This window comes from Rhizobium leguminosarum (genome assembly GCF_004123835.1).
Lineage (GTDB): Bacteria > Pseudomonadota > Alphaproteobacteria > Rhizobiales > Rhizobiaceae > Rhizobium > Rhizobium leguminosarum_M.
This window is the reverse complement of sequence record NZ_MZMU01000012.1, coordinates 167945-223145: the sequence shown is the minus strand read 5'-3', so window position 1 is coordinate 223145 and position 55201 is coordinate 167945. Positions and strand designations below refer to the sequence as shown.

At 61.2% G+C, this 55201-nt stretch carries 55 protein-coding genes, 1 tRNA gene and 2 pseudogenes (2 of these 58 cut by a window edge); 17 read left to right on the top strand and 41 right to left on the bottom strand.

All coding sequences use genetic code 11. The features are described 5' to 3' along the window. Both B5P46_RS17840 and B5P46_RS17835 read right to left on the bottom strand, forming a co-directional pair. Positions 1-1059, bottom strand: the 5' portion of a protein-coding gene (locus tag B5P46_RS17840) for an ABC transporter substrate-binding protein (RefSeq protein ID WP_129419799.1). The gene continues 240 nt to the left of window position 1, outside the view; only the first 1059 of its 1299 coding nucleotides appear in the window; it begins with the start codon at positions 1057-1059; its stop codon lies beyond the left edge, outside the window. Between the two features lie 54 nt (positions 1060-1113). Further along, positions 1114-2202, bottom strand: coding sequence for an ABC transporter ATP-binding protein (locus tag B5P46_RS17835; RefSeq protein ID WP_129420515.1), 1089 nt, complete (start codon positions 2200-2202; stop codon positions 1114-1116). 265 nt (positions 2203-2467) lie between these two features. Between B5P46_RS17835 and B5P46_RS17830 the strand changes: the two genes are divergently transcribed. Further along, complete coding sequence (locus tag B5P46_RS17830; RefSeq protein ID WP_129419798.1) at positions 2468-3181, top strand: GntR family transcriptional regulator; 714 nt, start codon at positions 2468-2470, stop codon at positions 3179-3181. A 63-nt stretch (positions 3182-3244) separates the two neighbouring features. Here the strand turns inward: B5P46_RS17830 and B5P46_RS17825 are convergent, their stop codons facing one another. Both B5P46_RS17825 and B5P46_RS17820 read right to left on the bottom strand, forming a co-directional pair. Then, on the bottom strand, positions 3245-3658 hold the full coding sequence (locus B5P46_RS17825) for a DUF4174 domain-containing protein (RefSeq protein WP_129419797.1): 414 nt from the start codon (positions 3656-3658) through the stop codon (positions 3245-3247). 219 nt (positions 3659-3877) lie between these two features. Continuing rightward, positions 3878-4261 (bottom strand): hypothetical protein, encoded by a 384-nt coding sequence (locus B5P46_RS17820; RefSeq protein ID WP_129419796.1) that lies wholly within the window; start codon positions 4259-4261, stop codon positions 3878-3880. 361 nt (positions 4262-4622) lie between these two features. Here B5P46_RS17820 and B5P46_RS17815 point away from each other — a divergent pair, with 361 nt between their 5' ends. Next, complete coding sequence (locus B5P46_RS17815) at positions 4623-4829, top strand: hypothetical protein (protein ID WP_129419795.1); 207 nt, start codon at positions 4623-4625, stop codon at positions 4827-4829. A gap of 25 nt (positions 4830-4854) precedes the next feature. Beyond that, a complete protein-coding gene (locus B5P46_RS17810; protein WP_129419794.1) occupies positions 4855-5094 on the top strand; it encodes a DUF2934 domain-containing protein in 240 nt (79 codons plus the stop codon). Between the two features lie 98 nt (positions 5095-5192). Here B5P46_RS17810 and B5P46_RS17805 read toward each other — a convergent pair whose 3' ends face one another. Together B5P46_RS17805 and B5P46_RS17800 are read right to left on the bottom strand one after the other, a co-directional pair. After that, the gene (locus B5P46_RS17805; RefSeq protein WP_129419793.1) at positions 5193-7118 is read right to left on the bottom strand and encodes a DUF5054 domain-containing protein; all 1926 of its coding nucleotides are present in this window, start codon (positions 7116-7118) and stop codon (positions 5193-5195) included. 336 nt (positions 7119-7454) lie between these two features. Then, positions 7455-7649 (bottom strand): hypothetical protein, encoded by a 195-nt coding sequence (locus B5P46_RS17800; protein ID WP_003541553.1) that lies wholly within the window; start codon positions 7647-7649, stop codon positions 7455-7457. Between the two features lie 123 nt (positions 7650-7772). Between B5P46_RS17800 and B5P46_RS17795 the strand changes: the two genes are divergently transcribed. The 3 genes from B5P46_RS17795 to B5P46_RS17785 all read left to right on the top strand — a co-directional run bounded on the left by B5P46_RS17795 (position 7773) and on the right by B5P46_RS17785 (position 9459). Then, positions 7773-8498 (top strand): LuxR family transcriptional regulator, encoded by a 726-nt coding sequence (locus tag B5P46_RS17795; RefSeq protein ID WP_129419792.1) that lies wholly within the window; start codon positions 7773-7775, stop codon positions 8496-8498. Between the two features lie 95 nt (positions 8499-8593). Continuing rightward, complete coding sequence (locus tag B5P46_RS17790) at positions 8594-9259, top strand: acyl-homoserine-lactone synthase (RefSeq protein ID WP_003541559.1); 666 nt, start codon at positions 8594-8596, stop codon at positions 9257-9259. Further along, the gene (locus B5P46_RS17785) at positions 9256-9459 is read left to right on the top strand and encodes a hypothetical protein (RefSeq protein WP_129419791.1); all 204 of its coding nucleotides are present in this window, start codon (positions 9256-9258) and stop codon (positions 9457-9459) included. The genes B5P46_RS17790 and B5P46_RS17785 overlap by 4 nt, the downstream gene beginning before the upstream one ends. Positions 9460-9580: 121 nt before the next feature. Here the strand turns inward: B5P46_RS17785 and B5P46_RS17780 are convergent, their stop codons facing one another. Beyond that, positions 9581-9949: a response regulator gene (locus B5P46_RS17780; protein ID WP_129419790.1), complete on the bottom strand. Its 369-nt coding sequence runs from the start codon at positions 9947-9949 to the stop codon at positions 9581-9583. A gap of 200 nt (positions 9950-10149) precedes the next feature. On the opposite strand from B5P46_RS17780, the gene B5P46_RS17775 reads away from it, so the two are divergent. Further along, positions 10150-10225 (top strand) — tRNA-Ile (locus B5P46_RS17775). Between the two features lie 173 nt (positions 10226-10398). Here the strand turns inward: B5P46_RS17775 and B5P46_RS17770 are convergent. From B5P46_RS17770 to B5P46_RS17760, 3 genes and pseudogenes are all read right to left on the bottom strand, one after another. Then, positions 10399-11599 (bottom strand): annotated as a pseudogene (locus tag B5P46_RS17770) (trypsin-like peptidase domain-containing protein). A gap of 162 nt (positions 11600-11761) precedes the next feature. After that, the gene (locus B5P46_RS17765; protein WP_129419789.1) at positions 11762-12388 is read right to left on the bottom strand and encodes an outer membrane protein; all 627 of its coding nucleotides are present in this window, start codon (positions 12386-12388) and stop codon (positions 11762-11764) included. 138 nt (positions 12389-12526) lie between these two features. Continuing rightward, positions 12527-12718, bottom strand: coding sequence for a hypothetical protein (locus tag B5P46_RS17760; protein WP_077978844.1), 192 nt, complete (start codon positions 12716-12718; stop codon positions 12527-12529). A 254-nt stretch (positions 12719-12972) separates the two neighbouring features. Between B5P46_RS17760 and B5P46_RS34460 the strand changes: the two genes are divergently transcribed. Then, on the top strand, positions 12973-13119 hold the full coding sequence (locus tag B5P46_RS34460) for a hypothetical protein (RefSeq protein WP_003561157.1): 147 nt from the start codon (positions 12973-12975) through the stop codon (positions 13117-13119). A 99-nt stretch (positions 13120-13218) separates the two neighbouring features. Here the strand turns inward: B5P46_RS34460 and B5P46_RS17755 are convergent, their stop codons facing one another. Beyond that, positions 13219-13665 carry a GNAT family N-acetyltransferase gene (locus B5P46_RS17755; RefSeq protein ID WP_129419788.1) on the bottom strand — a complete coding sequence of 149 codons (447 nt, stop codon included), beginning with the start codon at positions 13663-13665 and terminating at the stop codon, positions 13219-13221. A 195-nt stretch (positions 13666-13860) separates the two neighbouring features. Between B5P46_RS17755 and B5P46_RS17750 the strand changes: the two genes are divergently transcribed. After that, positions 13861-14601 carry an SIMPL domain-containing protein gene (locus B5P46_RS17750; protein WP_129419787.1) on the top strand — a complete coding sequence of 247 codons (741 nt, stop codon included), beginning with the start codon at positions 13861-13863 and terminating at the stop codon, positions 14599-14601. 148 nt (positions 14602-14749) lie between these two features. On the opposite strand, the gene B5P46_RS17745 is transcribed toward B5P46_RS17750, so the two are convergent. The 7 genes from B5P46_RS17745 to B5P46_RS17715 all read right to left on the bottom strand — a co-directional run bounded on the left by B5P46_RS17745 (position 14750) and on the right by B5P46_RS17715 (position 19444). Beyond that, positions 14750-15085 (bottom strand): hypothetical protein, encoded by a 336-nt coding sequence (locus tag B5P46_RS17745; protein WP_129419786.1) that lies wholly within the window; start codon positions 15083-15085, stop codon positions 14750-14752. A gap of 176 nt (positions 15086-15261) precedes the next feature. Further along, positions 15262-15567: a hypothetical protein gene (locus tag B5P46_RS17740; protein WP_003541573.1), complete on the bottom strand. Its 306-nt coding sequence runs from the start codon at positions 15565-15567 to the stop codon at positions 15262-15264. Between the two features lie 122 nt (positions 15568-15689). Continuing rightward, positions 15690-16112, bottom strand: coding sequence for a secondary thiamine-phosphate synthase enzyme YjbQ (locus tag B5P46_RS17735; RefSeq protein WP_129419785.1), 423 nt, complete (start codon positions 16110-16112; stop codon positions 15690-15692). A gap of 115 nt (positions 16113-16227) precedes the next feature. After that, positions 16228-16581: a DUF1428 domain-containing protein gene (locus B5P46_RS17730; RefSeq protein ID WP_017961395.1), complete on the bottom strand. Its 354-nt coding sequence runs from the start codon at positions 16579-16581 to the stop codon at positions 16228-16230. Positions 16582-16688: 107 nt separating this feature from the next. Then, the gene (locus B5P46_RS17725; protein WP_129419784.1) at positions 16689-17360 is read right to left on the bottom strand and encodes a DUF922 domain-containing Zn-dependent protease; all 672 of its coding nucleotides are present in this window, start codon (positions 17358-17360) and stop codon (positions 16689-16691) included. 3 nt (positions 17361-17363) lie between these two features. Beyond that, positions 17364-18584 carry an MFS transporter gene (locus B5P46_RS17720; RefSeq protein WP_129419783.1) on the bottom strand — a complete coding sequence of 407 codons (1221 nt, stop codon included), beginning with the start codon at positions 18582-18584 and terminating at the stop codon, positions 17364-17366. A gap of 140 nt (positions 18585-18724) precedes the next feature. After that, positions 18725-19444: a Crp/Fnr family transcriptional regulator gene (locus tag B5P46_RS17715; protein WP_129420514.1), complete on the bottom strand. Its 720-nt coding sequence runs from the start codon at positions 19442-19444 to the stop codon at positions 18725-18727. Positions 19445-19576: 132 nt separating this feature from the next. Here B5P46_RS17715 and B5P46_RS17710 point away from each other — a divergent pair, with 132 nt between their 5' ends. Continuing rightward, positions 19577-19822, top strand: coding sequence for a DUF6894 family protein (locus tag B5P46_RS17710; RefSeq protein ID WP_129419782.1), 246 nt, complete (start codon positions 19577-19579; stop codon positions 19820-19822). Positions 19823-19986: 164 nt separating this feature from the next. Here B5P46_RS17710 and B5P46_RS17705 read toward each other — a convergent pair whose 3' ends face one another. From B5P46_RS17705 to dnaG, 17 genes are all read right to left on the bottom strand, one after another. Next, the gene (locus B5P46_RS17705; RefSeq protein WP_129419781.1) at positions 19987-20220 is read right to left on the bottom strand and encodes a DUF6894 family protein; all 234 of its coding nucleotides are present in this window, start codon (positions 20218-20220) and stop codon (positions 19987-19989) included. 75 nt (positions 20221-20295) lie between these two features. Then, positions 20296-20694 carry a DUF427 domain-containing protein gene (locus tag B5P46_RS17700; protein WP_129419780.1) on the bottom strand — a complete coding sequence of 133 codons (399 nt, stop codon included), beginning with the start codon at positions 20692-20694 and terminating at the stop codon, positions 20296-20298. Positions 20695-20777: 83 nt separating this feature from the next. Next, complete coding sequence (locus B5P46_RS17695; RefSeq protein WP_129419779.1) at positions 20778-21470, bottom strand: B3/B4 domain-containing protein; 693 nt, start codon at positions 21468-21470, stop codon at positions 20778-20780. 3 nt (positions 21471-21473) lie between these two features. Continuing rightward, positions 21474-22370, bottom strand: coding sequence for a DMT family transporter (locus B5P46_RS17690; protein ID WP_129419778.1), 897 nt, complete (start codon positions 22368-22370; stop codon positions 21474-21476). A gap of 282 nt (positions 22371-22652) precedes the next feature. Next, a complete protein-coding gene (locus tag B5P46_RS17685) occupies positions 22653-23459 on the bottom strand; it encodes an AraC family transcriptional regulator (RefSeq protein WP_129419777.1) in 807 nt (268 codons plus the stop codon). 79 nt (positions 23460-23538) lie between these two features. Further along, positions 23539-24333: an APH(3') family aminoglycoside O-phosphotransferase gene (locus B5P46_RS17680; RefSeq protein WP_129419776.1), complete on the bottom strand. Its 795-nt coding sequence runs from the start codon at positions 24331-24333 to the stop codon at positions 23539-23541. 106 nt (positions 24334-24439) lie between these two features. Then, a complete protein-coding gene (locus B5P46_RS34455; protein ID WP_164986508.1) occupies positions 24440-24601 on the bottom strand; it encodes a hypothetical protein in 162 nt (53 codons plus the stop codon). Positions 24602-24710: 109 nt separating this feature from the next. After that, entirely contained in the window at positions 24711-25811 is a 1101-nt protein-coding gene (locus B5P46_RS17675; protein ID WP_129420513.1) for a DUF930 domain-containing protein, read from the bottom strand. 35 nt (positions 25812-25846) lie between these two features. Continuing rightward, positions 25847-26584, bottom strand: coding sequence for a DUF930 domain-containing protein (locus B5P46_RS17670; RefSeq protein WP_129419775.1), 738 nt, complete (start codon positions 26582-26584; stop codon positions 25847-25849). A 174-nt stretch (positions 26585-26758) separates the two neighbouring features. Beyond that, on the bottom strand, positions 26759-27052 hold the full coding sequence (locus B5P46_RS17665; RefSeq protein ID WP_064651886.1) for a GYD domain-containing protein: 294 nt from the start codon (positions 27050-27052) through the stop codon (positions 26759-26761). Between the two features lie 317 nt (positions 27053-27369). Further along, positions 27370-29427: an RNA polymerase sigma factor RpoD gene (gene rpoD, locus B5P46_RS17660; protein WP_018074040.1), complete on the bottom strand. Its 2058-nt coding sequence runs from the start codon at positions 29425-29427 to the stop codon at positions 27370-27372. 469 nt (positions 29428-29896) lie between these two features. Continuing rightward, positions 29897-30244: a GFA family protein gene (locus B5P46_RS17655; protein WP_129419774.1), complete on the bottom strand. Its 348-nt coding sequence runs from the start codon at positions 30242-30244 to the stop codon at positions 29897-29899. 10 nt (positions 30245-30254) lie between these two features. Next, positions 30255-31292 carry an L-threonine 3-dehydrogenase gene (gene tdh, locus B5P46_RS17650; protein ID WP_129419773.1) on the bottom strand — a complete coding sequence of 346 codons (1038 nt, stop codon included), beginning with the start codon at positions 31290-31292 and terminating at the stop codon, positions 30255-30257. Between the two features lie 216 nt (positions 31293-31508). Further along, positions 31509-32696: a glycine C-acetyltransferase gene (locus B5P46_RS17645; protein WP_129419772.1), complete on the bottom strand. Its 1188-nt coding sequence runs from the start codon at positions 32694-32696 to the stop codon at positions 31509-31511. 67 nt (positions 32697-32763) lie between these two features. Then, entirely contained in the window at positions 32764-33492 is a 729-nt protein-coding gene (locus tag B5P46_RS17640) for a class I SAM-dependent methyltransferase (protein WP_129419771.1), read from the bottom strand. 71 nt (positions 33493-33563) lie between these two features. Next, the gene (gene recQ, locus B5P46_RS17635) at positions 33564-35432 is read right to left on the bottom strand and encodes a DNA helicase RecQ (RefSeq protein ID WP_129419770.1); all 1869 of its coding nucleotides are present in this window, start codon (positions 35430-35432) and stop codon (positions 33564-33566) included. Continuing rightward, entirely contained in the window at positions 35432-37441 is a 2010-nt protein-coding gene (gene dnaG / locus B5P46_RS17630) for a DNA primase (RefSeq protein WP_129419769.1), read from the bottom strand. The genes recQ and dnaG overlap by 1 nt, the downstream gene beginning before the upstream one ends. Positions 37442-38112: 671 nt before the next feature. On the opposite strand from dnaG, the gene B5P46_RS17620 reads away from it, so the two are divergent. Continuing rightward, complete coding sequence (locus B5P46_RS17620) at positions 38113-39003, top strand: hypothetical protein (RefSeq protein ID WP_129419768.1); 891 nt, start codon at positions 38113-38115, stop codon at positions 39001-39003. Positions 39004-39006: 3 nt separating this feature from the next. Here the strand turns inward: B5P46_RS17620 and B5P46_RS17615 are convergent, their stop codons facing one another. Beyond that, on the bottom strand, positions 39007-39462 hold the full coding sequence (locus tag B5P46_RS17615) for a GatB/YqeY domain-containing protein (protein ID WP_003541620.1): 456 nt from the start codon (positions 39460-39462) through the stop codon (positions 39007-39009). Between the two features lie 269 nt (positions 39463-39731). Here B5P46_RS17615 and carA point away from each other — a divergent pair, with 269 nt between their 5' ends. Together carA and B5P46_RS17605 are read left to right on the top strand one after the other, a co-directional pair. After that, complete coding sequence (carA, locus tag B5P46_RS17610; RefSeq protein ID WP_129420512.1) at positions 39732-40937, top strand: glutamine-hydrolyzing carbamoyl-phosphate synthase small subunit; 1206 nt, start codon at positions 39732-39734, stop codon at positions 40935-40937. A gap of 286 nt (positions 40938-41223) precedes the next feature. Then, a pseudogene (locus B5P46_RS17605) lies at positions 41224-41508 on the top strand (antibiotic biosynthesis monooxygenase family protein); the annotation flags it as partial. 24 nt (positions 41509-41532) lie between these two features. Here B5P46_RS17605 and B5P46_RS17600 read toward each other — a convergent pair. Continuing rightward, on the bottom strand, positions 41533-42936 hold the full coding sequence (locus B5P46_RS17600) for an MATE family efflux transporter (protein WP_129419767.1): 1404 nt from the start codon (positions 42934-42936) through the stop codon (positions 41533-41535). 142 nt (positions 42937-43078) lie between these two features. Further along, positions 43079-44323: a TCR/Tet family MFS transporter gene (locus B5P46_RS17595; protein WP_129419766.1), complete on the bottom strand. Its 1245-nt coding sequence runs from the start codon at positions 44321-44323 to the stop codon at positions 43079-43081. Positions 44324-44739: 416 nt separating this feature from the next. Between B5P46_RS17595 and B5P46_RS17590 the strand changes: the two genes are divergently transcribed. Beyond that, complete coding sequence (locus B5P46_RS17590; RefSeq protein WP_129419765.1) at positions 44740-45735, top strand: aldo/keto reductase; 996 nt, start codon at positions 44740-44742, stop codon at positions 45733-45735. Positions 45736-46009: 274 nt separating this feature from the next. Here B5P46_RS17590 and ypfJ read toward each other — a convergent pair whose 3' ends face one another. Continuing rightward, positions 46010-46930 carry a KPN_02809 family neutral zinc metallopeptidase gene (gene ypfJ, locus B5P46_RS17585; RefSeq protein ID WP_129419764.1) on the bottom strand — a complete coding sequence of 307 codons (921 nt, stop codon included), beginning with the start codon at positions 46928-46930 and terminating at the stop codon, positions 46010-46012. Positions 46931-47599: 669 nt separating this feature from the next. Between ypfJ and carB the strand changes: the two genes are divergently transcribed. Then, complete coding sequence (gene carB, locus B5P46_RS17580) at positions 47600-51088, top strand: carbamoyl-phosphate synthase large subunit (RefSeq protein WP_129419763.1); 3489 nt, start codon at positions 47600-47602, stop codon at positions 51086-51088. Between the two features lie 79 nt (positions 51089-51167). Here the strand turns inward: carB and B5P46_RS17575 are convergent, their stop codons facing one another. Further along, entirely contained in the window at positions 51168-52622 is a 1455-nt protein-coding gene (locus B5P46_RS17575; protein ID WP_129419762.1) for a UdgX family uracil-DNA binding protein, read from the bottom strand. Beyond that, positions 52622-53854, bottom strand: coding sequence for a putative DNA modification/repair radical SAM protein (locus B5P46_RS17570; protein WP_129419761.1), 1233 nt, complete (start codon positions 53852-53854; stop codon positions 52622-52624). Before B5P46_RS17570 ends, B5P46_RS17575 begins: the two co-directional genes overlap by 1 nt. Before the next feature lie 253 nt (positions 53855-54107). On the opposite strand from B5P46_RS17570, the gene greA reads away from it, so the two are divergent. Together greA and B5P46_RS17560 are read left to right on the top strand one after the other, a co-directional pair. Beyond that, positions 54108-54584 carry a transcription elongation factor GreA gene (gene greA / locus B5P46_RS17565; RefSeq protein ID WP_003541639.1) on the top strand — a complete coding sequence of 159 codons (477 nt, stop codon included), beginning with the start codon at positions 54108-54110 and terminating at the stop codon, positions 54582-54584. Positions 54585-54611: 27 nt separating this feature from the next. Beyond that, positions 54612-55201 carry the 5' portion of a glycosyltransferase family 4 protein gene (locus tag B5P46_RS17560; RefSeq protein WP_129419760.1) on the top strand. It continues 469 nt past the right edge of the window, so the window shows 590 of its 1059 coding nt (coding positions 1-590); it begins with the start codon at positions 54612-54614; its stop codon lies beyond the right edge, outside the window.

Sequence of the window (55201 nt, the reverse complement as noted above, 5' to 3'; positions counted from 1 at the left end):
ATAATAGCCCTGGCGGTTGAGGTAGCCGCCGACCCAACCCGACGTGTACCAGTTGATGTATTCATAGGCGGCATCGAGCTGCGCGCCCTTGAGGTGCGAGGCAAGGCCAAGACCGCCGCCCCAGGCGCGGTAGCCTTCCTTGAGCGGCTGGAAGGTGCAGGCGATACCCTTCGAACGGACGGCGGCGACGGCCGGCGACCACATCGACTGGATGACCACTTCGCCCGAGGCCATCAGGTTTACCGACTCGTCGAAGCTCTTCCAGAAGGCGCGGAACTGGCCGTCACCCTTGGCCTTGATGAGGAATTCGATCGTCTTGTCGATTTCTTCCTTCGTCATGTTGCCCTTGTCGGCATATTTGATCTTGCCGGAGGCTTCCATGATCATCGCCGCATCCATGATGCCGATCGACGGGATGTTGAGGATTGCGGTCTTGCCCTTGAAGGCCGGATCGAGAATGTCGGCCCAGCTGGTGATCGGACGGCCAGTGAGATCAGGACGGATGCCGAGCGTGTCGGCATTGTAGATGGTCGGAACCATCGTCATCCACTGCGTCGGCTCCTTGGCGAACTTCTTGGAATCCTGCGCTTCGACGAAACCGACCGTGTGCGGCGCCGTGCCTTGGGCGATGACGCTGTCTGCCTTCAGCTTGCCGTTGATGAACAGCGGCACGATCTTGTCGTAATATTTCAGCTTCTTGACGTCCATCGGCTGCATGACGCCGGTCGGGAACACCTTCTTGGCGATCCAGTATTCGACGTCGGCAATGTCGTAGCTGTCAGGCTGGGTGACGGCGCGCTGGGCGGCGGCGTCGGAATCGGTCGCCGTCATCTCCAGCGTGATGCCGAGATCGGCTTTGCACTTCTCGGCAATGGCATTGATGTTCGAAACGCCGGTGCCGAACTGGCGAAGCGTGATGTTCGTCTGCGCCCAGATGGTGGGAAAGCCGGTGATGGCGCCGGAGCCGGCGATGGCGCCGACGGCGGCAGCACCCGTCTTCAGCAGCGTGCGGCGGGAAAGACCCTTCTCCGCCTTGGTCGATGTCGTTTCAGTCGTCATGTCAGTTCCCCTTTTCTTGGGTATGGAAGGTTCAGTGTTCTTGATGGTGATGGCTCATGCGGAAGAGCGGCCGAGAAGCACGGCATCCTCGAGCGCCCAACTGAGCGAAACGGCATCGCCGACGGCGACCGGCCGGGCGAAATAGTCGCCGTCCTCGGCTATGACGGTGAAGTCGTCGCTGCCGGCGCCGATAACGGTGATTTTCACGGAAGAGCCGCGATATTCGATGTTGGAGACGATGCCGTCGAAGCCGAGCGTCCATTCGGTCGCCACCTGCAGGCGTACACGGTCGGTGCGGATGCCGATGTCGACGGGCTCGCCGACTTCCCTGCCCGTCCCGTGCACGGAAAAACTCTGCCCCTCAGGCACGGTCATGACGAGTACGCCGTTCTCGCTCGAGGTCACCCGGCCGGACAACACGTTGTGGTCGCCCATGAACCGCGCGACGAAGGCCGTCGCCGGCCGCTCGAAGACCTCGCGCGGCGCCGCCGCCTGCTCGATCCGGCCGTCATTCATGATGACGATGACGTCGGCGAGCGCCATCGCCTCTTCCTGACTGTGGGTGACATGCACGAAGGTGATGCCAAGCGACTTCTGGAGTTTCTTGAGTTCAGCGCGCATGCGGATCTTCAGGAACGGATCGAGCGCCGACAGCGGCTCGTCGAGCAGCAGCGCTTCCGGATCGGTGATCAGCGCGCGCGCCAGCGCCACGCGCTGTTGCTGGCCGCCGGAAAGCTGGGCCGGACGCCGGTTGGCATAGGCCTCCATCTGCATCAGCTTGAGCATCTCCAGCGCTTTCGCCTGCCGCTCCAGCCTGTCGACGCCCTTCATCTTCAGGCTGAAGGCGACGTTGTCGATCAAATCGAGATGCGGGAAGAGCGCATAGGACTGGAACATCATCGCCGTGCCGCGCCTGGCCGGCGGAAAATCGGTGACGACGACATTACCGAGCCTGATATCGCCCGACGAGATGCTCTCATGGCCGGCGATCATCCGCAGCGTCGACGTCTTGCCGCAGCCCGACGGCCCCAGGAAGCAGCAATAGGAGCCGGCTGGAATCTTCAGGCTGATCGCATGGACGGCCGTCGTCGCGCCATAGACCTTCGAAACGGATACTATATCGATCTCTGCCGCTTTCGACATCATGCCTTCCCCTGTTCGGAAAAGACGATGCATCTGCCGTGCCAAACTCCGTTGCTTGCAGCAAGCCATTGCGAAATAACGATTTTATGAAAACCGCAGCTGAGAGAGCAAATTATAGGCGCAGCGCTATCTGCACATGATTTAGGCTATCGTGCGCAATTTGTGCAAAACATCGTATACAATCTCCTGCCATTTCGGGCACGAATTCTGTTTAACTTTAGCGCGAAGCCGGGTATGGTTTGCAGACCATCAGGAAATAAACTTCATGAAATCCGCCGCCAAGGCTCAGCAGGCCGAAGACTCCACCACCGATACCGGCGCGCAACAGATCCGCGATGCCATTCGCGAAGCGATCGTCGAGCGCAGGCTTTCGCCAGGCACCAAGCTTTCGGAAAGCGATGTCGGCAATCTCTTCAATGTCAGCCGCACGCTTGCCCGCGCCGCCCTGCAGGCGCTCTCCTATGAAGGCCTCGTCAGCGTCGAGAAAAACCGCGGCGCCTTCGTCGCCTATCCCTCGCCGGAAGAGGCTCGCCAGATCTTTTCCGCCCGCCGCTTGGTCGAACCAGGCATATTGCGCGAGGCAGCGGCGCGGATCACGCCGGATGACATTACTCATCTGCGACAGCTTCTGCTGGAAGAAGGCCGCCTGATGAGCGAGCGTGGCCAGACCGCGCGCCGCGCTGAAATCAAGGCATCGGGCGATTTTCATCTGACGCTGGCGATGATATCGGGAAATTCGATCATGCAGCGCTTCATGGAGGAACTCGTCGCCCGCTCGTCGCTGGTGATTGCGCTCTACGGGCAGTCGACCGCATCGAGCTGCGGCCATTCCGAACATGGTGACATTATCTCGGCGATCGAAGCCGACGAACTCGACCGTGCCTGCCAGCTGATGCTGCATCACATCGCCCATATCGAGGCCGATCTTGACCTGCGCGAACGCAAGAGCCTCGGCCTCAAGGAAGCCTTCGAACTCTGAACATGCAAGGGATGCGGGCGCGGATGCTCCACCGCCCGCCGCTTCAAACGGACTCTCGAAACACTACCAAGGCGTCTTCTTCGGCAACATCTCAAAAGCCGCGAAAATGTCCTCGGCGCTCATCGGCTCGCTCGAGCGCAGCTTAACGGTTCCATCGCGTCCGATCAGGATCAACCCGAACTCGCCGGATGGCGGTCCCTGCAGCCGATCGCGAATATCGTCGGCATCGAGTTCCCAGTCATCGTCGAACAGCGCAAACGCGCCGCCGCCGGCAATGCTGAACACCTCGACGTCTTCCTCGATCAAGCGCATATGCGCCTTCCGCAGCCATTCGTCCTGGATGAGCGCGCGGTCATCTTGCGCATCGGCGAAGATGATCAGCACCCGCTTCCTGTCGCGAAACTGCTCGAGCGATTGCGGAAGCTCAGGCTCACGCCTGGGTGTACCCATGATTTCATGAACAATAGATTTTAGCATGGTGCTCATTCCTCGCCCGTCACCACTGCATAACTCTTAAATCGGGATCGATTTAAGGATAGATTATGCAGCAATTCAAAGTGCTACAGCGCCCTTTGCGACTCTCGAAAAGGGCGCTGTAGTAGCGGGCTGTGCCTGCCGAATTAAACGGCTGGGAATAAGCGAGGTTCCGCCAAAAAGCGGAAAAGGATCGCAGCCATGGCCGCGATCCTCACCCTATCAGTCGCGGCCCTGGTCTTCGGACGCGTGGGCCGAAACGGCAACGAGATCCGCAGCCCCAGTGACGAGAAGGCGCTTGCGCACCAGGACGCGCATGACACGCGCCGCCGTCGAGAAGGTCATCTGGTCGAGCGGGCCTTCGCCCTCCCACGGCTTGGTCAGCCGTTCGGTGACGGCGCCGACAATGTTCATCGGCACGATGTCGGTGCATTCGCGCATGGCTTCGAAAACGAAGCTGATGGGGATGACCCGTCCTTCGTGGGTCACGATCGGTTCGGTCAATTCGCTGTCCCATTCCTCGAAGGCATAGAGCGCTTCACGAAACAGCTGCTGGAGGTTGAACGGCGCGTGGCCGTCATGAAGTGGCGGCAGTGCATTCATCATGTCTGTCTCCTCTTGATGGGTTGAAGCCAAAGTCCTCCGGTATCGGTCGCGCCAACGCGGGGAATGGAACGTTTTGCTGCCCCTGCGAACCGAATAACACTATTGATTCTATAGAGTAACGCGCCGGGGTAAAGCCCATTTATCCGCCGCCGCGGAAGCGAATTCCATAACACCCTGATATTCTTGCGTGTTTTAGACGAAATTTTCTCCGCGCACACCAGCCTTAAAAATCTGTGCCATCCGCCTGAGATCGCGCCGGAATGGCACGGCGAGGCGAAAAAACCCTGATAATTCACGGAACTTTTGTTTCTGTAATTTGTTTTGTTCTCACATTCGCAAAAACAGTCTGGGGTTATCACCAATGACGCAAATCCGTGAACCGGAGCGCCGAAGCAAGATCCTGCGCGGCCGCCCCTATAGCCTTGATGAATTCGCCTCCAAATATGGCCTGCGCGGCGAGCAGGCAGAAAGCCTGTTCACCCGTTTCGGGCCCTCCTCGATCGAACTCGACCTGCTGATGGCAGCCAAGCGCCGGCCGCCGGTTCTGCAGGACAGAATTGCCGAATAACAATTTTGATGAATGGAATGGATAGATGAGCGACAGACGCCACGAATGGATCAGCAAACGAGCTTACGCGATTTGGGAGGAACGCGGCCGGCCAGATGGGCGCGACGACGAGCACTGGCGCCAGGCAGTTGCCGAACGCGACGCGCTGGAGCGCACGCAGGCCTCGTCCGATGGCCGCGAGGTGCTGGTGAAGTTTCGCCCGAAGCCGCAGCGGCCCGAAGCGCCACGCGCCGGCTGGTTCAACCGAACCGCAAACGTCGGCTAAACCCTTTCTCACATCGGCCGGGCCGCTTCATCCGTACTGGATAAAGCGGCCTAGTCGCGGCGCGATCCGGTGGCCCAATCCCCGCGGGATCGAGCGGCTCAGTCGAGCCTGAGCCGGAAGCGCGCCTGAAATTCTCCCTGCCACCACATGGGGAAATTGGTTCCCCACTTATTGTTGTGCAGATTGAAGCGGATGCCGGCGGTAAAATCCGGCAGCGTCCTGCAAAACGTCATGAAATCCGAGCTTTGCGGCGCAACCAGCGGCGCATCGAAGGTTTCAATCGTCAGCGGACCATCGGCAATATCACCGCGTGCTGATGTCACCGCCTGCAATTGTGCCCCGCCGCTCGTCGCAATATTCCCCGATCGGTGCCAGAGGCCCATTTTGCGGAAATTCCAGTCCGCCGCACCATCAGGCGTGAAGGAAAGAAAGCTTGCCTCCGGCATGCGGTTGGCGGGCTTGTCGTGTAATGTCAGGCTGAGGTTGAGGCGATCGCCCTCGGCGGTGAAATGCAGCATCACATGCGGCGGCGCGCCATAATTCTGCACGGCCTCGGCCGGCATTGAGAGAAGGATGCCCGCCCCTTGCGTTGCTTCCAGCCTCGGAAGAAAAACCTTCGAAAGTGCTGCACCCGACCGGGCAAGCCCCGGCTTGTCATGGTCGAGCACCGCCCATTCCTGGCGATGGGTCAGGTAGGTCTCCATGTGCCTGATAACGTCGCCGGCATCGTAACTCTCATATCGATAGGCGATCAGCGAGCCCTCGCGGCCGGAGATCGTCCGGCCGGAGGGCGAGGTGATTTCGGCCACATCGCCGCTCGCGCCGTCGAGCGTGATCGACCAGCCGCCGGCCTGCAGGCGGAGCTCCCGCCCCCCGCCCGCAATGACGGCAGGCGTGGCGAATTCGGCAAGCACGGCCTGGGCCGCCTTCCGGTCCGTCTCGTCGAGCTCCGAGACCGCCTGCTCGAGATAGGCGCGCTGCTCGTCCCACGAGGCTTCGGTATAGGCGAAGCGGTAATCGGATCGGCGCGCAACCTCGAAATCGGCCCGCGACCACGCCTTGTCGTCGCGCAAATAGGATTTGATATCGACGCCGCAGGTATGTTCGGCCACCATTGCCAGTCCGCGCCCGAAGGCGAGACGTCGTGCGTCGAGCCCATCCGCCGCGAAGCGGTCGTAGAGCCGCTGCAGCGCGAGGAACCGCGCCGTCTTCACCGGATCGCTGCCGCTGCCATGGATCCAGCTGTCGCCGAGTTCCAGCTCGACAACAGGGAAACGCTCACGCTCCCTCCAGAGGATGGCGCCGTAATCCTCGAGCGTCGCTGCGCAGATGATCGCATCGGGCTCACGGGCGCGTAATTCGCGATAGGCCTCGGCCGTCTGCGGCACGCTCTGCGGCCCCATATTGTCGTTGGTATGGGCAAAGCTCAGCCCGTCCTCGAAACCGTCGGGGAAACAGGTCTCGCCATAGGAGCGCTGGTACATGACCACCACTTCCTCGCCGCCGGGCGCCCGCCAGCGGAAGATGTCGGGCACGTCAGGCGGCGGTGAGGCCGTATTGACGCCGAGATGCAGGAAGCGGATGCCCGCCTCGGAAAGCAGCGGCACCATGCCGAGCGTATGGCCGGGCACATCGGTCATCTTCGCCGCGATCGTCGTCTTGCCGAAGCGCCGGTCGAGCTCCTGCGAATAGGAAAGCCCGGCCCGGAAGAGATCCGGCGACATCAGCTCCGTATGGCTGGTGAACGGCAGGCCGTGCCAGCGGATCAGCCCGCGCTCGATCGCCTGTTCCAGCGCTGCCACCTCTCCGGCCGAGCGCGAATTCAGATGGTCCCAGATCAGCCAGGCGCCCGTCGTCCAGATGAATTTCGGCTCGTCGGGATTTTCGGCATGAAAATGCTTGGCCGTTTCGATCGCCTGCGGAATGAAGCGCTCGTGATATTGCCGGCGGACCCTCTCGGCATGGTCGGTAAAGCCGATATCGAGATGGGTCTTGAAGACCAGATGCACGCGCTTTTCAGTCATTCCATTCCACGCATCGGTGATGACAGTCGAAACATTCTGCAGCCAGTGGCGGCACAGGTGAGGAGTGTAACCGCTTCCACAAACACCATTGCTCCTGCCGCAAATTCTTCGTCAACCCGTTTTGACACAAATCGATGAAATAATGCGGATTTATTAACCATACATCCGAAAACGTTACCGTCCGACGCTTTCATCATAGAATCGAATCGCGACAAGAATGAAGACGTGTTCATCGATAATTATATAGAAAGGCGGCGGGACTTCCTTGCTGCCGCGCCCGGGTGGTGCGCTGTTTAGCCAAGGAGAAAAGCCTGAGCCTTTCGGGAAAGCGGATTATCAGAAGGCGTTGGTTTCCTGGCAGAGCGCCCGATGAACCTCGGTCCAGAACAGCGCCAACGGCGTGTCGCCGTTGCGTTCGGCAACGAGCGCGCGGATCAGCGCTTCGGAGCCTGCCATGTCCTGCCAGCTGGATTTCAGGCCCTTGGCGGCCTGTTGGCATTCGGCAATCTCGAATGGTCTCTTGCTGTCCATATGAGGTCTCCTCATGAAAGGCGCTAGCAGATGGGACCCGGATTGTCATTCCCCGCATATGTGGGGATGCCTTGTATTTATGACGGCCCTCGCGGTAGGATTGAGGGGATTGGGGCAGTGGAAATGATTGAGAATACCTACAGCGAAAAGTTCGAGTCCGCTTTCGAACAGATCAAGGCTGCGGCCAATGTGGACGCCGCCATCCGCATTCTCCAGGCGGAATATGGCCTCGATTTCGTCACTTACCATCTCGCCCAGACGATCGCGAGCAAGATCGATTCGCCCTTCGTGCGCACCACCTACCCGGATGCCTGGGTCTCCCGCTACCTCCTGAACAGCTATGTGAAGGTCGATCCGATCGTCAGGCAGGGCTTCGAACGCCAACTGCCCTTCGACTGGAGTGAGGTCGAGCCGACGCCGGAGGCCTATGCCATGCTGGTCGACGCTCAGAAGCACGGCATCGGCGGCAACGGCTACTCTATTCCCGTCGCCGACAAGGCACAGCGCCGTGCGCTCTTGTCGCTGAATGCCCGCATACCGGCCGAGGAATGGACCGAACTCGTCCGCCGCTGCCGCAATGAATGGATCGAAATCGCCCACCTCATCCACCGCAAAGCCGTCTACGAGCTGCATGGCGAGAACGATCCCGTGCCGTCATTGTCACCGCGCGAAATCGAGTGCCTGCACTGGACGGCCCTTGGCAAGGATTACAAGGATATCTCGGTCATCTTGGGCATATCAGAGCACACCACGCGCGATTATCTGAAGACCGCCCGCTTCAAGCTCGGCTGCGCCACGATCTCGGCCGCGGCCTCGCGGGCCGTGCAATTGCGCATCATCAACCCCTGATCCCCTCATCTGAGGGGGCCCATCTGAGGGAATTTCCGATCCGGCCCGTCTGAACCATTCTGCTTTCCACGAACTTGAAAACGCTGGAGGGCAAAATGTTCGTTATCATTCAGGCACATGAGTATCAGAAATACGCTGCCGTACTCGACCAGATGTTTCGCCTGCGCAAGAAGGTCTTCGCCGATACGCTCGGCTGGGACGTTCCCGTCATCGGCCCTTACGAACGTGATAGCTACGATTCGCTGGCTCCCGCCTATCTCGTCTGGTGCAACGACAGCCGCACCCGTCTTTATGGCGGCATGCGCCTGATGCCGACGACAGGCCCGACCCTTCTCTACGACGTCTTCCGCGAGACGTTTCCTGATGCCGCCAATCTTATCGCCCCCGGCATCTGGGAAGGCACGCGCATGTGCATCGACGAGGAGGCGATCGCCAAGGATTTCTCCAATGTCGATGCCGGTCGCGCCTTCTCCATGATGCTGCTTGCGCTTTGCGAATGCGCGCTCGATCACGGCATCCATACGATGATTTCCAATTACGAGCCCTACCTCAAGCGCGTCTACAAGCGCGCCGGCGCCGAAGTGGAAGAACTTGGCCGCGCAGACGGCTACGGCAAATACCCCGTCTGCTGCGGCGCCTTCGAAGTATCGGACCGCGTGCTGCGCAAGATGCGCGCCGCCCTCGGCCTCACCCTACCCCTTTATGTCAGGCACGTGCCGGCCCGCTCGGTCGTGACCCAATTCCTGGAGATGGCAGCATGAACCGCCTCGCTCAAACCGCTACGCAGACCCCAATGCAGAAGGATATCGGCGCGCTGGAGCGCCATGTTCTCGCATCCCGCGACATCGCCACGCAGATAGGGGATCCCTTCCTCTCCTATCTCCTCTCGATGGCGCTGTTCACGATTTACGAGAAGAAGGCCCATCACGAGAACGAGGCGCTGAAGAGCAGCTTCAGCTGAGGGTGTGGTCCCCTCCGCCCCGCCTGAAGACGAGCAAGTCTCCCGGCGCCTCGCGCGCAGCCGCAAAACCAGTCCCCGTTTTGCGGCTGCGCGCCCCTGTCATGTCATCAGGGTATTGCCGTTACGTCATCAGGGAATCGATCGTCGAAATCAGCGTGTCGTGCATGTAGGGCTTCGGCAGGAAGGCGGTATTGGCGGGCAGCGCCATCGGATCGAGCCGCACCATGCCCGAGGTGATGATGATGCCGATGTTCGGCCGCATCGCCCGCACCCGATTGGCAAGTTGGAGACCGTCCATCGAACCGGCCATGTTGACGTCGGTGAACAGGATATCGACATCCTGCCTGCCCTTCAGCACCACCAGGGCCTCGTCGGCATTCGCCGCCTCCAGCGCCACATGGCCAACCTCCTCCAGCACATCGAGAATATTGAACCGGATCAGCGGCTCGTCCTCCACGATGAGCACCACGGCACTGTTAAAAGCCACCATCTGCGATCGCCCTCTTCATGCGGAATGTGACTTGAATAAGTGTCGCCCGCGCGAGAAGGTTCCAGTGGCTGCCCACGAAATATGCATCGTCCACAGATGCTTGCGCTGCCCGCTTGTGGCTCCCCCGGATTTGCGTTAGAGCGGAACCCGTGCTGCGGGAACCATTGCCCCGGCACCCAAGCGCCGGACACCCGACGCCAGGGCCTGTAGCTCAATGGTTAGAGCCGGCGGCTCATAACCGCTTGGTTGGGGGTTCGAGTCCCTCCGGGCCCACCATTTTTCCAGTTGTCCGCATGTAGCCGGAGGCGAAATCCGGAATTTTGACGCCACGTTCCGAATTCTGAAATAAACTTGAAGCTTCTTTGAGCCCCGCTTGAGCCCACGCGTTGCTACGGGGTCGCGGATGGAGCGACGGAACTCCAGCTCCGTGATGAACCGCCTTCACTGTTTTACTTAATCCCTAACTCCACGCCTTTGGTCGCCTTAGGTCGACCGATCACGTCCTTGAGCCAGCATTCCGATTTTTTCGAAACATAGGAGAATGCCTTGCAAGCATTGTCGCTGATACAGGCGGTGAAACACTGCAAATAGTTATTGCCTCTCAGACGCTTGTAGTCACCGCCGGGAAGATCTACACCGGAATAGCTCGTGAAATCAGATACGATCACATCGGCTGCCTTTGACGATGCGTATGCGGCGACCGCATCCGAATTCCGTATCAGAGCGACGACGTTATCCTTCAGGAAGCAAACCCCGTGCTTGGTGTTGTAGGTAATCGCCTTACACTGGCTGTCGCCTTCGCAAATCTCGGGCATCCGGAATAAGTGACATCCTTGACGGCGCGGTAGTCGAAGCCGATCGCATCGTAGCCGCGGGCACCGATGAATGAAGCGATTGGCTGCGCGGGCAGATTAGTTGTGGCGCTTGGCGTGTTGATCGACGTCTGTTCCTGCTCCTCGCCATAGCAGAGAATTTGGAATACTGACGGCGTGATCTTATCCGCCAGGTCGGCTGTCGAGATTGGCTGCTGGTCTGCCGCCCTGTCGCCGGACTGTCCTTTAATGCCTTGAGACTGCAAGAAGAGGTCGGCAACAGACGCACGGATCGCAAAGTTCACGTTCTGCGCGGTGATCCCAATCTCGTCCGCAATGCCTTTCGAGAGCGTGGCGCTAGTGATGCCCATAAGAAAGCCATCCCGATCAACGACGGGGCCGCCAGAACCAGGCTGAATTGGTGTCGAAATCTGAATGTACCGGGTGTCGTTTCGAAGCCCAGCGAGTGCGTTGACGTTGCCTGTGGTGATCTTGACGGAATCCGACAGCAAGGTCGCCAACGGAAAACCTATAGCGAGGATATCCTCGCCAAGCCGGGTCGGCGCATGACGGAAGACAAGGGGTTGCAACGGCTTCGCTGGTCGATCCTGACCAGAGCTAGATCGTTCGTGGCGTCAATCCGGGGATCGGCGGCGTCACCCCTGCCCTTTATTTCGATGCGCTTGCATCCCTGGACGACGTGCGCGTTTGTTAGCAGCCAGCCATCCGGGGTTACTGCGAAACCGGTACCCGACGACGTCGGGGCATCGGCAAGGCATGTGGAAGCAAGGGCAGCGGAAAAGAAGGCGCTCAAGATCGAGCGACGCACGGTTACCATTAGTGTATCCCCAGTTGTCTGGAGCTTAAACCTTTGACCGAGCGCTTTTCAACCAACTCTTGCAGTCAGGCTTAATCGAAGGATTTTGCTGGCATTGTCATGAATGCAAAAGCCCCCGCTTTTTCGGCGGGGCTTTCCTCCGGCTGATACGACAGACAGTTCTTAGAACTTCACGCCGATTCCGAACTTGAGTTCGTGTTGGTCGAGGTCGACATCAACGCCGAGAATGTCATTCTCGCCGAAGTCATTATACCGATACTCGCCGCGGGCGAAGATGTTGTTGGTGATGGCAAAGTCGACGCCAGCACCGACGGTGTAACCGTTGAAGGTCTCCGTTTCTTTGTCAAACCCCGGCACGTCCACGTATCCGCGCGTGGCGGTCCAACCAGCTGCGCCGTAAAGCAGCGCTCTGTCGAAGGCGTAGCCGACACGACCACGAACAGCGCCGGCCCAATCGGTCCCAACGTCCGCCCCCAGCGCTTCCTCTTCGTTCCAGTTGTGTTCGAGGTTGCCCTCGATACCAACAACGAAGTTGTTGTCGAACTGGAAATTGTAACCCACAAATCCACCGAAGACGCCGCCGTTGAAATCCTGAGAATCGCTGGCCCCGCCGACGCTGAAGTCACCGTTTAGCCAACTGGCGCCGCCATCGATACCGAGATAAGGGCCTGACCAGGTGAAAGCCGGCGCAGCCGCAACAGGTGCGGCCGGGATGTCCTGTACGGCATCCGCCGCAAACGCGGTCGTTGCGACAAGTGCTAGAAAAGTGGTGGCGACCGTTAACTTCATTCGTTTACCCCATGTCTTGCAACGCGCCAGAGGATACAGCCCACCTCAACAAATAGCTGCAACGCTAAAGACACACTCGCAGAACTATACGATTAGAGAACATATGCGCCAAAGTGGTCGTGACAAGTATCGCGCCCTCTAATAACTGCAAGACCGCCCGTCGCTAGGTCTAAACCCACCCCCACACGCGGGATTAAGCGGCTGACGCTCATAATAACCGCCGCCGATCGACGACGTCTGGTCGACGCTTCCGGACGAAGTGCAACCCGAAATGATCGTGGCAAGGCTGATCAGCGTTCCGGTCGCGACAAATGCGAAAAATCGGTTCATCTGAGCTTCTCCTTCGGAGGGGCATGGTTTTACCCCAAGCGGGCAATCTACCACCCACGGCGAATACCTACGAGGATTTATAGCGGCCGACCGCCCTCGACGGCCGCTTCTAACGCCAATGTGATCACCTTTTAGGCCAGCCACCCTCAAGCCATGCACTGCCACATAACTGTCATGCAAAATTGCCCATTGTTATGGCAGCCTGGGCAAAATATATGCTGCCGGCTAACAAAAAAAAGAATGAGTGAACTGCCATGAGTGCCATACATAAACTTTTCAACCGCAATCTCCTCACCCGCTTCGTCGCTGGTCTCGGTGCGGTTCCCCAGCGCATTCGCGACGCACGCGAAGAGCGCAAGCCCGCTATCCATCCATCCTTCATGGACGATTTCGGCGCCTAGCAGGACAATGGCGGGTCAACCGACTCGTCTGCCCCCGCGATTACGTCCTCCAATGTCATTTCAGTTGATATCTGATGGGAAGCCGCCAGCGGCTTCTGATCAAGTTGCGGCGAAAAATTCCTTCCGGAACCAGATCCGGTCGACGGGCCGGCCGCCCGCATGGCCGCTGACCCTGCCGAACTCGACATATCCGAGCTTCGGGTAATAATCCGGGGCCTGGGTCGAGAGCGTGTCGACGCAGGCCATGACGGCGGCGCGGCGGCGCCCTTCTTCTTCCGCCGCCGCCATCAGCTTCCGGCCGATGCCGCTCAGGCGCAGCGATTCCGCGACCCACAGATTGCCGAGGAAAAGAATCGAGAAGGAAACGGACGCCGTTATCCCGCCGGCAAGCCCTCCATTCTCCCGCCAGACGATGGCGAAGGCCTCGCGTCTGATCTCAGCGCTCTCGTTGAAGGCATTCAGGCCGTCGGAAATCGCAGTGGCGATCTCGGACGGGACGGGATCGAGCGTTTCGAACATTGTTTCCTCGTCGTCGATGGTCGCCATATGATAGCGAGCCGTCGGTTCCGGTCCAGCCGTTTCGGCTTTTGAGGTAGGCGGACATCCTCCGGTTCAAGCTCCGGTGCAGGCATCTCTGACATTTTTCTCGCGATGCGCATGCGCCTGTCTTTTCCGCCGTAATAGCTTCACAATCAACCGACAGAAAGCTGTTCCGGGAAACGACAACCAAGGAATGAAAACATGGCGCCGATCTATACCAGAACTGTCCTGATGACCGCCCTTCTGGCGCTGCCGCTTGCCGCCGCAGCGCCCGCCTTCGCGCAGGAGGCAAAGCCGCGCGAGCCGGTGATTTCGGTGACCGGCGATGGCGAATCCTCCGTCGCTCCCGATATGGCCATCGTCAATCTCGCCGTCGTCAAGCAGGCGAAAACCGCCCGCGAAGCGCTCGATGAGAACAACAAGGCAATGAACGACGTGCTTGCCGCGCTGAAGAGCGGCGGCATCGCCGAGCGAGATCTGCAGACCTCCGGCTTTTCCATCCAGCCGCAATACAACTACCCGCAGCCCGTCGACGGCCAGCAGCAGCAACCGCAGCTGATCGGCTACCAGACCATCAATTCGGTCACCGTCAGGCTGCGCGATCTCGCCAAGCTCGGCGCGGTGATCGACCAGTCCGTCACCCTCGGCATCAACCAGGGCGGCGAAATCCAGTTCACCAACGACAAGCCGGACGCCGTGATTGAAGAGGCACGCAAGAATGCTGTCGCCAGTGCCGTCAAGAAGGCGAAGACGCTGAGCGAAGCCGCCGGCGTCAAGCTTGGCCGCATTCTCGAGATCAACGAGAATGTGCCGCGCGCGATGCCGCAGCCGGCCTATCGCGCCACGATGATGAAAGAGGCCTCCGACGCTGCCGTTCCCGTCCAGGGCGGCGAGAACAATTACAATGTCAGCGTCACCGTGACCTTCGCCATCGAGCAGTAAAATGAAAGCGCCGCGCGTCTTTTCAGATGCGCGGCGCTGTAAAAACACTTTCACAAAAAGAAAACCGCCCTTGCCGATCCGGGGAGACGGGCAAAGGCGGTTCTTGGCCGCCACATCGGGGAGACGGGGCGGCGTTTTCTTCTAACGATTAGCGGCGCAGGGCGGGGCAACCGCGCACATTGCCGAAGCTCATTTCACCGGGACCGCGACGCGTCCAGCCCTGGACGATCACACGGCGCGGCGTGATATCGACGACGCGCGTGCGGCGGAAGCCGTAATCCCGGGCGAGGTTTTCGGCGAGCCGCGGATCGCATCCGCGCGACGGCCGGTCGCGGCCCGGCGGGCGGCGGTAATCCTGCGGCGGACCACGGTCCGGCTCGCCAATAATGATATTCAACTGGGCGGCGGCCGGGACCACCGTGCCGGCAAGGGTGCCGGCTGTCAGCATGACGGCCAGACCCGCCTTTGCCAGAAACTGCATCATCGAAAAACCTTTCGTTTGAAAGTCGGTGCGGTCGAGCCGCCCTCCCATTACTCCGCATAACGCCGAAGCGTCATTTGGGAATCACTCATACAGGTCAGAGAAGAGACGGCTGAAAGTGTCACCGTCAAGGCAAAAACAGACCGGAAGCGCCGCATCGGCGCCTCCGGCTGCAGTCCTCAGCGCCGGATCAGCGGGCAGCCGCGGACATTCGCGAAGGTGATCCTGTCCCAGCCGCGGCGGTCGCGTCCGGCAACGACGACAACGCGCGGCGACATGCGGGTGATATGGGCTCTCCGCAGGCCGAAATCACGCGCCTTGCGCACCGCGTGCATCGGCGAGCAGCCGCGGATCGGACGATGGTATTGCGCCTCGACGACGAAGTTCGTCTGCGGTCCGGCGGCGGCCGCCGTGGAAACAGTGGCCGGAATGGTGCAGAGGGCGAGCAGAGCGGCAAGCGAAGCCTTGGTCAGGAAATGCGTCATGTTGTGTCTCCGTCGATTGAATTCCAAGCTCTCCCTTCAGGGATTGTCTCGACAGTAGACCCAGCAAACTGAATGGCGTTCGAACCGGGCATTCAGTTTGCATTCACAACCATTAACCGATTTCAATCGCTGAGATGCAGCACGACTTCGCGCCGGTGCGGCCGGTCTCGATGTTCAAAGAGATAGAGCCCCTGCCAAGTGCCGAGCATCAACCGCCCCCTGGCGACGGGAATGCCGATCGAGACCTGCGTCAGCGCCGCCTTGATATGCGCCGGCATATCGTCCGGCCCCTCGGCCCTGTGCACGATCCAGCCCATCTCGGGATCGGAGGCCGGCGGCACGAGGCGGCGGAAGAAGGCGAGAAGATCGGTGCGCACATCGGGATCGGCATTTTCCTGGATCAGCAGCGAGCAGGATGTGTGGCGCACGAAGACCGTGAGAAGCCCCTCATCCCGCCCCGATGCGTTGACGAAGGCCTCCGCCTGGTCGGTGAATTCGTAAAGGCCCTGTCCGCGTGTGGACAAGGTGAGGATCGTCTGGGGCAAGGCGCTCTCCTGCTTCGAGATGACATGTCTCGCGAGTTGTCGCGCTGCTTGGCGCAAGTCAAGCTTGCGCGTGCAAGTCAAGCTCGCACGGGCTAGTTATGCTTGCCCCGGGCGATCAGAGCCTGAGCAGCGTCTCGAAGCCGCCGTAGATCATCCGCTTGCCGTCGAACGGCATCTGCCACTGGTCGCCCTTGAGCCTGGGATCGGCCATCACCTTGGCATTGATATCGTCGCGCTCCTGGCGCGAGCCGTAGACGATCCAGGAAAACACTACCACCTCGTCCTCCTTCGCCTGCACGGCGCGGGGAAAGGAGGTCAACTCGCCATAGGGAACGTCGTCGCCGATACATTCGACATATTCGAGCGCGCCATATTCCTTCCAGATGGAGCCGGCGAAGGTCGAGAATTCCTTGTAGGCCTCGATATTCCCCTTCGGAACCGCCACGATGAAACCATCGACATAGGACATCTCGCTCCTCCTTTGCGCGTCGTTACCGTGGAGGAGATAGGAGACTTGCCAAGCGGGTCCAGTCGCTGCCGAGCGGTTAACCGCACGCGCTTATAGCTTCCTGGCGATCAGGGCCCATTCACCAGCTTGAGGATGAGCTGCTGGATATTGCCGCCGTCACCCATTTCGATCTTGTCGAAGTCGCGGCCGCGCTGGCGCTGTCTTTGGGAGATCTCGCCGAGGCGGCGGGTCAGCTCGATCCTGATCTTCTTGCAATCGGGATCATCGTCAACGGTGAGGCCGATGCTCGTCGCCTCGATCTCCTTGACCATCTCCTTGATGGTCTCGCCATGCACCCGCTCATGCGCCTGCACACCTGATATGAAGGCCTCCCAGCTGCCCTTCACGGCGGCTGGCAGCGCAGCAGATGGTTTCGGCAGCGTATAGGTGATGATGAGCTTCGGCCGGTTGGTCACGATAACGCAGGCATTGCCCTGCGGTTCGTATTTCCTGGTCCAGGTCAGCTTGAACGTCGTATGCGCGATCGCCCGGCCGAAGCCGCCCGCCTTCGGCCCGCGCTCGCCGATCGATGCATAGAGGCCGGCGCCCGAGGTGCCCGATATCGAATAGGGCCGTACCTCTTCGACCGCCTGCCACTCGGCCAGCGCCACGGCCGGCACCGACATGAAAACCGCCGCCAGCACACAGGATAGAAAATTTGTCGTCACGCGCGGCTCCGCCGAATGATGTTTCGGGCCGAACCTAACGGGAGCGGTCGCCGCTTTCAACGCGTCACGCATGTGCTAACCCTGCAGCGTCTTGACCTTGGTGAGATCCGGGAAGAGCCGCATCCACAGGAGCACGACGAAGATCGTGCCGAGCCCGCCGACAACGCCTGTGGCGACCGGCCCGAGCGCCGCCGCCATCATGCCGGATTCAAATTCGCCGAGCTGGTTGGAGGTGCCGATGAACAGCGAGTTGACGGCGCTGACGCGGCCACGCATCTCGTCCGGCGTCAGAAGCTGCACCAGCGAGCTGCGCACGACGACGCTCACCGTATCGGAGGCGCCGATGACGAACAGTGCCAGCACGGAAAGCGCGATGTTGGTGGAGAGCGAGAAGACGATGGTGGCGACGCCAAACACGGCGACGGCGGCGAGCATCTTGCGACCGACATTGCTGCTCAGTGGCCGGCGGGCGAGCATGATCGACATGGCAAGCGCGCCGACCGCCGGGGCCGCGCGGAGAAAACCGAGGCCCCAGGGACCGGCATGCAGGATATCGCTGGCGAACATTGGCAGCAGCGCCGTCGCGCCGCCGAGCAGCACCGCGAAGAGATCGAGCGAGATCGTCCCGAGCATCACCGGCCGGCTGCGGATGAAGGAGACGCCGGCAAAGACCGAGGCGAGCGTCACCGGCTCACGCTTGGCAGGGCTCCATTGCATCCGGATCGAGATGACGTTGAAGCTCGCAACGGCAAAAAGCAGCGCGGATATAGCAAAAGGCGCGACGGGGTGGAGGCCATAAAGCAGGCCGCCGAGCGAGGGGCCGATGATCATCGCCGTCTGCATCAACGAGGTCGAGGTTGCGACCGCCTTCTGCAACATCGAGGCCGGCACGATGTTCGGCAGCAGGGCCGCCATGGTCGGGCGCTCGAAGGCGACGACGGCGCCGAGCACGGTGACGGCGGCAAGGATGCCGGCCGGTGTCAGCCATTGCTGCCAGGTGGCAACCGCCAGCACCAGCGCCGTCACCGCTTCGATCAACTGGCAGACGAGCCCGATGCGCCGCCGGTCGAACCGGTCGGCGACATGGCCGACAACGAAGGTCAGCACCGCCATCGGCAGGAACTGGCACAAGCCGACGAGGCCGAGCGCAAAGGCGCTGTGCGTCTGATCGTAGATCATCCACCCCATGGCGATGCCAATGGACTGGAAGGAAAGCGAGGAAAAGACGCGGGAGGCGGCGAAGTTCAGATAGCCGGGGTGGCGAAGAACGCTCCCCGGGCCTTGGGATATGTCCATTGCGATGTCACCGGCCGGCTACGGTCGCGCCAGCCTTCATAGAGAGTTTTCAAGGTCGGAGCGGTGTTCCGCCCGAATGGACGATTTGTCAATCGCAATGAAGCGCCGTCACCGGATTGTGCGATTCCTCCAGCCCTGTCTTACCGCGGCTCTCTGAAGATGCTGAGATAGCCGGGATCGAATTCGGCGATTTCCTGCAGGCGTTCCCAGTCGACGATGGTGATCGTCCGGTTCTCCCAGGTAAACACGCCCTCGCGCCTCAGCGCCTGCAGCGTCTTGTTGAGGTGGACGACGGAAACGCCGAGCACGTCGGCCATCTCGATCTGCGTCAACGGAAACTGGAAGCTTGCGCCGCGCGTCCGCTTCACCACCTGCAGCCGCACGAAGAGTTCGCAGACAAGATGAGCGATATGGGCGCGTTTGGAGCGCCGGCCCATGGCGACGATCCACTCGCGGTGGATGGCGCCATCGACCAGCGTGTCGAGCCAGAGCAGCCGGGTCAGATGCGGCATGCGTTCAGTGATCGCCTTGAGATCGGCATGATCGGCGAAGGCGACATGGCAGGACGACAGCGCGACGATGCCATGATCCATCTTCTTGATCGGGAAAGCGTGAAGATCGACGAAATCGCCGGCAACATGCAGTGCGGTGATCTGGCGGCTACCATCGGCCATCACCTTGTAGCGCGCCGCAAAACCATCGAGCAGCAGCGTGCTGTAGCCAGGCCTGCTTCCTTCGGAGACGAGATCCTCCCCGGCAACAAAATATCTGTCTTTAACGATGATCGCTCTGAGATGGCTTTCCTCCTCGGCCGACAGCAGATCACGGCTTCCAAGGTTGAGCAGCAGGGATTCAATCACGAGCATGCCCACCGATATCGCTGGAAGCCGGCCCCATTTCGATGTGACCTATATTTTCTATAAGAATCAATGCCTAGCCTCGGGAACAATTGTCTTCATCTGTGATTTCTCCTGTGACGCGCAGGAAAAAACATGGCTCGCTACTATTTCGATCTACACAACGGGGAAGGTCCCACGCGCGATGAGCACGGCACCGAGCTCAGATCTCGTGAAGACATTCCAAAAGAAGTGACCCGCATCCTGCTGGATGTGGCCCGTGACGAATTGCCGGCGGGTGATCGCATGACCATCGCCATCACCGTTCGCAACGAGAAGGGCGATCCGGTCACGGTTGCCAGTCTCGTCTTCAACAATGAATGGCTCGACGTCTTGCGATAGCGGCGGCCGTTAAGGGCTGCCGCCAGTCACACATACGCATCAATCCGACTCGGTCGATTGCGCGACGCTAAGACCCGCCTTCATAGCCGGCAATTAAATTTGACATAGTCATTCGATTGCTTGGCGCGATCGACAGGCATTCACAGGCCGGGACGCCCGCCTGGCTATTTCGCAATTTCCTCGAGAATCAGCCGGATTTCCGCAAGCGGTCGCCGGCTTTCATCGAAGAGCTCCACCGACATCATATTCAAAGGTGCAGTCGGCAAGCCTTCGGCGGCCATCTCCGCGAGAACACGCCGCGCCTCCGCTTTGGCAGCCTCGATAGAGTCGAAATCATATCCCGTCTCGGTTGCCCCGGCACCATCCCGATCGAAGAGCTGAAAGTAGAATTTCGGCACGACACATCCCCCGCTAGATGACCCTAACGGCCCGGAGGCAAACATGTTCCGCCGGAACGGCCGCAATGCGCGTCGTCAGAAGGTGCCGGCTTCCGGAGAGGCCATTTCCTCGATGCCGTCGACGCGATCGGGATAAAAGGCGAGATGGTCTTTTATGTTGCTGACCGCGGCGTTCGGCGCCTCGTAGGTCCAGACGGCATTCTTCGAGCGGTCGCCGCCCGCAATGATGCTGTAATAGGAGGCATCGCCCTTATAGGGGCAATGGCTGGTGTGGTCGGTGCGCTGAAGCAGCGACATGTCCACATCCCTACGCGGAATATACTGCACCGGCGGATAGGAGGCCTCGCGCAGCGTCAGTGCGTCATGGGTGTCGGCGATGGTCTTGGCGCCAAGCGTGACGACGACACGGGAGGGATTGTGCTCGACCGTAATCGGATGGTCCGGCCCCGGAATCTTGATCGACTTGTCTGACATGGTGGTTCGTCTCCAGGAGATATCGGCCCCATGGAGATAGGGCGGGCATGCCGCTGGCCCAAGGCCTCGAATGCCACCTTCGCTTAGAATTCGAAACGCGGCGATTCCACGCTCAGCAGCGCCGTTTTGGGTGCCACCGGCCAATGCCCCGCGAGCACATCCGCAACTACGGCGACCAGCTTCCCCATATCCTCACCGGCGGAAACATGCAGGGCCTCCGCAACAATCAGCACCGAGCGCGTCGTCTCCCGCACGGCGGAAAGCCCGCTCTGCCGGTTCGTCCAGCGCCGCGCATGCGCGTTTCCCGCACCGTCTGCGAAGATCACCTCGTCCGGCTCCGGATGTTCGCTGTCGCCCCCGAAGGTCAGATAGGTCTCGTCACCCCTGGCTCGCCGGACTTCGAGATCGCCGGCGATCTTTTCAGCGTCGAAGACGGCGACCGGAATGGCGAAGGCGAGCGAGATCGCATTGCAGAGATCGATGAGCGGATGCAGGCGCGGCAGCGCATGTTCCTGGCGGAAGCGGCGCAGCAGCGCCTCGGAAGCGCAACGATATTGCGTCGGCTTTAGCCCCATGCGGGAAAAGCCGCGCCGCCAGGCCTGGATTTCCGGGAATTCGCCTTCCTGCGCTTGCGTCAGCCGGGCCTCGGCGATGGCGTTGAAGTCTGCGATCGCCACCTCGACATCGGCATCCGCATGGATGCCTTCCGCATGGAGCGCGCCGGCGCGAAGCTCCGGAAAGGCCTGCCATATGGCGTCGGAATGGCTGAACTGCATGGTCTATCTCCCCCTGGCAAGTTTGACGGTGCGGCTCCCGGCAAAGGCGAGCCCGAGCACGGCCGCAAGCACGCAGGCGATGCCGGCGATCTGGCTGAACCCAACCGGCTCGCCAAGGATGATGAAGGCAAGCATGACGGCGGAAACCGGCGCCAGCGCGGTGAAGAGCGCGGCCTCTGTGCCGCTCACCCTTTCTGCCCCCGCATACCAGAGCAGAAATCCGCCGACGGTCGGCACCAGCGCATAATAGACGACAGCGGCGACAGCGCTTGCCGAAATTCCATCTGCGAAAGGTGCTTCGAAAATAGCTGGGATGGCGGCAACGATGAAGCCGATGCCGGCCATCAGCGTCGACTGGGCAAGCGGCGCAATCTCCGTCTTCAGTCTTTTGTTGAGCAGGATGAACAGTCCCTCGCAGACGACCGCCAGGAAGATCAGCGCGTTGCCGGAGAGCGAGCCTCCGGCCGCGTCAGGCGTGAAGGCGATCGACAGCACGCCTGCCGTCGCCAGCGCCACGGCGAGAAGCAGGGCACGCTGCGGCCGTTCGCGAAGCAGCAGGATGGAGATTGCGGCCGACACCACCGGCAGCGTGCCGATGATGACGCCGGCATCGGCCGCCGAGGTCAGGCTGAGGCCGGAGATCAGCAGCGTCGTATAACCGACGCTGCCGGCCCCGGCCTGAACGACAAGGATGAGGCGGTCCTCTCTGGAGAGTTTCGCCAACCGCGCGCCGGTCGCCCACATCAGCACGAGAAAGACGGGAAAGGCGATGGCGAAGCGCAATGCGGTGGCGCTGAACGGCGGCAGACTTGATGCGATGAGTTTGCTGGCGACGACCGTGCTTCCCACCGTCAGCATCGCCAGCGCCAGATAGACATAACCTTGAACCTGCCTCGACATCCAGCGTCTCCTGTTGAATGCGCCGAGAAAACAGCAGAAGCCGGTCGGGGGTCTTGAACGAAATTGCAGGCATAAAACAAAGAACTAAAGCGCGGCGGCCAGCCCCGTCCTTCGAGGCCCCTTACGGGGCACCTCAGGATGAGGCTGGAGAGAGGTGGCGGCCCGGCTCAACGGGAAGCTCGCAACGTTATCCCAAGCGGCAGGCACCACAACTAGCCCTCATCCTGAGGTGCGCAGGCCGCAGGCCGGAGCCTCGAAGGACGAGGGCGGGTGGTTGGGCGCTCAGAGAAACGCGCAGGCATAGAGCCGCGGCGACAGACCGTATTTGCGCACGAAGACGCGCGTCATGTGGCTCTGGTCGGCAAAGCCGCTGGCAAAAGCCGCTTCCGCAAGCGGCGTGCCCTGAGCGATCAGCCGGCGGGCGATATGGATGCGGGCCTGGACGAGGTAGGCATGCGGCGTCAGGCCGGTCGCCTTGGCAAAACCGCGCAGCACCTGGAAGCGGCTGAGGCCGCTTTCCCTGGAGAGATCGGCGAGCGAGACGGCGGCAAGTGGATCATCGTCGATCAGGTCTCGCGCCACGCGGATCGACGCCGGCACCGGTGGTCTCTCTTCGGTACCACAGCGCTCCCGCATGACATCGGCGACGAGTTGCAGAAGCAGTTCCTCGCAGAACAACCCATCCGCCGCCCTGCCGCCGGTCACCGCGCCAAACAGCGTTTCGAAGCGGGCGGCGATCGCCGCATTGCGGATGACAGGATGCGGGATTTCCGATCGCCCTGCCCCGCTTTCGCTGATCTCTCGCGACAGACCGGTGACGATGGCGGGATCGAAATAGAGGATGCGCCACGACCGCCCCTCGCCGATCGGCGCGCCGTCATGCACCTCGTTCGGATTGACCGTGATGATGTCGCCGGCCTCGGCCTCCACCATGCCGCGGCCGCTGAGCGATGACTGAGCACCGGCGGAAATCAAGCCGATGCCGAATTGCTCATGGGTGTGGCGCGCGAAGCTGTGATGCGTTTCCGCCGCCACCGCTTCGACGCCTGATAGCGCCGAGCGCAACATCCTGAACTGATTTCTCGCCATCACCTGTCCGCAGGTCCGATCGCCAGCCACTCTGCCAGCCGCAGTGAGATGACGCAATCGTGGCGACGAGAATGCCTGCCTAGAAGAATTCGTCGAGCAGCTGATAATAATCGAGCCTTGCCGGATCTGGTGCCGTCAATCCGTAACGTTCGAGGAAGGGCTGCACCAGCGCCTCGCCGAAATTATGGGCGACGCTGCTGCAGGCGAGCGCGATATCCTGATAGCGGTCGGCGACGCCGAGACGACTGCAGTCGATGTAGCCCGAAAATCCCTCTTCCGACGCGATGAAATTCGGCAGGCAGGCGTCGCCATGGGTGACGACGAGATCCTCGCCATCCGGCCTCTGGCGCTCGAGTTCGGCAAACAAGGCCTCAGCACTCTTTCCAAGCCGCATCTCGTCAAAATCGGTCTCGTCGACGATGCCGGCCTGCATCCGCGCTTTTGCCACAGCGATACGCCTCTCCAGCCGATGATCGAACGGGCAGGATGCGATCGGCAGGCGATGCAGGTCATGAAGTGCCGCAGCCAGCAGTTCAACCCGCGCAAGCGGCGTCAGCACCGGTGCGCTGGCGAGATCACTTCCGGACAGCGCGCTGATCAGCAGCCGATTGTGCACACCGTCACTGTCCTCTGCAATGACATCAGGACAGGGCAGACTGAAAGTCTTGAGCCAGCGAAGCCTGGCCGCTTCGTCGGCGAGTTCGCCGAAGGGAGCGGCCTCTTCGACCTTCAGATAAAGCGTCGGCAATCCGAGAGCTTCCAGCCGGAAGACACTCGCAGCGGAACGGCCGAGCGCATCGCGTTCGAACCAGTAACCGGCCAGACGGGCATCAAGTGCGTCCGACGGCGGTTGATCCTCTTGGAAAATCGACATGATATCTAGGCCATTGATGCTGCCGCATTATCCCGACATAAGGGGACAGCGCAAGCCGCGCGACCGGTCAGGACACAACTGGCAGACCGAACGGGCCTCCGCGACCTCAATGAACGGTTTCGGCGGGCGCGGCTTCGAGAAGAATTTCGAAAGCCTCTTCCAGAGCAGCCACCAAAATATCGGTCAGCTCATCGCCTTTGTTTTCCAGGAACAGCGCACTGACGGCTTCGTCCTGATGTTCAAAAAAACGCTCAATCTCGTTCGACATATCATTTGTCCCTTCTTCACCGGAATCATCACGGCCATGGGAAGAAGCTAGGAGCGGTTCCTTGCGCGTGGCTTGTTGTGAAGCTGCGACACGATAGAGGTTCCGAGGACTAGTCGCGGATACGGTACTTCGCATATTGGCTGCGAGGGATCAATCCGTCGACCTTGTGTGCAAACGACACGACTTTCGTGGCATCTTCATCCACCTCGCAACGGAAACGAACGTGATACCAGCCTTTGGCTGTGCCAAAGGCTTCATCATCCGCAATGACAACGGTGCCGCTTGACAACGGACGATTAGGCAATGCGAACGGAGAATACCTCGGTGAACCGTTAGTGAGTTGGCCCCCAAGCTCAGTGGCGCAAAGCGTAGCCACTCGATCTTTGCGCGGAAGACCGTCGATCGCAGTTTGCGCAATAGAACCGCCATCTGCGGTCCGTGAAAAGAGCGTTTTGGCGTTAGGCAGATCATTATTCTTACCAACCGCCTTCGGCTCTTCACTAGGCTTCTGCGCCGGCGGCTTGGCCGGTTCGATACTGGTCTTGGTGTCGCCAGATACTTCTGCCGACGGCCCGTTACGCTCAGGAGAAACGTCAGCCGTCGCGACCTCGGGAAGCTTTACATCATCTGGGACAGGCTTTGACGGAGGCGTCTCGGGCTGCGGCTTTTTCGCAGCAGCCTGTGCGGGCATCTGCTCAGACTCAGAATCGCGCTGTGGCGGTGCCGTTGCAGGCTTTGCTTCGCCTTGGGAGGAATTGCCCGCCAATGACTTTGCGGGACCGCTATTCTTATCGCCAAACTCGGTGACAGGGCGCAGAGTCGGCATTGGATTGGCTTGCTGGGCAGCCGTCTTAGGCTGCGCAGCGGCTGGCGGCGGTGGCGAAGGCGGTGGAGGCGGTTCCTTCTTCGCCTCTTCGGGCGGCTTCGGCTCCGGTGGCTTTTCCTCGGGTTTCGGCTCCGGCTTCTTCTCCTCCGGCGGGGGAACGAGTTCCACCTTTACGCTCTCGTCTTCGACAGGCTTCGGCTCGATTTTCGGCAGCCCGAGAATGAGGAGAGCAATGATAGGAATATGCGCAACAACGGACGCAACGACGCCCCAGCGGATTTCAGGCCGCTGCTTTCCCGTTTCGTGCTGCGTTTCCGCCGGTTCCACGTCTTCTTCTGTCACAGCAGCGATGTGGCCTCTAAAGCCGGCAGCATCAAGCCACAAAAGAAAAAAACCGCGTGATCGAGCAGCGATGAGGGTTATTGGTCGGCGGCTCCATCCTCGGCCACCAGATTGTGCTCCTGCCATTCGCCTTTCGGAATGGCATCGCCGACGAGAAAGGCGAAAGACAGGACCTTGCCGGAGCCGGCATCGAGCTCGCATTTGAACTGGATATTGTACCATTTCCGTTTGCTGCGGAAGGCGCCGCCCTTCACCTCGACGCTGTTGCCGCTGACCTTCTCCGCCGCCATGGCATAGGGCGCAAGCGCATCCGGCGCCATGGCCGGATGCGCCCGGCGCACCTGCTCCAGCGCCTCGAGGTCACAGAGCTGCAGATTGCGCTCGCTGCCAGCAAGACCACGCAGCGCCTCGCGGGCGCGTCGGCTGCGTGGATCGGCAAGGACCTTGTCGGAAAACAGCTGCCTTGCCTCGACGAATACAGCCGGCTTTGGCACCGGCAAAGTGATCGGTGCCACAGAAGGCATTGCCGCAGCAGGCGGATTGGTTGCAACCGGCGCCGCCGGCTCGGCTTTGGGTTTTGCCGCCTCAGGCTTGGCCTGTTCCGGCGAGGGCGCCTTGGCCGACTCAGGCATTTTCAGCGGCTCCACGGACTGCGGCACGATCTCCACCGAGAGACCGTCATCCGGCAATGGCAGCGGCGGCTCGGCCTTCGGCAACAGCAGCAGAAGGAGCAGGATCGCGATGGCATGCAGCGCGAACGACGCCGCAGCGCCCCGCCGGATCCCGTCATCCCATTTGCCCGCCGCCAGTTCCATCGGTCAGGAAGCGGCTATCGGTCGATCGATGACGATCATGAAACTGAGGAGCGCTTTCATCATGAGCTTGCCGAAAGTCGGGCCGGAGCCTGCCGCGGAAATTGAAGCACGCCGCGACACTGCCAGCGCAGCCAACGCTCCGCAACCTTCAAGATCGACGATTTCCGGCTCCGGCTACCCGAGCGAGCCGATGAGATCCCGGTAGGCGGCCTCCGGGAATGCCTTCAGCGTCTCCGTGCGGACATTGCCGCCCATCGCCAGCGAGAGGGTAAAATGCGCCATGACGGCGTCATCGGGCGCCTCGCAGACGGCGACCATATCGTGCCCGCCCATCGTCAGATAGAACTGGTTGAAGGAGCCGCCGACGCTGGTGAGCAATTTCTTCGCGGCATCGAGCCGTTTTGCCGAGTCGCGCACATTGCGGATGCCCTGATCCGTCCAATTGATCAAAAGAATGTAAGTGGTCATGTCGCACCTCCCAGAGCATGATGCCGAAGAGTGTGAGAGCTTTCCGGACGACGTCATGCTCTATTTTTTTGGCGTAGATCCAAATTCAGATTTTGGCCGGTCAAGCCTAAAATTATTCGGATCTAGGGAGGCTGGGCCATGCAGGCATACGTCGACCCTCGGTCGCGCGTTGCGATCGATGCCTTCCCCGTGGCCGGATTATAGGCCTGTCACCGTGGAGGGACAAGAAAGGCGCCGGGATCATTGGTATTAATCAGGAAAAGCAAAAGCCGGGCGCAAAGCCCGGCTTTTCCAATCAGGACGACGTGGCCGAAGCCTTAGCTGTCGAGGAAGCTTCTCAGCTTTCTGGAACGGCTCGGATGCTTCAGCTTGCGCAGCGCCTTCGCCTCGATCTGGCGGATACGTTCGCGGGTGACCGAGAACTGCTGGCCGACTTCTTCGAGCGTGTGGTCGGTGTTCATGCCGATACCGAAGCGCATGCGCAGAACACGTTCCTCGCGCGGCGTCAGCGAGGCGAGAACGCGGGTCGTCGTCTCACGCAGGTTCGCCTGGATGGCGGCGTCGATCGGCAGCAGCGCGTTCTTGTCCTCGATGAAATCGCCGAGATGCGAATCCTCTTCGTCACCAACAGGGGTTTCGAGCGAGATCGGCTCCTTGGCGATCTTCAGGACCTTGCGGACCTTTTCGAGCGGCATGGCGAGCTTTTCGGCCAGTTCTTCCGGCGTCGGCTCGCGGCCGATCTCGTGCAGCATCTGGCGCGATGTGCGGACGATCTTGTTGATCGTCTCGATCATATGCACCGGAATGCGGATCGTGCGGGCCTGGTCGGCGATCGAACGGGTGATCGCCTGACGGATCCACCATGTCGCATAGGTCGAGAACTTGTAGCCGCGGCGGTATTCGAACTTGTCGACCGCTTTCATCAGGCCGATATTGCCTTCCTGAATGAGGTCGAGGAACTGCAGGCCGCGGTTCGTGTACTTCTTGGCGATGGAGATGACGAGGCGAAGGTTCGCTTCGACCATTTCCTTCTTGGCGATGCGCGCTTCGCGCTCGCCCTTCTGCACCATATGGACGATGCGGCGGAATTCCGAGATCGAGATACCGGTCTCGGTCGCCAGATTCTGGATTTCCTGGCGGATATCGCGGATCGTCGTGTTTTCGCCCCTGGCGAATTCCTTCCAGCCGCGGGCGGCCAGATTGCCGATCGACTTCATCCAGTTCGGATCGAGCTCGGCGCCCTGGTACTGCTCCAGGAAGGAGTCGCGCTTGACGCCGTAGGATTCGGCCAGACGCAGCAGGCGGCCTTCGTTGGAAACGAGGCGCTTGTTGATGTCGTAGAGCTGCTCGACGAGGGCGTCGATGCGGTTCTGGTTCAAGGACAGAGATTTGACGGCCTTGATGAGCTCATCTTTGAGTTCCTTGTAGCGGCGCTCCTGGGCGGTGGACAGCGTGCCGGAAGCCGACAGCCGCTGCTCGACCTGCTGGTCCTGCAGCTTGCGCAGCTTCTTGTAGGTCTCGGCGATCGTATCCAGCGTCTCCATCACCTGCGGGCGAAGCTCGGCTTCCATCGCCGCCAGCGAAAGGTTGGACTCGTCCTCGTCCTCTTCCTCCTCCTCGGGAGGCAGGCCTTCGCCGCCGACATCGGTGATGTCGTCGTCGCCGGAGCGGGCGCGGCGGGTCTTTTCCTTCTCTTCTGCGAGCTTGCGATCGGCTTCGATCTTCTCCGGGCTCTGGAACTGCGGCGCAGCCTTGGCTTCAGGACCGGAATAGGTCGTTTCGAGATCGATGATCTCGCGCAGCAGCGTCGTGCCTTCGTTGAGTTCATCGCGCCAGATGATCAGCGCCTGGAAGGTCAGCGGGCTCTCACAGAGGCCCGCGATCATCGTCTCGCGGCCGGCCTCGATACGCTTGGCGATCGCGATTTCGCCCTCGCGGGAAAGAAGCTCCACCGAGCCCATCTCGCGCAGGTACATACGAACCGGATCGTCGGTACGGTCGGTCGGTTCTTTTTTCTTGGCGGTCGCGAGAGCCGTGCCGCTCGAAGGCGCGAGTTCGCCGCCTTCGCTTTCCTCGTCGCCACCGGCGTCGTCGTCATCGCTGCCGCCGGAAGCACCGGCTTCCTCGGCTTCCTCGTCTTCGATGACGTTGATGCCCATGTCGGACAGCATCGACATCGTGTCTTCGATCTGCTCGGACGTCACTTCTTCGGACGGCAGGACCGCATTGAGCTCGTCCATGGTCACATAGCCGCGCTTCTTGGCGGCCTTGATCATCTTCTTGACCGCGTCGTCGGAAAGATCGAGAAGAGGGCCGTCGCTTGCGCCATCGCGTTCGACTTCCGCGTCTTCGTTCTCTTTGACCTTGGTTGCCATTTATATCGTCGCCTTCCTGACGCTATCCAATCTCGCTACGGTGAACGGGCTGTCTCAGGGCCTGACGCGCCGCACGCGCCGCCCTCGAATCACCTTTGCCCACCTAACGGGATGACATTTAAAGCCTGATTAACCACGATTACCGGCACCGGACAGCAAAGCTTTCTTGCTTTTGGATTTCCGGCCATGGTTGCGCGATCCGCCTTGACCCAGTTCACCATTCAACAAGTCGAACGGTGATTCCCACATTTTTTGTTCTCGTCAAGCTTTTCCAGAAAAAAAGCCCACGAAAAATCGGAAAAAGCCTTATCCACAGGCTTTGAACCGCGGCAGCGATTGCGAACCCTTATTTAAGATGCGGCGAACAAAAGACAAGGGCAGCAGATATTTTGACCGCGATACCCGTCATTTCTGCCATTTCTGAAGTTGTGCCGACGATATATGCGCCTTTGGCGTGAGGGCTGTTGGCCTAGCGCACCGCGCCGTCATACGCCGTCACCTTCAGCGCACCGAGATCGACCGCCGGGATGCAGCGCAGATTGATCGAGGCCATCGCCGAGCCGTCCGGGGCCACGCCTTCGCCGAACGGTGCAATCCCGCAATTGGCGCAGAAGTGATGCCGGATGACATGCCGGTTGAAAGTATAGGTAGACAGATTGTCCTCCGGCGTTTTCAGCACCAGCTTCTCGCGCGGCACGAAGGCGAGAAGTCCGCCCCGCCTGCGACAGAGCGAGCAGTTGCAGTCGAGCGCCTCGCTGAATTCGCCTTCGACCTCGAAAGCCACGTTGCCGCAATGGCAGCTTCCTTCATGGAGCATGTCGTCCTCCTCACATCCAGTCCATCACAACCTTGCCGGAATTGCCCGACCGCATCGCCTCGAAGCCGTCGCGGAAATCGTTGATGCCGATCCGGTGGGTGATGATGGGCGCGAGATCGAGGCCGCCCTGGACGAAGGCGATCATCTTGTACCAGGTCTCGAACATCTCGCGGCCGTAGATGCCCTTGAGATTGAGCATCTTGAAGATCACCTTGTTCCAGTCGATTTCGAAGCCGGCCGGCGCGATGCCGAGGATAGCGATCTTGCCGCCATTGTTCATCTTGTCGATCATGTCGCGGAAGGCAGGTGCGGCCCCCGACATTTCCAGCCCGACGTCGAATCCTTCCGTCATGCCGATCGCCTTCATCACGTCGGCGAGGTTTTCCTTCGATGCGTCGACGACATGGTCGATGCCGAGCTTGCGCGCCAGCTCCAGCCGATGAGGATTGATATCGGTGATGACGACCTTGCGGGCGCCGGATCGCTTGGCGACAAGCGCGCCCATGATGCCGATCGGCCCGGCGCCGGTGACGAGCACGTCCTCGCCGACGAGATCGAAGGAGAGCGCGGTGTGCACGGCATTGCCGAACGGATCGAAGATCGCGGCGATCTCGTCGGAAATATCATCCGGGATCGGTACGACATTGCCTTCGGGAATGCAGACGAATTCGCCGAACGAACCCGGGCGGTTGACGCCGACGCCGAGCGTATTTCGGCAGAGATGCCCCCTGCCCGCCCGGCAGTTGCGGCACTTGCCGCAGACGATATGCCCCTCGCCGGAGACCCGCTCGCCGACATGATAGCGGGTGACCGCCGAACCGATCTCGGCGATCTCGCCGGAGAATTCATGGCCGACCACCATCGGCACCGGAATGGTCTTCTGCGCCCACTGGTCCCAGTTCCAGATATGGACGTCGGTGCCGCAGATCGCCGATTTCTTCACCCGGATCAGCACATCGTTCGGCCCGACCTCGGGCACCGGCACATTCTCCATCCAGAGCCCGACTTCCGGTTTCGCTTTGACCAGCGCCTTCATCATGTTCGACATTCAACCATCCCCACATTTGTTTGGCGCCGGCCTCTCGACTCCCTCTTCTCCCCAACGGAGAAGGTGCCCGTAGGGCGGATGAGGGGGCGGCACGGCACACCATATAACGCTTACTTTGTTTCTCGCTTGCCGCTCGAAACTTCGCTTCGCTCACCCCCTCATCCGACCCTTCGGGCCACCTTCTCCCCGCTGGGGAGAAGAGGGAGCAAGCCTCACTCAAATCACACCCAATTCCCGCCCTGCCTCGGCAAAGGCCGCGATCGCCCGCTCGACATCTGCCCGCGAATGCGCCGCCGACATCTGCGTGCGAATGCGTGCCTGGCCCTTCGGCACAACGGGGAAGGAGAAGCCGATCACATAGATCCCCTTCTTCAGCATCAGGCCGGCCATATCCTGGGCGAGCTTGGCGTCGCCCAACATGACGGGAATGATCGGATGGCCTTCGCCGGCAAGCGTGAAGCCGAGCTTGGTCATTTCTGTGCGGAAGAGATCGGCATTGCCGGAAAGGTGCTTGCGCAGGGCATCGCCGTTTTCGATGAGGTCGAACACCTTGAGCGAGGCGGCAGCGATGACGGGCGCCAGCGTGTTCGAAAACAGATAGGGCCGCGAGCGCTGCCGCAGCCATTCGACGACCTCGGCCTTCGCCGAAGTATAACCGCCCGAGGCGCCGCCGAGCGCCTTGCCGAGCGTGCCGGTGATGATGTCGATCCGGCCCTCGACGCCGCAATATTCCGGCGATCCTCGGCCGTTCTTGCCGACGAAGCCGACCGCATGGCTGTCATCGACCATGACCATCGCCCCGTATTTCTCGGCGAGATCGCAGACGCCGCCGAGATTGGCGATGATGCCGTCCATCGAGAAGACGCCGTCGGTGGCGATCAGCTTGAAGCGGCTGCCTTCGGCCTTTTTCAGCTCCTCTTCGAGCGCTGCCATATCGTTGTTGGCATAGCGGAAGCGCTTGGCCTTCGAAAGCCTGACGCCGTCGATGATCGAGGCGTGGTTTAGCGCGTCGGAGATGATCGCGTCCTCTTCGGACAGCAGCGTTTCGAAGAGACCGCCATTGGCGTCGAAGCAGGAGGAATAGAGGATCGTGTCTTCCATGCTGAGGAAAGAGGAGATGCGCGCTTCGAGCTGCTTATGCTCTTCCTGCGTGCCGCAGATGAAGCGCACCGAAGCCATGCCGTAGCCGTATCGATCGAGCGCCTGCTTGCCGGCCTCGGCCAGCTCCTCGTTGTCGGCAAGGCCGAGATAGTTGTTGGCGCAGAAATTCAGCACTCGCTCGCCGGTGGAAATCGCGATCTCGCCCGCCTGCTTGGAGCTGATGACCCGCTCGGATTTGTAGAGGCCGGCATCCTTCAGCGCTGAGATCTCGTTGCTGAGATGGGAGAGAAATTGCGAGGTCATGGACGGCCTTTCCCAGAGATTTCCGTTTTGCCCGCCGGGTTAGCATATTGCCGCCGGCTTGTCTTCTTCAGCGCTGGACCGCAATCAGCAGGAACATCGGCCGGTCCATCTCCTCCGCCCAATCTGGATTGTCGTGGAGCTCATCTTCGTTCGGGCTCCACTCCTCGACATGGCGAAGGGTAAAGCCGGCCGCGATCAAGGTGTTGAGCGTCGTGCCGAGCTTGCGGTGCTGCTTGACGACACCCTTGGCGAGCCAGTCGGTGGTGCGCGGACCTTCGACGGAATAGCGGTCGAGCGGCCAGATGCGTCGCCCCTCGGCATCGGTTGCCCAGCCGGGATTGGTCGGCGCCATGAAGATCGGATGCTCGATGGTGAAGACGAAATGCGATCCCGGCAAAAGCGCGCGATAGACGGTCGCGGCGAGACCGGCGAAATCCTGGATATAATGCAGCGCTAGCGAGCTATAGGCGAAATCGAAAGAAGCTTGAGCAAGCATGAGATGCTCGAGATCGGCGATCTCATAAGTGATCGCTGCTTCAGCCGTATCGGCCCTTGCTCTGGCGATCATCTTTTCCGAGATGTCGAGCGCAAGCACGCTTGCAGCACCCTGGCTCATGGCAAAACGCGAAAACCAGCCAAAGCCGCAGCCGAGATCGACGACGCGCTTGCCGGCAAGATCGGGCAGCAGCGCGCGCACGGCCGGCCACTCGGATGCTCCGTCGAGCCCGTGAACGGATCGTCTCATGCCGCTATATCCGGCGAAGAATTCCGGTCGGTCGTAGATATTCTGGGCCATCGGCACTCCTCCGTCAGAGACAAGCATCTACCATGCCTCCTCGCCCGATCTCAAGGATCCGAGGGGTCCGCTCAGCCGTTGTCCTGCGCCAGGATGATCTCCAGGAAGGCATCGCCGTAGCGCTCGAGCTTCGCCTGCCCGACACCTGATATGGCGAGCAGTTCCTTGCGGCTCCGTGGCTTCTCGGTGGCAAAGGCGATCAGCGTCGTATCGGGGAAGACGACATAGGGCGGCACGCCGAGCGACTTCGCGATCGCCATGCGCTCGGCCCTTAGCGCCTCGAAGAGAGTGCCGTCTGCGCCTGATAGTCCCGATTTGCGCTCGCTGCGCTCCGCCTTCTTCGTGCGCCGTTCCGAGGCCGGCCGGTCCTTGCGGAAGAACACCTGCCGCTCGTGTTTGAAGACGGCGCGCGCCTCCGGCTCCAGCTTCAGCGCCCCGAAGGCCTCGTGGTCGACACGGATCAGCCCCATGGCCAGCAGCTGGCGGAAGACCGACTGCCAGACGCGCGCCGGGATATCCTTGCCGGCGCCGAAGACCGGCATTTCAGCATGGCCGAAACGTTCGGTCTTTTCGTTGACATTGCCGAGGAGCACATCGATGACATGGCCGGCGCCGAAACGCTCGCCGGTGCGGTAGACCGCCGCCAGCGCCTTGATTGCCGCCTCTGTGCCCTCCCAGGTCTCGACCGGCTTTAGGCAGGTGTCGCAATTGCCGCATTGGCCGGCATGCGCCTCGCCGAAATGGGCAAGGATCGCCTGGCGGCGGCAGGAGGCGGTCTCGCAGATCGCCAGCAATGCGTTGAGCTTGGCGCGTTCGACCCGTTTGATCTCCGCGGCGGCGCTGCCTTCGTCGATCATCCGGCCGCGCTGGATCACGTCGGCCATGCCATAGGCCATCCAGACCTCGGACGGCAGGCCATCACGGCCGGCACGCCCGGTCTCCTGATAATAGGCCTCGACGGACCCCGGCAGATCCAGATGGGCGACATACCGCACGTTCGGTTTGTCGATGCCCATGCCGAAGGCGACGGTGGCGACTAGGCAAAGGTTCTCTTCTTTCAGGAAGGCATCCTGATTGGCGTCACGAACCACCCTGTCCATGCCGGCATGGTAGGCACGCGCACGAATGCCCTGCCCGTTCAGCCATTCGGCCGTATCTTCGACCTTGGCGCGCGATAGGCAATAGACGATGCCGCTGTCGCCTTTGTGGCCGGACAGGAACCGCAACAGCTGCTGGCGCGGCTGGTCACGCTCGACGATCTCGTAGGCGATGTTCGGACGGTCGAAGCTGGTGGTGAAGATCTCGGCAGCATCGAGCCCCAGCCGCTCGATGATGTCGTCGCGCGTATGCGGATCGGCCGTCGCCGTCAGCGCCACCCTGGGCACACCCGGATATTGCTCGCCGAGCCGGCCGAGCGCACGATATTCCGGCCGGAAATCATGGCCCCATTGCGAGACGCAATGGGCCTCGTCGATGGCAAACAGCGCGATCTTCTCGTTGGCGATCAGCTCGCGGAAACCATCGGTCAAAATGCGCTCGGGCGTGACATAGAGAAGGTCGAGTTGGCCTGCCGAAAGCGCGCGGCGAACCTCGACGAACTCCTCGCGCGACAGCGAGGAATTAAGTGCTGCGGCGCGGATGCCGAGCTGCTTCATCGCCTCGACCTGATCGCGCATCAGCGCAATCAGCGGCGAAACCACGATGCCGACGCCATCGCGGCAGAGCGCCGGAATCTGGAAGCACAGCGATTTGCCCGCACCTGTGGGAAAGAGCACGACCGCATCGCCGCCAGAAACCACGTGCTCGACGACCTGCTGCTGCTTACCGCGGAAGGAGGAATAGCCGTAGACCTGCTTGAGGATATCGAGCGGCGAGCGGCCGGAAGAAAACAGCGCGCCGGAAGCGGAAAAGCCCGGTTCATTGCGTTCGGTCAGCGACATCAGTGGTTCGCCGCCCCTTTGACGCGGCCGGAAAGCACGCCGAAGCCATCGATGATCGCCTCCTGGTTCTCAAGGCGCACCCCTTCGAAATGCACTTCCTGCTGCGCTCGCATCAACTGAACGATCGCCTCGCCGTCGCCGGCTTCGGTTGCCAGTGCGATCTCGCGCTCAAGCTCGATCTTCTGCCGGCGCAACGCCTTCGCCCGCTTGTGGGAGGCCAGCGCCTGGCGGTATCCCTCACGCGCATCCTCCATCGCCGCCTCCTCGGTTGCGATCCATAGCCGGGCATTGCGCACCTGCTGGTCGAGGCTCTTGATGAGCGGGCCGAAGCCTTCGAATTCCAGCCTTTCGGTCAGATATTCGCGCGTCAGATGCGGGCCCGCGACGGCCGCGGCTGCCCCCAGCATCGCCGACCAGAGCCGCTGCAGCTCGCGGCTGTCATATTCGATCGCGGCGATCTCGTCATAATCGTCAATCATCAGCGAGGGGTGATTGACGACGGTCAGCGCCAGCACGCTTTCGCGTAGCGCGGTATTGTTCTGATGGCCGCGCACCGGGCCCGAGCGGGCAAGCCTTTCGGAAATGACGCTGGGGCTTTTCGGTCCTGCCTTGCCCGCATTGTCGCGGCCCGTCCGGTAATTGCCGTTGCCGTTGAAGCCGCCGCGGCGGTCGCCATTGTTGCGGTTCTGGAACTGCGGCTGGAAGAAGGCGTTCAGCCGATCGCGAATATCCTGCTGGTAGTGACGGCGGACGTTCTCGTCGGCGATGACGGCGACCAGTTGCTTCAGCCGCGCCTCGAGCTCGGCGCGCGCCTCAGGCGTGTCGAACTTGCCGGTGTTGATCTCCCGGCTCCAAAGCATCTCGGAGAGTGGCTTTGCTTGGCTCATCACCTTGTCGAAAGGCGCGCGCCCGTCATCGCGCACGAGATCGTCGGGATCCTTGCCATCGGGCAGAAGCGCGAAGCGAACGGAACGGCCGGGCTTCAGATGCGGCAACGCCAGTTCGGCGGCGCGATTGGCGGCGCGGATGCCGGCGCCGTCGCCGTCGAAGCAGAGCACCGGCTGCGGCACCATCTTCCAGAGCAGCTCGAGCTGGTTTTCGGTGAGCGCTGTGCCGAGCGGCGCGACGGCATTCTCGATGCCCGCCTGATGCAGCGCGATCACGTCCATATAGCCTTCGACGGCGATGATGGTGCCGGTCGCATTGTCGTCCTGAGGATCGCCGCGGCCCGGTCCCTGGATCGCGCGCCGCGCACGGGCGAAATTGTAAAGAACATTGCCCTTGTGGAAGAGCTCCGTCTCGTTGGAGTTCAGATATTTGGCCGGCGCATCGGCCGACATGGCGCGGCCGCCGAAAGCGATCACCTTTTCCCGCGACGACAGGATCGGGAACATGATGCGGTCGCGGAAACGATCGTAGGAAACCGGCACGTTTTCATGGACAACCAGACCGCAGGCCTCGATCTGCTCCTTGGAGACACCCTTTCCGGCGAGGAATTCCTTGAGCGCATTGCGGCTGTCGGGCGCATAGCCGAGGCGGAAGGTTTCGATGGTGCGTCCCGTCAATCCGCGGTCGCGCAGATAGGCGCGCGCCCTCGCCCCATTCGCCGTCTGCAGCTGATCCTGGAAAAATTGTGTCGCCATTTCCATGACGTCGATCAGCGAGCCGCGCTCTTTCTCGCGCTTCTCCATCACAGGATCGGCAAGCGGCATCGGCACGCCGGCCATATCGGCGATCTGCTGCACCGCCTCGGGAAAACTCAAGCCTTCGAGTTCGCTGAGGAAGCGGAAATGGTCGCCGGTGACGCCGCAGCCGAAGCAGTGATAGCGGCCCTTCCGGTCCTCGCAGTGGAAGCTCGGCGATTTCTCGCCGTGGAACGGGCAGCAGGCCCAGTAATCACCGCGCGACACGTTGGTCTTGCGCTTGTCCCAGCTGACGCGGCGCGCAATCACGTTCGAAATCGGAACGCGGTCGCGGATCTCATCGAGAAAGGTGTTGGAAAAGCGCATCTATACCTCTTGGCCAAGCTCCATATAAGCTGCTTTGCCGCTCCTTGCCACGAAACTTGTCATGAAAACCCGCTATTCACAGGCAAGTGCACCCGTTGCCTGCGACGTCGGTTTTCCAATCAACAAAACGTCATCGCCCTGCGACAGGGGTGCGACATTATTGTCCTCGCAGATCGGGAACGGCATCGTTGCGAGTGCTCCACGAAGAGCCAAAGCCGTTGAGAAGAGCAGATTAAAACATTTAAAAAACAATGGCTTATAAATTCCGTCGCTTAAGCAATCCTGTTCTCGAGCCAGCCCGCTCGGCCTCTGCTTGGATGCCTCTCAAACCGCCGTTTTCGCCAATCATTATTTTTTTGTAATTTGAATAAGCAGCCAGCCCGCAATAAGTTCGATCTCAACAAAGCGATCCCCGAGCGAAGCACCATCCCTACCCCCGGCGCCGCTTCGCAAGGGTGCCTTTGCAAATACCCTCCGGCTTGGGCTTCGGCCCTGCGTGCCGGTGGAAGCAAAGAGCAAGAAGGCAGGAGCGCCCCCAGCTCCTGCCTTCTTAAATTTTTTGGCTCTCCTGCGACAACTCTCCCTTTGAAATTAACCGCTTATCGATAAAACCGTTGACAGGCGGCGCTTGCATGAAAGATGTATGCGCCGAACTCCCTGGACCTCTCCAAATGGCTTTTACCGCGGACAATCTTGCAGCAGACGATCGCTTTCTCGCTGCGATCCTGCATTGCGCCGATCAGATGCTCGCCATCTATCGCGAGAGCCCGCGCATCGCCTCGATCTTCGCCGCGCAACAGCGCTGGCTGATGGCCCATGCCGGCTTCGCGCTTCACTACGGCTATTCCGAAGACGGGAAGAGCGGCGGCCTCTATTCCGGCCGCTTCATCGATTTTGCGGTCAGGAACGACATCGCCAGCCGCAACACGGCCGCGGTCTTCATGCAGGAAATGCTGGCCTATCGCTTCCTACGACCGGTTCCCGGCCCCGACAAGCGCACACGCTACCTGGAGCCTACCGAAATCGCCGAGCAGCATTTCACCCGATGGCTCGTCGCCCATATGATGATCCTCGACGGTCTCGACGGCGGTGAGCGCGCCGATAAGATTGCCGCCGATCCCTCGGCGATGATGGCAGCGATCCAGCCGCTGATCGCAAGGGCGATCATCGGCAGTGAAGCGGTGCGCAGTCCAGGCCCAACCTTCAACCTCTTCAACTGGGCGAATTCCGGCGGGCTGGTGATGGACTACCTGATCTCGCGCCTTCCCGAATTTCCAAGGACGGCCGACCGCGTCGTGCTCGGCCCTCTGTCGCTTAGGGAAATCCGCGAACAGTTCATGATCTCCAACACCCACCTGAAGCGGCTTCTGACGCAGGCAGCGACCATGGAGAGCATTGGCTGGACCGAACCCTCCCGCAAGGGCGACTTCTGGCTGTCGGCCCATTTCATCCGCGAATATTGGAATTATCAGGCGGCGAAATTCGCCATCATCGATGCCGCCGCCGAAGCGGTGCTCGGGCCTGCGGTCCGTGACGAACCGCAGGCAAGAAAGATTGTCTGAGGCTTATCCGTTCAACAGTTCCTTGACGGTCGCCGACGCCTTGGCGAAATCCATCTGGCCGGCGTAACGCTCCTTCAGCGCCGCCATCACCTTGCCCATGTCCTTGGCACCCGCGGCACCCGTCTCGGCGATGATCGCCGAGACGTTGGCGCGCACTTCGCTGTCCGAAAGCTGCTTCGGCATGAAATCCTGGATGACGATGATTTCGGCGCGCTCCTTGGCGGCAAGCTCCGGCCGGGAATTCTCCTCGTAGATCTTTGCCGATTCGTCACGCTGCTTCACCATTTTGGCGAGGATCTGCAGGATCTCGTCGTCGCTCGCCTGCTCCTTGCCGGTGCCGCGGTTGGCGATATCGCGGTCCTTGACCGCAGCCTGAATCAGCCGGACGGTGGAAAGCCGCTCCGCATTCTTGGCCTTCATCGCCTCTTTCAGCTGGGTGGCGAGTTGATCGCGCAGCATGGTCTTCACTCCTGTTTTGATGCCGCTTCATAAACCACGCTGATGTGGCGGATCAAATAAATTGCGCGGTCAGTGCGATAAAGCGCAGGAAAACGGCCGCGATCTCGGCTACAAAGATTGACCGCAAGCGATTGCGTGGCTATTTACCGCCACCTGCACCAAAATTCGTGATCAGGCCTGAAGCGCGCGGCATTGCCGTGTCCACACGCCTGCGAAATCAAATGGCGACGAGCGCGGCAACGCGCCCACCTGCCGGAAACGGGATGAAGATGACCGCGACAGCACCCTGGACAATCGAAAAGCCGACCGCCCTGCTCGTTCTTGCCGACGGCACGGTCATCGAAGGCAAGGGCATCGGCGCCACCGGCAAGGTGCCGGCCGAAGTGGTCTTCAACACGGCGCTCACCGGCTATGAGGAGATCCTGACGGACCCCTCCTATCTCGGCCAGATCGTCACCTTCACCTTCCCGCATATCGGCAATATCGGCACCAATGATGAAGACATCGAGGATCTGACGCCCGCCGCCCGCCATGGCGCCGTCGGCGTCATCTTCAAGGCCGACATCACTGAGCCCTCGAACTACCGCGCCGCCAAGCACCTCGACCAATGGCTGAAGGCGCGCGGAGTCATCGGTCTCTGCGGCATCGACACGCGCGCATTAACCGCGTGGATCCGTGAGAACGGCGCTCCGAACGCGGTGATCGCCCACGATCCGAACGGCGTCTTCGACATCGAGACGCTGAAGGCCGAGGCCAAAGCCTGGAGTGGCCTTGAAGGTCTCGACCTTGCCAAGATCGCTTCGTCGGGCCAGTCCTCGCAATGGACCGAAACACCGTGGGTGTGGAATGAAGGTTACGGTGAACTCAAGGCAACAGACGCGAAATACCACGTCGTCTGCCTCGATTACGGCGTCAAGCGCAACATCCTGCGCCTGTTTGCCGGCCTCGACTGCAAGGTGACTGTCGTGCCGGCCGCAACGAGCGCCGAAGACGTGCTTGCCATGCAGCCGGACGGCATCTTCCTGTCGAACGGCCCGGGCGATCCGGCGGCAACCGGCGACTATGCCGTGCCTGTAATCAAGACGCTGATCAAGACCGATATCCCGGTCTTCGGCATCTGCCTCGGCCACCAGATGCTGGGCCTGGCACTCGGCGCGAAGACCGAGAAGATGCATCAGGGCCATCACGGCGCCAACCACCCCGTCAAGGACCATACGACCGGCAAGGTCGAGATCGTCTCGATGAACCACGGCTTCGCGGTCGACTCGAAGTCGCTGCCAGACGGCGTCGAAGAGACTCATATTTCGCTTTTCGACGGCAGCAATTGCGGCCTGCGCGTCCTCGGCAAGCAGGTCTTCTCGGTCCAGCATCATCCGGAAGCCTCTCCGGGCCCGCAGGACAGCCACTATCTCTTCCGTCGCTTCATCAACATGGTGCGTGAAAAGAAGGGCGAACCGGCGCTCGCCGAACGCTGATTTCAAGCCATAGCGATTTCCGATGAAGGCCCGCCCAGGCGGGCCTTTAACTCGTTGATTAACCTCACTCCTCGTCATCCTCGGCCCTGTGCCGAGGATCTGTCACGTATCGACCGAAGGCAGATGCTCGGGACAAGCCCGGCATGACGAAAGAGGAGTTGGTCCGCTTTGTCAGCAGCCCAAAGGTTCGCCCAGGCGAGCCTTTTTTCTTCATCCGCATATCGACCTCAGCTTAACTTGAGGAATTACAGATCTGCCTGCAGACATCTAACGCAGGAGAAAATGGATGAGCGGAGCCTTCTACAGGATAGATAAGTTCATCGTGCCGGCGGCGGCGCGCGAGGAATTTCTCGTCAAAGTGATGATGACCCACAAGCTGCTGGAGGCGCAGGACGGTTTCATCGATCACAGGGTGCTGGAGCAGGTCGCCGGTCCAGGCGAATTCAATTTCGTCACGATTGCCGAATGGGAAAATACCGAGGTCGTCGAGCGTGCGCGAGCCGCCGTTGCAGCGGTCCATAGGGCCGCCAATTTCGATCCGCAGGAAATGTATCGCCAGCTACAAACCCGTCCCCTGACGGCAGAGGCGGCCGGCTCAGGCGTGGGCCAGCTCCGCCTCCCGACGAAGAAGAAGGTAGAAGCGCGCGCAGAGCATGACGGCGGCGGCGGCCAGCCCGACGAGGAAGCCGAACCAGATGCCGATGCTGCCGAAACCGAGCGGGAAGGCAAAGGCCCAGGCAAGGAAGAAACCGATCGGCCAGTAGGCGATCAACGCCATGATCATCGGCACGCGTGCATCCTTGAGGCCGCGCAACAATCCATTGGCGATCACCTGCAGCCCGTCGACGAGCTGGAAAAGCCCGGCAACGACAATCAGCGGCCCGGCATAGGCAAGCACTTCGGGCGCCTCCGGCGAGCTGACGTCGAGGAACCAGCTTCCGAGGAATTGCGGCGCCACCGCAAAGAGCACGCCGCCGCCGGCGGAAATGGCGCAGGCGAGGATGAGCACCGTGATCGAAGCGCGCACCAGGCCCTGATAATCGCCCTGCCCGTGGGCGACACCGACGCGCACCGTTGCCGCCTGGCTGAGGCCGAGCGGGATCATGAAGGCAATCGAGGCCCATTGCAGGGCAATGCCATGAGCCGCAAGCTCGATCGTGCCGATATAGCCCATCAAGAGCGAAGCCACCGTGAACAGGCTGACCTCGGCAAGGATGGTGACGCTGATCGGGAAACCAAGCCGGATGACCTCCAGCAGCGCATGCCAGTCGGGCTTCCAGAACCGCACGAAGATCTCGTAGCGCCGAGTCTCCTCCCTTCTCTGAACGAAAGCCAGGATGAAGAGGAAGCCTGCGGTCTGTACGACAACCGAAACGATCGCCGCGCCCTCGAGCCCCATCGCCGGAAAGCCGAAATGACCGAGCACGAGCATATAGGCGAAGATCGCGTTCATCACCAGCGTGGCGATGGTAACGTTGAGGATGACGCCCGCCTTGCCGATGGCGCTGACGAGCGAGCGCATGACGTTGAAGAGCAGGCCCGGCAGCACGCCGAACTGGCCGATCATGATGTAGCCATGGGCGAGCTTCGCCACCTCGGGCTTCTGCTGTGCGAAGAGAAGGATCTGCTCCGAATTGAAGAAGGCCGGCTGCATGAGGACCCAGTATCCGATCACCACCCACAGACCCATGCGCAGCGACCGGCGCACCGAGACGAGGTCGCCGCGGCCATAGGCCTGCGCCACCATTGGAATGACGGCGATGGCAAAGCCCGAACCGAAGATCAGGATCGTAAACAGGAACTGCGCCGCAAGCACCATCGCCGCCAGATGCTCGGCGCCGAGGCGGCCGACGATCATCACATCGGTGGTGTTGATGCCGAGCTGGGCGAGCTGCGCGCCGATCAGCGGAATGCCGAGCGCCAGCGTGGCACGGAAATGCGCGCCCCAACGATTATCGGTTGTCGGCGCAAGCCTGCGCGCGTCGATCGGCGTGTCCATGACACCAGTCCTGTGATTGAAATATGCGTCGCCGCAGCTTGCGGCGAAATAACATCCGGACTTAGAGCAAAGCCCCGCAAAGAACTACCCCAAATGAGGCGGATGATGAAAAATTCATCATCGCATCAGCATTTCTGATCGATCAACCTGCTGCCTCCAGCGCCTCGGCGGGCGCTCTCATCTTGACGCGCATGAGGAATACGCCGGCTGCCACCAAAATGAACAGGGCGGCGGCAAGATAGGGTGCGCCCGCAAAGATGATTGGCGCCTCGGGCCGGGTGAAATAACTGAACATTTGCGTGAAGATCAGGGGCCCGACGATGGTGGTGATGCTGCTGAGGCTGGTGAGCGCCCCCTGCAACTCGCCCTGCGCCGATGGCGGCACCTTGCCGGCGGCGATGCTGCGCAGCGGCGGATCGGCGACGTTTTCCATGACAGTCGCGACGATTACGACGTAGACCACCCATCCCTCCCATGCAAAAGCATAGCCGGTAAGCCCAGCGGCCGAAAAACACAGGCCGAGAAGCGCGGTCTTCCATTCGCCGAGCAGAGGCACGACGCGCGGCAGCACCAGCCCCATGACGAGCGCCGCACCGATACCGTAAATGCCGAGCGACAGGCCGATTTGCCCCTCGCTCCAGCCGTAGCGATAGGTCGAGACGAACGACCAGACCGAGGGATAGACGGCATGCGCCAGGAAGAACAGGAACATGACGAGGCTGACCCAGCCAATGCCGGGATAGTGCCGCATCTGGCGGAGCGCACCGAGCGGATTGGCGCGCTTCCACTCGAACCGGCGGCGGTTCTTCGCCTCCAGGGTTTCCGGCAGCAGGAAACAGGCGGCGATAAAATTGACGAGCGATAGCGCCGCCGCGCCGAGGAACGGCACACGCGGGCCGAATTCGCCGAGGATACCGCCGACGACGGGGCCGATGGTGAAGCCGACACCGAAAGCGATGCCGATCAGCCCGAAATTCTTCGCCCGATTCTCCTCCGTGCTGATATCGGCGATAAAGGCTGAGCAGGTGGCGAAGCTGCCGCCGCTGATACCGGCAAGGACACGGCCGACGAACAGCATCCAGAAGCTGGTGGCGATGCCGCAGATGAAATTATCGATCGCGAAGGTCAGCACCGAAAGCAAAAGGATCGGCCGGCGGCCGAAACGGTCGGACAGGTTTCCGAGCAGCGGCGCGAACAGGAATTGCATGCCGGCATAGACGAGCATCAGCCAGCCGCCGTCGATCGCCGCATCGCTGACGCTGCCGCCGGTCAGCTGCTCCAGAAAGGCGGGCAGCACCGGCATGATGATGGCGATACCGATAATATCGAGGAAGAGGATGATGAAGACCAGGAAAAGGCCACGGCGAACGAATTTGGGGTCAAGCATGAGGCATCTCTACAGCGGTTGGTTCTGAAAAGACGATCTCATCGCCGAGAAAGTGACATAGCTCAGAAAAGAACCCGAAACAATCCGTGAACATTTCAAAGTTTTTGATAATGCTACACGGGAAGTTTTATGAGACTCCTCAACCGGAGGGCGCGCGCTGCCGTTCCAGCTTCAGAAAATCGAGAGCCATCCAGCGGATCGGCGGGCGACGCGTTCCCTTGCAATCGCCGCGACGGCATCCAGATCACCAGAGAAGACCGGTCCAAGAGAAGACTGGTCATTGTGCATTTCCCCGCACAGCCTGTTCGATGCCGTCCGATTATCGCCCGAATGCGAAAGCGGTAGAACGGCGTCCGGCAACGCCGCGCGGCGCAAATGTCCGACAACGCCGCGCGGCGCAAATGAAGGAGAAGACAATGCAGACCTATCGCTTGGGAAAGACAGGCCCCGATGTCTCGGCCATCGGCCTCGGCTGCATGGGCATGTCGGGCATGTACGGCCCCTCAGATCGCGCAGAAAGCATCGCGACGATCCATGCCGCGCTCGATGCCGGCATCAACCTGCTCGACACCGGCGATTTCTACGGCATGGGCCATAACGAAATGCTGATCGGTGAGGCATTGAAGGGTCGCAGGCGCGAGGGCGCCGTCATCAGCGTCAAGTTCGGCGGCCTGCGCGATCCCGTCGGCGGTTGGAGCGGCATCGACGCCCGGCCGGTCGCGGTAAAGAACTTTCTCAGCTATACGCTGCAGCGCCTCGGCGTCGACTATATCGACATCTATCGCCCCGCCCGCCTCGATCCGAACGTGCCGATCGAAGACACGGTCGGCGCCATCGCTGACATGGTCAAGGCAGGTTACGTCAGGCATATCGGCTTGTCGGAAGTGGGCGCCGATACGATCCGTCGCGCCGCCGCTGTCGCTCCGATCGTCGACCTGCAGATCGAATTTTCGCTGATCTCGCGCGGCATCGAGGAGAAGATCCTGCCGACGACACGCGAACTCGGCATCTCGATCACCGCCTACGGGGTGCTCTCCCGCGGCCTGATCAGCGGCCACTGGCAGAAGGGCCAGGGCGGAACGGCCGGCGATTTCCGCGCCTACAGCCCACGCTTCCAGGAAGGCAATATCGAGCAGAACCTCGCTCTGGTGGAGAAGCTGCGCGAGATCGCCCAGGCAAAGAGCGTCTCTGTCGCCCAGATCGCCATCGCCTGGGTCGCCGCCAAGGGCAAGGACATTGTCCCGATCATCGGCGCCCGCCGCCGCGACCGGCTGACCGAGGCGCTCGGCTCACGCGCCGTCGACCTGTCGCCAGAAGATTTCGAAGCTATCGAACGCGCCGTGCCGAAAGACGCAGCGGCGGGTGGGCGTTATCCCGAGCATATGCTGCAGCATATGGACAGCGAAAAGTAGGCAAAGGGCGGATTGAAAGGGGCTGAACGTTGTGCCGTGCGCCCCCTCATCTGCCTGCCGGCATCTTCTCCCCGCTGGGGCGAAGGGGAATCGTGGCGGCGCCTCGCTCCCTGTGACACCTCGGCTGTGGGAATGACGGTCGTGCGGCTTGGTCCCTTCTCCCCAGCGGGGAGAAGATGCCGGCAGGCAGATGAGGGGTGAGCGACGACAGGAGCGAATGCGCTGAGCGCAAGCGAAGGGCAATCACCCCCAACACCGGAGAAGCCGCTACCCCTCAAACCGGTCCCGAGAACGTATCGCAGGCCGACAGCTGCCCGCTGTCGAAACCGCGCTTGAACCATTTGACGCGCTGTGCCGAAGTACCGTGGTTGAAGCTTTCCGGGACGACGTAACCCTGTGACCGCTTCTGCAGCGAATCGTCGCCGATCTGCTGGGCTGCGTTCAGCGCTTCCTCCAGATCGCCTGACTCGAGCAGGCCCTTCTGCTGGGTATATTTGCCCCAGATGCCGGCAAAGCAATCGGCCTGCAGCTCGACGCGCACCGACATCTTGTTGGCGTCGGCCTCGCTCATGCGCTGGCGCGCCTGGTTGAACTTCGGCAGGATGCCGAGCAGGTTCTGCACGTGATGGCCGACCTCATGGGCAACGACATAGGCCTCGGCGAAATCGCCCGACGCGCCAAAGCGGTCGGAAAGCTCCTGGAAGAATTCGGTATCGAGATAGAGCTTGTGGTCACCGGGGCAGTAGAAAGGACCTGTTGCAGATGATGCGGAGCCGCAGGCCGATGCCGTCGAGCCCGAGAACAGCACGAGGCGCGGCTCCTCGTAATTTTGGCCCTGCGCCTGGAAGATGCCCTGCCAGGTATCCTCGGTCTCGGCAAGAACGGTGCGCATGAAGGCGGTCATCTCGTCATTGGCGGGCGCGCGTGTTCCGCCGGACTGGCTCTGCTCGTAGCCCGGGCCACTCGTCGTGCCGCCGGTGTCGAGCACCTGCAGCAGATCGATGCCCATCGCCTTGAAGATGAAATAGATGACGACGAGGAAGATGATCGTGCCGATGCTGAGGCCGCCGCCGGCGCGGCGAACGCCGCCGCCGGAAGGAAAGTTGAAGCCACCGCCGCGGCCGAAACCGCCACCGGTCGGACCGCCACGGCGATCCTCGATATTGTCGGACTGACGCCGGCCTCTCCATTCCATCTTCGCTCTCCCCGGCAATGCCTGTGCTTGCGCTCAAGGAGTCTATATATCCGTCGGCCGCCGGAATTCCAGCGACTTCATTCGCAGCGAAAACAAACGCCAGGGCGGCCTCACTTGTTCGTTGAGCCTGGTTGCGCTGGCCCTTTATGTCCGGCGCTGTTTGGGGGCGGCGCCTTGCGATTTCCTCCTCTTGACGCGCCAACTCCTCATCCACGGTCTCCCGTGAGCCCTCTGCCGGTTCTTTGTCTTTAGGATCTACCATCACCGCCTCGGCCGCGAACTTGTGGGGGCACGATATTGTTCCCGTAAAAGAATGAGCGGACCCGCATGTGTGAACCCTTCACCCACGGCCGCGCCCCCGGATCTCGTCGCCTGTGATAGGATCATGTTTGAGCCACCGATATCCAGGCGGATCGGACTTAAGGAAGCGCGGGAAGCCATCACCAATCCGGAGCGTAACGGCGAAATCCGGGTGGCGGTCGCGCCTGACAAGAAATAGCCCTTCGCGCCGTGTTGGATTCCTGTCGATTCCGCGATTTATGGGGTTCCGTTTGCAAATACATTTGCCTATAAGCCGCTTCTAGCCTGAAAAGACCCAGCATGCGCGACCCGACCCGGTGATCTCCCACCCTGGCCGGCTTTCTGCGCAGCCAGAAAACGGAAGCACTCATGCCGAAGCGCCAAGACATCAAATCGATCCTCATCATCGGCGCGGGACCGATCGTCATCGGCCAGGCTTGCGAATTCGATTATTCCGGCACCCAGGCCTGCAAGGCGCTGAAGGAGGAAGGCTACCGCGTCATCCTCGTCAACTCCAACCCGGCGACGATCATGACCGATCCGGGCCTTGCCGACGCCACCTATGTCGAGCCGATCACCCCCGAAGTCGTCGCCAAGATCATCGCCAAAGAGCGTCCGGATGCGCTGCTGCCGACCATGGGCGGCCAGACGGCTTTGAATACCGCGCTTTCGCTGAAGCGCATGGGCGTGCTCGACCGCTACAATGTCGAGATGATCGGCGCCAAGCCCGCCGCCATCGACATGGCCGAAGACCGCGCGCTGTTCCGCGAAGCAATGGCCCGTATTGGGCTGGAAACTCCGCGCTCGATGCTGGCGAACGCCACCGACATCAAGGACCTCGACCGCAAGACGCACGAGGCCGAACGCGTCAAACTGCGTGAAAGCCTCTCGGGATCCGACCTCGACAAGGCGCTTGACGAGCTGGAAAACCAGTGGAACCTCGGTGAGAGCGACCGCAAGCAGCGTTACATGAGCCATGCCATGGCGATTGCCGCCCAGGCGATCGACCATGTCGGCCTTCCCGCGATCATCCGTCCCTCCTTCACGCTCGGCGGCACCGGCGGCGGCATCGCCTACAACCGCTCGGAATTCTTCGAGATCGTCGCCGGCGGCCTCGACGCCTCGCCGACCACCGAAGTGCTGGTCGAGGAATCGGTGCTCGGCTGGAAGGAATATGAAATGGAGGTCGTCCGCGACAAGGCGGACAACTGCATCATCATCTGCTCGATCGAGAACATTGATCCGATGGGCGTCCACACCGGCGATTCGATCACCGTCGCGCCGGCGCTGACGCTGACGGACAAGGAATACCAGATCATGCGCAACGCCTCGATCGCGGTCTTGCGCGAGATCGGGGTCGAGACGGGCGGTTCGAACGTCCAGTTCGCCGTCAATCCGAAAGACGGCCGTCTCGTCGTCATCGAAATGAACCCACGCGTGTCGCGCTCGTCGGCGCTCGCCTCGAAGGCCACCGGCTTCCCGATCGCCAAGATCGCCGCCAAGCTCGCCATCGGCTACACGCTCGACGAGCTGGACAACGACATCACCGGCGGGGCCACACCCGCCTCCTTCGAACCGTCGATCGACTATGTCGTCACCAAGATCCCGCGTTTCGCCTTCGAGAAATTCCCCGGCGCCTCGCCGGTGCTAACGACAGCGATGAAGTCTGTCGGCGAAGTCATGGCGATCGGCCGCACCTTCGCGGAATCGCTGCAGAAGGCGCTCCGCGGCCTCGAAACCGGCCTGACAGGCCTCGACGAGATCGAGATCCCCGGCTTTGAAGAGGGCGAATCCAGCCAGAACGCCATCCGCGCCGCAATCGGCACACCGACGCCCGATCGCCTGCGCATGGTCGCCCAGGCGCTACGCCAGGGCATGAGCGAAGCCGAAGTCCACGAAGGCTGCAAGATCGATCCCTGGTTCATCGCCGAACTGAAGGCGATAGTCGAGATGGAGGCTCGGATCCGCGAGCACGGCCTGCCCCAGGATGCCACAAACCTGCGCATGCTGAAGGCCATGGGCTTCTCCGACGCGCGTCTGGCGACCCTGACCGGCAAGCGCCCGAAGGAAGTCGCCGAATTCCGCAACAGCCTGAATGTCCGGCCTGTCTTCAAGCGCATCGATACCTGTGCGGCCGAGTTCGCCTCGCCGACAGCCTATATGTATTCGACTTATGAGACGCCTTTTGTCGGCGCCGCCCGCTCCGAGGCTGAGGTCTCCGACCGCAAGAAGGTCGTCATCCTCGGCGGCGGCCCGAACCGCATCGGCCAGGGCATCGAGTTCGACTATTGCTGCTGCCACGCCGCCTTCGCGCTGAAGGATGCGGGTTATGAGGCGATCATGATCAACTGCAACCCGGAAACCGTCTCGACCGACTACGATACGTCGGACCGCCTTTATTTCGAGCCGCTGACGGCCGAGGACGTGATCGAGATCCTGCGGGCAGAACAGGAAAAGGGCGAAGTCGTCGGCGTTATCGTCCAGTTCGGCGGCCAGACGCCGCTGAAGCTTGCCGAGGCGCTGGAAAAGAACGGCATCCCGATCCTCGGCACCGCGCCTGACATGATCGACCTTGCCGAGGACCGCGACCGCTTCCAGAAGCTGTTGATGAAGCTCGACCTCAACCAGCCGAACAACGGCATCGCCTATTCGGTCGAGCAGGCCCGCATGGTCGCCACCGAAATCGGCTTCCCGCTGGTCGTGCGTCCCTCTTACGTGCTCGGCGGCCGCGCCATGCAGATCCTGCATTCGGAAGGCCAGTTGCAAAGCTACCTGCTCGATACCGTGCCTGAACTGGTGCCTGAGGATATCAAGCAGCGCTATCCCAACGACAAGACCGGCCAGATCAACACCCTGCTCGGCAAGAACCCGCTGCTCTTCGACAGCTATCTCAGCAACGCCATCGAAGTCGATGTCGACTGCCTCTCCGACGGCACCGACGTCTACGTCGCTGGCATCATGGAGCATATCGAGGAAGCCGGCATCCATTCCGGTGACAGCGCCTGCTCGCTGCCGCCGCGCTCGCTGTCGGTCGAATTGCTCGACGAACTGGAACGCCAGGCCAAGGCGATGGCCAAGGCGCTCAATGTCGGCGGCCTGATGAACGTCCAGTTCGCCATCAAGGACGGCACCGTCTACGTTCTCGAAGTCAATCCGCGCGCCTCGCGCACCGTGCCCTTCGTGGCCAAGACCATCGGCGCGCCGATCGCCAAGATCGCCGCCCGCGTCATGGCCGGCGAGAAGCTCGATGCGACCTTCGCCGCCTATGGGCAAAAGCCCGATCCGCGCAAGCTGAAGCACATCGCCGTCAAGGAAGCCGTCTTCCCCTTCGCCCGGTTCCCCGGCGTCGACACGCTGCTCGGCCCGGAAATGCGCTCGACGGGTGAAGTCATCGGCCTCGATACCGATTTTGCGCTGGCCTTTGCCAAGTCGCAGCTCGGTGCCGGCGTCGAGCTGCCGCGTGACGGGACGGTCTTCGTCTCCGTCCGCGACGCGGACAAGCCGCGCGTGCTGCCGGCGATCCGCATTCTCGTCGAGCAGGGTTTCAAAGTGCTGGCGACCGGCGGCACTGCCCGCTTCCTCGGCGAAAACGGCATCACCGCCACCAAGATCAACAAGGTGCTCGAAGGCCGTCCGCACATCGAGGACGCGATCCGCAACCGCCAGGTCCAGCTCGTCATCAACACCACCGATGGCAACAAGGCGATCTCGGACTCCAAGTCGCTGCGCCGTGCGACGCTGATGCAGAAGGTGCCCTACTACACGACGATGGCAGGCGCCGAGGCCGCCGCCCAGGCAATCAAGGCACTGAAGGCCGGCAATCTGGAAGTGCGGCCGCTGCAAAGCTACTTCGCCTGAGATACGGAACGCCATCGCTCGATGAGCGGTGGCGCACCCCCCGTTCGGTCATCGCCTGGTTAGAAGCTCCGGAATCAATCTATCTGGTCGCCGTCATAAGCCGCTGGATATTCAGCATATCTTCGCGAAATCGCGCCAATTCATCCGCTTTCAGCCGCTCGTCGGGAATACGCAACAGATAGGATGGATGCACCGTCACGAAGAGCGTTCGCCTCTCGTCGATCGCGATCGCTTTCCCCCTGACATCCTGCAGCCGCTGCTTCGTATCGGTCAGCGCCGCGAGCGCCGTCGCCCCCATCGCAACGACCAGCTTCGGCTTGATCAGCGCCATCTCCAGATTGAGCCACCAACGGCAATGCTTCACCTCGCCCATATTGGGCTTCTGATGGATGCGACGCTTGCCGCGCGGCTCATATTTGAAATGCTTGACGGCATTGGTGACGTAAAGGGTTGAGCGGTCGATGCCCGCTTCTGTGATCACTTGATCGAGAAGCCTGCCGGCGGGACCGACGAAGGGGCGCCCTGATATATCCTCCTGGTCGCCCGGCTGCTCGCCGACGAACATCACCTCGGCATCGCGCGGCCCCTCCCCGAATACGGTTTGCGTCGCCTTCGCATGAAGCGGACAGCGGGTGCAGGCGGCAGCTTCCGCGCGCAGTGCTTCCAGCGTGCCCGCCGGCGCTTTGGGCTCGGCAGGAATAGTGCTCGCAGCTTCCTGCAGGCGATCGTGAAAGGGCAACGACTGGGTCGCCTCCCGTGCGGCCATGGCCCGCACCTTGCTCTCCGCCGATCCGATTAGCCCAGGGATGAGATCGGCTTCCGGCAGGTTCTTCCAGTATTTTTTCGGCATCTCCGCCTGCATCGCCTTCAGCTTCAACCGCGCCGGATTGAAAATGTTGGCGTAGTAGGTGCGCCAAAGTTCATCGGCAGCGTCGGTGAGATTGGGTTTTTCACACGGTTCGTCGCTCATCGTCAGCCTCTCGCCGTCCCAGGCGGTCGATCCCTTGGGTGTGATGATCAGCCAGTCCATGTCGCCGAAACGCCGTTGGAAGAAAGGCGCTGTACGCCTGACGATATGGTGATCCGGCTCAAACCAGGCGAGGAATTTTCGACGGACGGCTGATACCGCACCAACCTCCTTGAAGCGGACGAAGGCCGTCATCTTGTGCGCGTCGCGCCGAACGTTTTTCGCCATCAGCCTGGCGCGAGCGACATCCTCGTCGGAAGCCACTTCAAGCAGTTGCCGATCCAGTTGCAGCCGCCAGAGCAGCCGGTAAAGCAGGGAAAAGCGCGCCGGGTCGGAATGGCAGAGAACTGTATCCGCGAGCTCGATGAAGGCGGGCGGCACCGTCATCGGCTTGCGTGCTGCGGCAGACGGAGGCGGCATGGCGTCGCGTTGAAACGCAAGGTCCGCCTCCTCGCTTTTTTCGCGCCAATCGATCTCTTCCGGCAGAATGCCGGCGGCCGCGAAAGCGCGCGCGGCGTCACGCCATTCGGCAAGCTCCCCGCGTCCTGCAAGCACGACCCGGCGCATCACAGCAACGACAATTGTTCGGGCCGCGGTTCAAACATGGCGCGAAGGTCGGGGCGCTCGATCAAACGGCGCGGCGACCAGCCTTCCGCCGAGATGAAGGATTGGACTTTCTTGATCGAAATGCCGAGCCGCGAAAGATCGTCCAACCGCAACCGGCGAAAACGACGGGCCGAAACGATGGCTTTGACTGTCTTGGTGCCGAGACCGGGCACACGCAGCAACCGCTCGCGCTCGGCCCTGTTGATATCGACAGGAAATTCGGCCCGGTTGGCGAGCGCCCAGGCAAGTTTGGGGTCGAGGGTGAGATCGAGCATGCCGCCCGCCTGGTTCGCGGTGATCTCGTCAATGCCGAAACCGTAGAATCGGTAGAGCCAATCGGCCTGATAGAGCCGGTGTTCCCGCATCAGCGGCGGTTTGATCAGCGGCAGGTTTTTCGACGAGTCCGGAATCGGGCTGAAGGCGGAATAATAGACGCGCTTCAGCCCGTAGCTGCTGTAAAGCCGGCCGCTGGTCGTAAGGATGGTCGCATCGTTCGCGCCATCGGCACCGACGATCATCTGCGTGCTCTGGCCGGCCGGCACGAAACGCTGACGCTTCTTCGTCTGCAGCGTCGGTTCGCCGGCGGCCTCGATCTTCAGCCGCAGATCCCCCATCGATCGCCGGATATTGGCAGGCTTCTTTTCCGGGGCAAAGCGCGCGATGCCGTTATCCGTCGGCAACTCGATATTCAGCGACAGCCTGTCTGCATGAAGCCCCGCTTCCTCGATCAGACGCGGCGACGCCTCGGGGATCGATTTCAGATGGATATAGCCGCGGAAATTATGCGTCACACGCAGTTCGCGGACGATGCGGACCATCTCTTCCATCGTGTAATCGGACGAACGAATGATGCCGGAGGAAAGGAACAGCCCTTCGATATAATTGCGGCGGTAGAACTCCAGCGTCAGCCAGATGACCTCCTCCGGCGTAAAGCGCGCCCGTTCGACATTGCTCGACGAACGATTGACGCAATAGGCGCAGTCGTAGATGCAGAAATTCGTCAGCAGTATTTTCAGAAGCGAAATGCACCGCCCGTCCGGGGCATAGGCATGACAGATGCCGGATCCGTCGGTCGAACCGAGCCCGCCGCTTGCCCGGGAATCACGGTTCACCGTGCCGCTGGAAGCGCAGGAAGCGTCATATTTCGCAGCATCGGAAAGGATGGCCAAGCGTTCTGTTAGCGACTTCTTCATTAGTATGTTCACTATATGTTCTTATGTGCGAAGTCAATCAGGACGATGCGATTTCTGCCCATTTTCCAGCCGCATCACCTGATGCCGGGGCGGGCCGCGTTTCTTTCATGCGAATTTTCTGGAAATCGGCCTTGGCGATCTGCTATAAGCGTCCGACTAAGATTGTGGCACGGTTCCGAAGCTCCCCTTCGGGACCTGTTTTCTTTTGTGTTCGCCTCTGATTGTGCGGATACAAGGAGTGAAGGACAGAAAAATGGTTGAAAAGGTACCGATGACACCGGGCGGTTTCGTCAAGCTGCAGGAAGAGCTGCGCTGGCGTCAGCAGGAGGAGCGCCCCCGAATCATCGAGGCGATCGCCGAAGCCCGTGCCCATGGCGACCTTTCCGAAAACGCCGAATACCACGCCGCCAAGGAAGCCCAGAGCCACAATGAAGGCCGCATCAGCGAGCTGGAAGACCTGACGGCGCGCGCCGAGGTCATCGACCTCACCAAGATGTCGGGTGACAAGATCAAGTTCGGCGCCAAGGTGAAGCTCATCGACGAGGACACCGAGGAAGAAAAGACCTACCAGATCGTCGGCGACCAGGAAGCCGACGTCAAGGCCGGCCGCATCTCCATCTCCTCGCCAATCGCCCGTGCGCTGATCGGCAAGGAAGTCGGCGATTCCATCGAGGTCAACGCGCCGGGCGGCTCCAAGGCCTACGAAATCCTCCAGGTTTCCTGGGGCTGATCGCCCGCCAGCCGCGAGACCCCTCCCTTGCCCGATATCCGTGACGTCGAGATCATCGCGCCCAATTTCAAGCGCCGGCTCTCCGGCGTCACGTCGACTATCGTCCAGCTCATCCCGTGCCAGATCCGGCTCGGCATCAAGATCGCGACACTCGGTCCCGGCCTGCCGGAGGACCTGCCGACACTTAAGGGACGACAGCTCTTCGGCCTCTGGCGCCCGCCGGCGCGCCGGCGCCAACGGATCTGGCATGCTCGCCGCAACAACGAGATGGCCGTCGGCATCCTGCTGCGCCATCTGTTGCGCATGCCGCTGAAGCTTCTCTTCACCTCGGCCGCGCAACGCCGCCACACCGCCTATACGAAATGGCTGATCCGCCGCATGGACGCCGTCATCGCGACCAGCGATCGATCCGGCTCGTTCCTCGACGTGCCGCACACGGTGATCCAGCACGGCGTCGATCTTGCCTTGTTCCATCCGCCGGAAACGGCGGAGGACGGCATCGTTGCCACCGGCCTGCCTGGCCGCCATCTCATCGGTTGCTTCGGCCGCGTGCGCCATCAGAAAGGCACTGATCTTTTCGTCAGGGCGATGATCGAGCTGCTGCCGCAGCACCCCGA

Excerpts from the sequence above, each read along its gene's own strand:
- B5P46_RS17835 (WP_129420515.1), bottom strand. The coding sequence starts at position 2,202 with ATGTCGAAAGCGGCAGAGATCGATATAGTATCCGTTTCGAAGGTCTAT.
- B5P46_RS17830 (WP_129419798.1), top strand. The coding sequence starts at position 2,468 with ATGAAATCCGCCGCCAAGGCTCAGCAGGCCGAAGACTCCACCACCGAT.
- B5P46_RS17825 (WP_129419797.1), bottom strand. The coding sequence starts at position 3,658 with ATGCTAAAATCTATTGTTCATGAAATCATGGGTACACCCAGGCGTGAG.
- B5P46_RS17820 (WP_129419796.1), bottom strand. The coding sequence starts at position 4,261 with ATGATGAATGCACTGCCGCCACTTCATGACGGCCACGCGCCGTTCAAC.
- B5P46_RS17815 (WP_129419795.1), top strand. The coding sequence starts at position 4,623 with ATGACGCAAATCCGTGAACCGGAGCGCCGAAGCAAGATCCTGCGCGGC.
- B5P46_RS17810 (WP_129419794.1), top strand. The coding sequence starts at position 4,855 with ATGAGCGACAGACGCCACGAATGGATCAGCAAACGAGCTTACGCGATT.
- B5P46_RS17805 (WP_129419793.1), bottom strand. The coding sequence starts at position 7,118 with ATGACTGAAAAGCGCGTGCATCTGGTCTTCAAGACCCATCTCGATATC.
- B5P46_RS17800 (WP_003541553.1), bottom strand. The coding sequence starts at position 7,649 with ATGGACAGCAAGAGACCATTCGAGATTGCCGAATGCCAACAGGCCGCC.
- B5P46_RS17795 (WP_129419792.1), top strand. The coding sequence starts at position 7,773 with ATGATTGAGAATACCTACAGCGAAAAGTTCGAGTCCGCTTTCGAACAG.
- B5P46_RS17790 (WP_003541559.1), top strand. The coding sequence starts at position 8,594 with ATGTTCGTTATCATTCAGGCACATGAGTATCAGAAATACGCTGCCGTA.
- B5P46_RS17785 (WP_129419791.1), top strand. The coding sequence starts at position 9,256 with ATGAACCGCCTCGCTCAAACCGCTACGCAGACCCCAATGCAGAAGGAT.
- B5P46_RS17780 (WP_129419790.1), bottom strand. The coding sequence starts at position 9,949 with ATGGTGGCTTTTAACAGTGCCGTGGTGCTCATCGTGGAGGACGAGCCG.
- B5P46_RS17765 (WP_129419789.1), bottom strand. The coding sequence starts at position 12,388 with ATGAAGTTAACGGTCGCCACCACTTTTCTAGCACTTGTCGCAACGACC.
- B5P46_RS17760 (WP_077978844.1), bottom strand. The coding sequence starts at position 12,718 with ATGAACCGATTTTTCGCATTTGTCGCGACCGGAACGCTGATCAGCCTT.
- B5P46_RS34460 (WP_003561157.1), top strand. The coding sequence starts at position 12,973 with ATGAGTGCCATACATAAACTTTTCAACCGCAATCTCCTCACCCGCTTC.
- B5P46_RS17755 (WP_129419788.1), bottom strand. The coding sequence starts at position 13,665 with ATGGCGACCATCGACGACGAGGAAACAATGTTCGAAACGCTCGATCCC.
- B5P46_RS17750 (WP_129419787.1), top strand. The coding sequence starts at position 13,861 with ATGGCGCCGATCTATACCAGAACTGTCCTGATGACCGCCCTTCTGGCG.
- B5P46_RS17745 (WP_129419786.1), bottom strand. The coding sequence starts at position 15,085 with ATGATGCAGTTTCTGGCAAAGGCGGGTCTGGCCGTCATGCTGACAGCC.
- B5P46_RS17740 (WP_003541573.1), bottom strand. The coding sequence starts at position 15,567 with ATGACGCATTTCCTGACCAAGGCTTCGCTTGCCGCTCTGCTCGCCCTC.
- B5P46_RS17730 (WP_017961395.1), bottom strand. The coding sequence starts at position 16,581 with ATGTCCTATGTCGATGGTTTCATCGTGGCGGTTCCGAAGGGGAATATC.
- B5P46_RS17725 (WP_129419784.1), bottom strand. The coding sequence starts at position 17,360 with ATGCGTGACGCGTTGAAAGCGGCGACCGCTCCCGTTAGGTTCGGCCCG.
- B5P46_RS17720 (WP_129419783.1), bottom strand. The coding sequence starts at position 18,584 with ATGGACATATCCCAAGGCCCGGGGAGCGTTCTTCGCCACCCCGGCTAT.
- B5P46_RS17710 (WP_129419782.1), top strand. The coding sequence starts at position 19,577 with ATGGCTCGCTACTATTTCGATCTACACAACGGGGAAGGTCCCACGCGC.
- B5P46_RS17700 (WP_129419780.1), bottom strand. The coding sequence starts at position 20,694 with ATGTCAGACAAGTCGATCAAGATTCCGGGGCCGGACCATCCGATTACG.
- B5P46_RS17695 (WP_129419779.1), bottom strand. The coding sequence starts at position 21,470 with ATGCAGTTCAGCCATTCCGACGCCATATGGCAGGCCTTTCCGGAGCTT.
- B5P46_RS17690 (WP_129419778.1), bottom strand. The coding sequence starts at position 22,370 with ATGTCGAGGCAGGTTCAAGGTTATGTCTATCTGGCGCTGGCGATGCTG.
- B5P46_RS17685 (WP_129419777.1), bottom strand. The coding sequence starts at position 23,459 with ATGGCGAGAAATCAGTTCAGGATGTTGCGCTCGGCGCTATCAGGCGTC.
- B5P46_RS17680 (WP_129419776.1), bottom strand. The coding sequence starts at position 24,333 with ATGTCGATTTTCCAAGAGGATCAACCGCCGTCGGACGCACTTGATGCC.
- B5P46_RS34455 (WP_164986508.1), bottom strand. The coding sequence starts at position 24,601 with ATGTCGAACGAGATTGAGCGTTTTTTTGAACATCAGGACGAAGCCGTC.
- B5P46_RS17670 (WP_129419775.1), bottom strand. The coding sequence starts at position 26,584 with ATGGAACTGGCGGCGGGCAAATGGGATGACGGGATCCGGCGGGGCGCT.
- B5P46_RS17665 (WP_064651886.1), bottom strand. The coding sequence starts at position 27,052 with ATGACCACTTACATTCTTTTGATCAATTGGACGGATCAGGGCATCCGC.
- rpoD (WP_018074040.1), bottom strand. The coding sequence starts at position 29,427 with ATGGCAACCAAGGTCAAAGAGAACGAAGACGCGGAAGTCGAACGCGAT.
- B5P46_RS17655 (WP_129419774.1), bottom strand. The coding sequence starts at position 30,244 with ATGCTCCATGAAGGAAGCTGCCATTGCGGCAACGTGGCTTTCGAGGTC.
- tdh (WP_129419773.1), bottom strand. The coding sequence starts at position 31,292 with ATGTCGAACATGATGAAGGCGCTGGTCAAAGCGAAACCGGAAGTCGGG.
- B5P46_RS17645 (WP_129419772.1), bottom strand. The coding sequence starts at position 32,696 with ATGACCTCGCAATTTCTCTCCCATCTCAGCAACGAGATCTCAGCGCTG.
- B5P46_RS17640 (WP_129419771.1), bottom strand. The coding sequence starts at position 33,492 with ATGGCCCAGAATATCTACGACCGACCGGAATTCTTCGCCGGATATAGC.
- recQ (WP_129419770.1), bottom strand. The coding sequence starts at position 35,432 with ATGTCGCTGACCGAACGCAATGAACCGGGCTTTTCCGCTTCCGGCGCG.
- dnaG (WP_129419769.1), bottom strand. The coding sequence starts at position 37,441 with ATGCGCTTTTCCAACACCTTTCTCGATGAGATCCGCGACCGCGTTCCG.
- B5P46_RS17620 (WP_129419768.1), top strand. The coding sequence starts at position 38,113 with ATGGCTTTTACCGCGGACAATCTTGCAGCAGACGATCGCTTTCTCGCT.
- B5P46_RS17615 (WP_003541620.1), bottom strand. The coding sequence starts at position 39,462 with ATGCTGCGCGATCAACTCGCCACCCAGCTGAAAGAGGCGATGAAGGCC.
- carA (WP_129420512.1), top strand. The coding sequence starts at position 39,732 with ATGACCGCGACAGCACCCTGGACAATCGAAAAGCCGACCGCCCTGCTC.
- B5P46_RS17600 (WP_129419767.1), bottom strand. The coding sequence starts at position 42,936 with ATGGACACGCCGATCGACGCGCGCAGGCTTGCGCCGACAACCGATAAT.
- B5P46_RS17595 (WP_129419766.1), bottom strand. The coding sequence starts at position 44,323 with ATGCTTGACCCCAAATTCGTTCGCCGTGGCCTTTTCCTGGTCTTCATC.
- B5P46_RS17590 (WP_129419765.1), top strand. The coding sequence starts at position 44,740 with ATGCAGACCTATCGCTTGGGAAAGACAGGCCCCGATGTCTCGGCCATC.
- ypfJ (WP_129419764.1), bottom strand. The coding sequence starts at position 46,930 with ATGGAATGGAGAGGCCGGCGTCAGTCCGACAATATCGAGGATCGCCGT.
- carB (WP_129419763.1), top strand. The coding sequence starts at position 47,600 with ATGCCGAAGCGCCAAGACATCAAATCGATCCTCATCATCGGCGCGGGA.
- B5P46_RS17575 (WP_129419762.1), bottom strand. The coding sequence starts at position 52,622 with ATGCGCCGGGTCGTGCTTGCAGGACGCGGGGAGCTTGCCGAATGGCGT.
- B5P46_RS17570 (WP_129419761.1), bottom strand. The coding sequence starts at position 53,854 with ATGAAGAAGTCGCTAACAGAACGCTTGGCCATCCTTTCCGATGCTGCG.
- greA (WP_003541639.1), top strand. The coding sequence starts at position 54,108 with ATGGTTGAAAAGGTACCGATGACACCGGGCGGTTTCGTCAAGCTGCAG.